The sequence below is a fragment of the Serpens gallinarum genome (genome assembly GCF_014836765.1).
Taxonomy (GTDB): domain Bacteria; phylum Pseudomonadota; class Gammaproteobacteria; order Pseudomonadales; family Pseudomonadaceae; genus Serpens; species Serpens gallinarum.
Window position 1 is genome coordinate 1 of record NZ_JACSQG010000011.1, and the last position, 57,671, is coordinate 57,671.

Consider the following 57,671-nt stretch of genomic DNA (forward strand, 5'->3'; position numbering starts at 1 on the left):
GCCGCAGCCGGGGCGGGGGGGGCGGGGGCCTCGGCTTTCGGAGCCTCGGCCGCCGCTTCCGCAGGCTTGGCTTCTACGGCCGGGGCGACGTTTTCGTCACCCTCGACGTCCAATTCCAACAGCTCGTCGCCTTCTTTCAGGCGGTCGCCGAGCTTGACCTTCAGGCTCTTGACCACCCCGGCCTTGGGCGCCGGGATTTCCATGCTGGCCTTGTCGGACTCCAGGGTCAGCAGGCTCTGTTCGGCCTCGATGCGATCGCCAACCTTGACGAACAGTTCGATGACTTCGCCTTCGCCGCTGCCAATGTCAGGGACACGAATCAATTCGCTCATTTCTTCGCTCCTCAGCAATCCAGCGGGTTGGGCTTGTTGGTGTCGATACCAAAGCGGGCAATCGCCTCGGCAACCACAGTGCGCTCAATGTCGCCGCGGTCGGCCAGAGCCTCCAGTGCGCTCAGTACAACCCACTTGCGGTCCACTTCGAAGAAGTCGCGCAGTTTCTGGTGCGTATCGCTGCGGCCGTAACCGTCGGTGCCGAGCACCTTGTATTCCTTGACCGGGACCCACTGGCGGATCTGGTCGGCGAACAGCTTCATGTAGTCGGTCGAAGCGATCACCGGACCCTGGCGACCGGACAGGCACTGTTCGACATAGCTCTGCTGCGGCTTCTGTTCCGGATGCAGGCGGTTGTGGCGTTCCACGGCCAGGGCTTCGCGGCGCAGTTCGTTGAAGCTGGTGACGCTCCACACATCGGCGCCGATGTTGTAGTCCGCACGCAGAATCTTCGCCGCCTCGCGCACTTCACGCAGGATGGTGCCGCAACCGAGCAGTTGCACGTGATGTGCGGCTTCCTTCTTGTCTTCCTCGAGCAGGTACATGCCCTTGATGATGCCGTCTTCCACGCCCTCAGGCATGGCCGGCTGCTGGTAGGCCTCGTTCATCACCGTCAGGTAATAGAAGATGTTTTCCTGCTCCTCGGTCATCCGGCGAATGCCTTCGCGGATGATCACGGCCAGCTCATAGCCATAGGTCGGGTCATAGCTGCGGCAGTTGGGAATGGTCGAGGCGAGGATATGGCTGTGGCCGTCCTGGTGCTGCAGACCTTCGCCGTTAAGCGTCGTGCGCCCGGCGGTGCCGCCGATCAGGAAGCCGCGCGCCTGGCTGTCGCCGGCCGCCCAGGCCAGGTCGCCGATGCGCTGGAAGCCGAACATCGAGTAGAAGATGTAGAACGGCAGCATCGGCTGGTTGTGGTTGCTGTAGGCGGTGGCGGCGGCGATCCAGCTGGACATCGCGCCGGCTTCGTTGATGCCTTCCTCGAGGATCTGGCCCTTCTTGTCCTCGCGGTAGAACATCACCTGGTCTTTATCCACCGGCTGATACAGCTGGCCGACCGAGGAGTAGATGCCGAGCTGGCGGAACATGCCTTCCATGCCGAAGGTGCGCGCCTCGTCAGGCACGATGGGCACGATGCGGCTACCCAGGTCCTTGTCCTTGACCAACTGGGCCAGTACGCGGACGAAGGCCATGGTGGTAGAGATTTCGCGGTCGCCTGAGCCGTCGAGGATGGCCTTGAGGGTCTCCAGGGGCGGAGTCGGAATGCTGATGCTCTTGGCGCGGCGCTGCGGTACAAAACCGCCGAGCTTTTCGCGGCTCTTGAGCAGGTATTTCATTTCCGGACTGTCGGGCTCCGGCTTGTAGAACGGCAGGTTTTCCAGTTGATCGTCCGGGATCGGCACGCCGAAACGGTCGCGGAAGGATTTCAGGCTCTCGACGTCAATCTTCTTCACGTTGTGGGCGATGTTCTGTGCCTCGCCCGAGCCGGTGCCGTAGCCCTTGATGGTCTTGGCCAGGATGACCGTCGGCTGGCCGGTATGGTTGACCGCCGCGTGGTAGGCCGCATACACCTTGAACGGGTCGTGGCCGCCACGGTTGAGCTTCCACACCTCTTCGTCGGAGAGGTCGCTGACCATGTCCAGCAGCTCTGGACGCGCACCGAAGAAGTGCTCGCGCACGAAGGCGCCGTTGTTGGCCTTGTAGTTCTGGTAGTCGCCGTCGACCACTTCTTCCATGCGCTGCTGCAGCAGGCCGTCGGTGTCCTTGGCAAACAGCGGGTCCCACAGGCGGCCCCAGATCACCTTGATGACGTTCCATTCAGCGCCACGGAAGTTGCCTTCCAGTTCCTGGATGATCTTGCCGTTGCCGCGCACCGGGCCGTCCAGGCGCTGCAGGTTGCAGTTGATCACGAAGATCAGGTTGTCGAGCTTCTCACGGCCGGCCAGGGAAATGGCGCCGAGGGATTCCGGCTCGTCGGTCTCGCCGTCGCCCAGGAAGCACCAGACCTTCTGCTTGCCGGCGGGAATGAAACCACGGCTCTCCAGGTACTTCATGAAACGTGCCTGGTAGATTGCCTGGATCGGGCCCAGACCCATGGACACGGTGGGGAACTGCCAGAAGTCCGGCATCAGCCACGGGTGCGGGTAAGAGGACAGACCTTTGCCGTCGACTTCCTGGCGGAAGTTGTTCAGTTGGTCTTCCGTGATGCGCCCTTCGAGGAAGGCGCGGGCGTACACGCCCGGGGAGGCGTGGCCTTGGAAATAGACCAGGTCACCGCCGTGTTCTTCGGTCGGGGCCTGGAAGAAGTAGTTGAAGCCGATGTCATACAGGGTCGCGCTGGAGGCGAAGGTAGAGATGTGTCCGCCCAGGCTGGAGTCCTGCTTGTTGGCGCGCGCGACCATGGCCAGTGCGTTCCAGCGCACGATCGAGCGTACGCGGCGTTCCATGAACAGGTCGCCGGGCATGCGAGCTTCGTGGGTGACCGGAATGGTGTTGCGGTAGGGTGTGGTAATCGCGTAGGGCAGCTGGGTGCCGGTGCGCGAGGCCAGTTCACCCATGCGGGTCATGAGGTATTTCGCACGCTCCTCGCCTTCACGGTCGAGGACGGATTCCAAGGCATCCAGCCATTCCTGGGTTTCGATGGGGTCGAGGTCTTGCATGGCTTGCTCCAGGGCAATAAGGCGTACCCGTGATAGGCCCGCCTCGCGGTGACTCTGACGCCTTTGTGGGGCGGCAGTCTCTTATTCATTGTGTAGACCGAGCGATCAGCTCGGTTTTGTAGTTTTACTACATATCGACGCAAGAATCACCTGTCTCGATACATACGAAAGTAGGTAAAACTACAAAAACGTCTCGTCGCGATCCCTGCAGGCCCATGTTCAGATGGGCAAGAATAGACCACGGACCGGTCCCAATACCGGGCCGAGACATTGCACAGCGGCCGGAGCACGCAGCCGACCTCCTTGAACACCGGCCGGGGCGAACTCATTAGATGAACGCAGGGCGACATTTTTTAAGAGGAAGGATTGACTAAGCCCCCATTTGCGCTATCTGCTGGCGGTATTGCCCGCGTTCATGCCAAGGAATCCACCATGAGTCTGCCCTCTCTCGTTGCCATCCCCGTTGCGCTTGAGCCTCTGGCTGAGCGAGGGCGGGCGGCGTTGCTCGCCAAGGCTGAAGAGCTGGGGCAGGGAACCGAGGGATGGCCGGCGGAGCGTTGGCAGGCCTTTGCCCGTGCCTGTGTGGCCAGTGATTTTGTCGCCGAGCAGGCATCGCGTGACGCGGCAGGTTTTCTCGCCCTGGCTGAATCAGGCGAATTGGAGCGCACCTTGCGCCCCGGCGAGATGCGCACTCAGTTGCAGGCATGGCTGGCTGATTGCACTCAGGAAGAGGAACTGTCCCGTACGCTGCGCCGCTTTCGCAATCGCCAGCAGCTGCGCATCATCTGGCGCGACGTCAACCGGCTGGCCGATCTGGCTGAAACCTGCCGCGACCTGTCCGACCTGGCCGATGCCTGCATCGATCTGGCCTACCAGTGGCTGTACCCGCGTCACTGCGAACAGTTCGGAACGCCCACCGGCCGGCGCAGTGGCGCGTCGCAGCAGATGATCATCCTGGGAATGGGCAAGCTGGGCGCCCATGAACTCAATCTGTCCTCGGACATCGACCTGATTTTCGGCTTCCCCGAAGCGGGCGAGACCGAGGGCGCCCGGCGCTCGCTGGATAACCAGGAGTTCTTCACCCGCCTGGGCCAGAAGCTGATCAAGGCACTGGATGCCATCACCGTGGACGGTTTCGTGTTCCGCACCGACATGCGCCTGCGACCCTACGGTTCCAGCGGCGGCCTGGTGCTCAGCTTTGCCGCGCTGGAGCAGTACTACCAGGACCAGGGCCGCGATTGGGAGCGCTATGCGATGATCAAGGCGCGGGTGGTCGGCGGTGATCGGCGCGAAGGGGCTCGGCTGCTGAAAATCCTCCAGCCGTTTGTCTATCGCCGCTACCTGGATTTCTCGGCGATCGAGGCGCTGCGCACCATGAAGCAGCTGATCCAGCAGGAGGTGCGCCGCAAGGGCATGGCCGAGAACATCAAGTTAGGCGCTGGCGGTATCCGCGAAGTGGAGTTCATTGCGCAAGCCTTCCAGCTGATTCACGGTGGCCGTGACCTGAGTCTGCAACTGCGCCCGTTGCTCAAGGTGTTAGCCATCCTTGAAGGCCAGGGTTACCTGCCGGCGCCAGTGGTGGCCGAGCTGCGCGACGGCTATCGCTTCCTGCGCTACACCGAGCATGCCTTGCAGGCCATCGCCGACCGGCAGACGCAGATGTTGCCGGACGACCCGCGCGAGCAGGCACGGGTGGCCTTCATCATGGGTTTCGACAACTGGACGGCCTTCCTCGAGCGACTGCAGCACTGGCGCGAGCGTATCGACTGGCATTTTCATCAGGTGATCGCCGATCCGGATGGCGAAGACGAAGACGAGGTGGTGGGCGGCGAGTGGCAGCCGCTGTGGCTGGGCACCCTGGAGGAGGACATGGCGGTGCGGCAACTGGCCGAGGCCGGCTTCCAAGCGCCGGACGTGGCCCTGCGCCGCCTGCAGGATCTGCGCAATGGCAATCAGGTGCGCAGCATGCAGCGCCTGGGTCGCGAACGGCTGGATGCCTTTATGCCGCGCCTGTTGGCGCAGACAGTCGAGCACGACGAGATGGACCAGGTGCTGGAGCGGGTCATGCCACTGGTGGCCGCGGTCGCCCGGCGTTCTGCGTACCTGGTGCTACTCACCGAAAACCCCGGCGCCCTGACCCGGCTGTTGCAGCTGTGCTCAGCCAGCCCGCTGATCGCTGAGCAGATCGCTCGCTACCCGCTGCTGCTCGATGAGCTGCTCAACGAAGGGCGGTTGTACAGCCCGCCCCAGGCTCCGGAGCTGGCCGCCGAATTGCGTGAGCGGCTGACGCGGATTCCCGAGGACGACCTTGAGCAGCAGATGGAAGCGCTACGTCATTTCAAGTTAGCCCACAGTCTGCGGGTGGCTGCTTCGGAGTTTGCCGGCACCTTGCCGCTGATGAAGGTCAGCGATTACCTGACCTGGCTGGCCGAGGCGATCCTCGATCAGGTGCTAGCGCTGGCCTGGCGGGACACCGTGGCACGGCACGGCACGCCCAAGCGCATTGACGGCAGCGACTGCGATCCGGATTTCGTCATTGTTGGTTATGGCAAGGTCGGTGGCATCGAGCTGGGGCATGGCTCGGACCTGGATCTCGTGTTCATCCATGACGGTGACCCGCAAGCCGATACGGATGGGCCCAAGCCCTTGGATGGCACCTCGTTCTTTACCCGGCTGGGGCAGCGCATCATTCATCTGCTGACCACCCACACCACCTCTGGCCAGCTCTATGAGGTGGACATGCGCTTGCGCCCGTCCGGCGCCTCGGGGCTGCTGGTCAGCTCGCTCAGCGCCTTTGCCCGTTACCAGGAAAACGAAGCCTGGACGTGGGAGCACCAGGCGCTGATTCGCGCCCGGGTGCTGGTGGGCAGCCCGCGAGTGGCTGAAGGATTTGAAGCGGTGCGCGCGCGGGTGCTGGGCCAGGCGCGCGTCCTGGAAACCTTGCGCGATGAGGTGAGTGAGATGCGCGCCAAGATGCGCGGCAACCTGGGCACCCACGCCACTCAGGCCGGACTGGGCGAGAATGCCTTCGATGCCACGCAGCCGTTCGACTTGAAGCAGGATGCCGGTGGTATCGTCGATATCGAATTTATGGTGCAATACGCGGCCCTGGCGTGGTCGCACCATTACCCGCAGCTGATTCGCTACACCGACAATATGCGCATTCTGGACGGCCTGAGCGCAGCCGACCTGCTGCCAGCGGCCGACGTCCAGCTCTTGCAGGAGGCTTACAAGGCTTACCGCGCTGCGACGCACCGGCTGGCCCTGCAGAAACAGCCCGGTAAAGTCCCGGGCGATCAGTTCGCCGAATTGCGTCGCGAGGTTCGGCGCATCTGGCTGGAGTTGGGGTTGGCGTAGCGGGCTGCCGCCCGGATCAATGAATAACCTTGAGGAGTGACAACGATGTCGATGGCTGATCGTGATGGCGTGATCTGGTATGACGGCGAGTTGGTCGAATGGCGCAACGCGACCACCCATGTGCTGACCCACAGCCTGCACTACGGCATGGGCGTGTTCGAAGGCGTGCGCGCCTACAAGACTCCGCAAGGCACGGCGATCTTCCGCCTGCAGGCACACACCGACCGCCTGTTCGATTCCGCACACATCATGGGCATGAAGATCCCCTTCACCAAGGATCAGGTCAACGAAGCCACCTTCGCCGCTGTGCGTGAAAACAAGCTGGACAGCGCCTACATCCGTCCGCTGGCGTTCTACGGCTCCGAAGGCATGGGCATCCGCGCCGACAACCTCAAGGTGCACCTGATCGTCGCCGCCTGGCACTGGGGCGCCTACATGGGCGAGGAAGCCCTGGCCAACGGCATCAAGATCCGCACCAGTTCCTTTACCCGTCACCATGTCAACATCACCATGACCCGCGCCAAGTCCAGTGGCTCCTACGTCAACTCGATGCTGGCTCTGCAGGAAGCGGTTTCCGCTGGCGCCGACGAAGCGCTGTTGCTGGACCCGGAGGGCTATGTGGCGGAGGGTTCGGGTGAGAACATCTTCATCGTCAAGAACGGCGTGCTCTACACCCCGGAAGTCACGGCCTGCCTGAACGGCATCACCCGCAGCACCGTGCTGACCCTGGCCCGTGAGCAGGGTATCGAAATCGTCGAGAAGCGCATCACCCGCGACGAGGTGTACATCGCCGACGAGGCCTTCTTCACCGGTACCGCCGCTGAAGTGACCCCGATCCGCGAAGTGGACGGCCGGCAGATCGGTCTTGGTCGCCGTGGTCCGGTTACCGAAAAGCTGCAAAAGGCCTATTTCGACCTGGTCACCGGCCAGACCGACGCCCACGCCGAATGGCGGACTCTGGTCAAATAGTAGCAAGCGTCACGCTGCAAGCGACAAGCAGTCATTCATTGCTTTTCGGCTTGCAGCGTGACGCTTGCGGCTTGAAGCTGCTCTTATGAATATTCTGATCATCGGACCCAGTTGGGTCGGCGACATGGTAATGGCGCAAACGCTGTTCACCTGTCTCAAACAGCGCCATCCCGAGTGCAGCATCGACGTGCTGGCGCCCGAATGGAGCCGACCGATTCTCGAACGCATGCCTGAAGTGCGTCGCGCCCTGAGCTTTCCGCTCGGCCACGGCGTGCTGGACCTGGCCACGCGCCGTACCATCGGCCGTAGCCTCAAAGGCCAGTACGATCAGGCGATCCTGCTGCCCAATTCGCTGAAATCGGCCCTGGTGCCGTTTTTCGCCGGCATTCCCGTGCGCACCGGCTGGAAGGGCGAGATGCGCTATGGCTTGCTCAACGACATCCGCACGTTGGACAAACAGCGCTACCCGCTGATGATCGAGCGCTTTATGGCCCTAGCCTTCGAGCCGGGTGCCGAGATTCCCCAGCCGTATCCGCGCCCCAGCCTGCAAATCGACGAAAGCAGCCGTGCCGCAGCGCTGAAAAAGTTCGACTTGAGCCTGGACCGTCCGGTGTTGGCGCTGTGTCCCGGCGCCGAGTTCGGTGAAGCCAAGCGCTGGCCGGCCGAGCATTACGCCCAAGTGGCTGAAGCGAAGATTCGCGAGGGCTGGCAAGTCTGGTTGTTCGGCTCGAAAAGTGACCATCCGGGTGGCGAGGAGATTCGCAACCGGCTGATTCCGGGCCTGCGCGAAGAAGTCAGCAACCTGGCCGGCGAAACCAGCCTGGCCGAGGCCATCGACCTGCTGTCAGCCGCTTCGGCTGTCGTCTCCAACGATTCCGGGCTAATGCACGTGGCCGCCGCGTTGAGCCGCCCGTTGGTGGCGGTGTATGGTTCGACTTCTCCGCAATTCACCCCGCCGTTGGCTGAACAGGTGGAAATTGTCCGTCTTGGTCTGGACTGCAGCCCGTGCTTTGAACGCACCTGCCGCTTCGGCCATTACAACTGCCTGCGTGACCTCAAACCGCGTGCGGTGATCGAGGCGCTGGAGCGTCTGCTGCCCCAGCCGATTGAGGTGCAGTGAGTGCGGGTTCTGCTGATCAAGACCTCCTCGCTGGGCGACGTCATCCACACCCTGCCGGCACTCACCGACGCTGCTAAGGCGATTCCCGGCATTCGCTTCGACTGGGTGGTGGAGGAGGGCTTTGCCGAAATCCCCGCCTGGCATCCGGCCGTGGACCGGGTGATTCCGGTGGCGATTCGCCGCTGGCGCAAGAACCTGTGGCGCACTTACAAGAGTGGCGAGTGGCGGCAGTTCCAGCAATGCCTGCGCGAAGGTAACTACGATCTGGTGATCGATGCCCAAGGGTTGCTGAAAAGCGCCTGGCTGACCCGTTACTGCAACGCACCGATAGCCGGGCTGGATCGGCACTCAGCTCGCGAGCCCTTGGCCAGTCGTTTTTATGACCGTACCTATCAGGTGCCCCGCGAGCAACACGCGTTGGAGCGCACCCGCCAGCTGTTCGCCCAAGCGCTGGGCTACCGGCTGCCAGTCAGCACCGGTGATTACGGCCTGGATCGCGTTGCGCTGGCTGGGCCGGTCGATGAGCCTTATCTGGTGTTCCTGCACGGCACTACCTGGGCCAGCAAGCACTGGCCGGAAGCCGACTGGCGCGCCCTGGCCGAACGTCTGAATGCCGAGGGCTGGGCGATCCGCCTGCCGTGGGGCAGTGCGCAGGAAAAAGCCCGTGCCGAGCGCATCGCCGCCGGTTTGGATAAAGCCCAGGTGCTGCCCAAGCTGAACCTTGTCGGGGTGGCCCGGGTCATTGCTGGTGCCCGCGCCTGTGTGGCGGTGGACACCGGTCTCGGTCACCTGGCTGCCGCGCTGGATGTGCCCAGCATTTCTCTTTATGGTCCCACCCGTCCCGGCCGCGTTGGTGCCTATGGTCAGGGCCAGGTACACCTGTGCGCCACCGGCCCCAACGCCGGCAGTGGCGATCGGGAAAAGTCCTGCTTTGACGGCCTGAATGCCGCCGGTGTGTATCCCGAACTGCAACGGCTGCTGGAAGAGCACTCCTGATGCAACTGGCTTTTCTGCTTTACAAGTACTTCCCGTTCGGTGGCTTGCAGCGCGATTTTTTGCGCATCGCCCTGGAATGCCAGCAGCGCGGCCACGCCATCCGCGTGTACTGCCTGTCCTGGGAAGGTGATATTCCGCCGGGCTTTGACGTTCGCTACGTTCCGGTCAAGGCGGTTTCCAACCATCGGCGCAACGAGAAATACACCGAGTGGGTGCATGCTGACCTGGCTCGCCATCCGGTGGATCGCGTGGTGGGGTTCAACAAGATGCCTGGGCTTGACGTCTACTACGCAGCGGATGGCTGCTACGAGGCCAAAGCCCAGGGCCGTAGCTGGCTGTATCGCCAAGGTGGGCGCTACCGGCATTTTTCTGCGACCGAACGCGCTGTGTTCGAGCCTGCGTCCAGCACCCAGGTCCTGATGATTTCCGAAGTACAGCAACCGCTGTTCATCCAGCATTACGGCACCCAGCCCGAGCGTTTCCACCTACTGCCGCCGGGCATCGCTCAAGACCGCCGCGCCCCCGCCAATGCCACCGAGATTCGCACCGCCTTCCGCAAGGAGTTCGGGCTGGCAGACGATGAGTTGCTGGTCGTGCAGATTGGTTCGGGCTTCAAGACCAAGGGGCTGGATCGCACCTTGATTGCGCTGGCCGCGCTGCCCGCAGAGCTGCGTCAGCGTACTCGGCTGATGGTGATCGGCCAGGACAATCCCAAGTCATTTCAAGCGCAGGCCGAGACGCTGGGCATCGGCGAGCGGGTACAGTTTCTCAGTGGTCGCAGCGACGTACCGCGCTTCCTGCTTGGCGCCGACCTGCTGATTCACCCGGCCTACAACGAAAATACCGGTACCGTACTGCTGGAAGCGCTAGTCGCCGGCCTGCCGGTGTTGACCACGGAGGTGTGCGGCTATGCCCATTACATCACCGAAGCGCAGGCAGGGCGGGTGCTGCCCAGCCCGTTCCGGCAAGAACAGCTTGATCAGTGGTTGGCTGAGATGCTGGCCGATTCTACCCAGCGTGCGACCTGGTGTCGCAATGCTCTAGTCTGGGCACAAGCCGCCGATATCTATTCCATGCCGCAGCGCGCGGCAGAGATCATTCTGGCGGAGCAGCCGTGAGGGCGTGCCGCCTGCTGGAGTTTTGATGAAACTGTTTCTCAGCGAACCTTTCAAATCGCTTTGGCAGGGCAAAGATCCTTTCGCCGAAGTGGAAAAGCTGCAGGGCCAGATCTACCGCGAGCTGGAAGGTCGTCGCACCCTGCGCACTGAAGTCGAGGGGCGTGGCTATTTCGTCAAGATTCATCGTGGCATTGGCTGGAGCGAGATATTTAAGAACATCAGCACCCTGAAAGCCCCCGTGATCGGGGCTGGTCAGGAATGGACCGCCATTCAGCGGCTCACCGACGCTGGCGTACCCACCATGACGGCCGTGGCCTTCGGCGAGCGGGGCGCCAATCCTGCGACTCAGCATTCCTTCATCGTCACCGAGGAGCTGGCGCCTACGGTCAGCCTTGAAGATTTCACTGCCGATTGGTTGCAGCAAGCGCCACCGCCGCGCCTCAAGCGAGCCCTGATCCAGCGCGTCGCGGAGATGACCGGCGACATGCATCGCGCCGGGGTCAACCATCGCGACTGTTATATCTGCCACTTTCTACTGCACACCGATCATCCGGTAACGGCAAACAGCCTGCGACTGTCGCTGATTGATCTGCACCGTGCCCAGGCGCGCACGCAGGTGCCGCGGCGATGGCGCGACAAGGACCTGGCCGGGCTGTACTTCTCGGCGCTGAACATCGGCCTGAGTCGCCGCGACAAGCTGCGCTTCTTGCGCCTCTACTTCCGCCAGCCACTGCGCCAGATTCTGCGTGAAGAAGCCCGGCTGCTGGACTGGCTGGAGCGCAGGGCGGCGCGCCTGCAGGCCCGTTTTGAACGTAAATACGCGCCTGGCGCACAGGGTTGAGCGGAGACGTCCCTTGAAATTGCATGAGTTGACGCGTGCCGGCCGCACCCCGGCATTGCCGCTGTCTCTGGAACTGGCCGACGGCGCCGGCCCGGAAACCTTGCAGGTGCACCGCCTGCTGCGGGTGATTCCCGGGCAACGCTATGTCGGTCTCGGCGAATGGCGCGACCGGCCGGTATTGGCCAAATTACTGGTGGGCGGCAAGGCAACGCGGCATTTTCAGCGCGAGCTGACCGGTGCGCGGCTACTGGCCGAACAGCAGCAAACCACGCCACAGCTTTTAGCCAGCGGCCTGCAGCAGGGAGAGGGTGGCTGGCTATTGTTCGAGTATCTCGACGGCTCGCAAAGCCTTGGCGATGCCTGGCAGGCAGTGGCCCAGGAGCCGCCTTTGTCTGACGGTCAGCAGACTGTGCTCGCCGAGGCCTTGGGCGCCATCGCCGGGCTGCATGCCAAAGGACTTTGGCAAGCCGACTTGCACCTGGACAACTTGCTACGTCATCAACGGCAACTTTTCCTGATTGATGGCGGCGCGATTCGCGCTGAAAACGCCGGTTCACCGCTGACGCGTAACAAGGTCCTGGAAAACCTTGGTCTGTTCTTCGCCCAGTTGCCGGCCAGCTTTGAGCCTTTTATCGAAGAGTTGCTGGTGCATTACGTGCTGGTCAACGGCGAACACGCGCTGCCCCTGGAGCCATTGCTCAAGGAAGTGAACACCTTGCGGCGCGGGCGATTGCGCGAGTATCTGCACAAGCTGGGGCGAGACTGCACGGAATTCAGTGTGCAGCGCGGTGCTATGGGCCTGCAGGTGGTGCGTCGCCAAGAGGAAGCAGCGCTGCAGGAACTGCTAGCCGACCCTGACGCAGCCATCAACGCGGGCAAAGCACTCAAGCTGGGTGGCAGCTCCACGGTAGCGCTGGTCGAAGTGGCTGGCCGACCCCTGGTGATAAAACGCTACAACATCAAAGGTGTTGGTCATTGGCTGAAGCGCTTCTGGCGCCCGAGCCGAGCCTGGCACAGCTGGGTGGAAGGGCACCGATTGAGCTTTCTCGGCATTGCCACGCCAAAACCCTTGGCAATGCTGGAGCGTCGCTGGTGCGGACTGCGCAGCCGCAGTTATCTGGTGACCGAATTCATGGCGGGTGAGGATTTGCTGACGCGCTGGCAGCCGTATCTGGACCAGTCACCACCGGTTGCCGAGCTTCAAGCTCTCGAGCGACTAATGGGTGCTTTACGGCGTGAACGCATCAGCCATGGCGACCTCAAAGGGACCAATCTGATTTGGGACCGGAACCAGTGGGCCATGATTGACCTGGATGCGGTGCGCCAGCATTCGAGTGAGGGCAGTTTCCAGGCTGCTTTCGGCAAGGATCGGGCGCGGTTGTTGCGAAATTGGCCAGTAGAGAGCGCGCTGCATCAAATGCTTGAGTTACGAATATCAAACGTTTAAATGGCAAAGAGCCTTTGGTAGTGAATATGGCAGTAGAAAATCAGTCTGGAAACGACCTGCTGATAAGCGTTGTTATTCCTGCATATAACTATGCGGAAACTTTGCCGCGGGCAATTGAGTCGGTCATGGCGCAGCTGCACGAGATTCCGGTCGAATTGATTGTGATTGACGATGGCTCGAAAGACAGCACACCGGAGGTTATAGAAAAACTACTGGCTGTGCATCGGGGGCGTTTTCGAGCGATTCATAAGGAAAATGGCGGCGCAGCGTCTGCCCGTAATTGCGGTATAGATGAAGCTAAAGGGAAGTACCTAATTTTCCTAGATGCCGATGATGAGATGGCGCCAGGAGCTTTGTCTGCTTTAAAGCAACACCTGTTCGAAAATCCCGAAAGTCGTATGGTGATTGGTGGTCATCGTGCGGTTTTGGAAAATGGCAAAAACCGTGAGCACTTGCCCGTCGCGCTGTCATCTGACCCTCTAACGCGTTTGCGCGATTATTTATTAGATAAGCGCATTGCTTTATCGAATGGCGCTTGCGCCATGCATCGCGAAGTTTTTTCTCGCGGTAATTATCCCGAGAATTTTCGCAGTGCTGAAGATATTCCGGTCTTCAGTCAGGTACTGGCTAATTATCATTGCACGATTTTGGCAAAGCCGATGGCCATTATTAATAAACATGATGATAGCTTGCGTCATCAGTTCTCCCATGCGAAGGCTGGAGGCCTTGCGTTAGTTGAAGAGGTTTTCTCACTGCAACGGCTGGACGAGGAATTTCAAATATTGAAAAAGGAATTTACGGTGCAACGATGCCTGTCATTATTTCGTAGCGCTTATTTGGCGGGTGATGCTGGAGCTGCCAAGGAGTACTTTCGTACAGCGTTACGGAATGACTGGCGTGTATTGCTAAAATGGTCTTATACACGCAAGGCAGCCAAGCTATGGCAGTGCAGAAGTCGATGAAAGTCTTGGCCCTCAGCTCCGTCGGGCGAGAGCCCGACTTTTCTTGTGTTTACGAATACCTGGGCGAACGAGTCGATCTCGATCTGAGAATCCTCAACAAGAGCGCTCAGCGTGACCTGAGCTGCACACTCCGCGCCGTCGATCTTTCCCTTTACGATCGCATTCTTGTCGATCTCCACTTCAAGAATATCTATCGGCAGACCCGATTCCTGAGCCGGCTCGTCGGCCTCTTGATCTACGAGGAGGATGCTTGCCAGAACTATTTGGAAGCTTCCCGCTGGCGCAGTCGCTTCAGCAGCTTCTACAGGAAGTTGCCGAATGCACGTATCGTTGTGACGGGTGCCACTGTCGCGGAGCGATTGAGGGAAGAGGGCTTCAAGACTCACTTTATTCCCAAGGGCTATGACCCACAGATGATCTTTCTTGAGGAAGTGGAACGGGATATCGAGCTGGGTTTTATAGGCAGGACTGCCAGCACTGCCTATCGGAACCGGAAGCGACTTTTGGATCAGCTAGTGGCCGAAGACTCATTGCAACTGTTGCGTACCCCTCCTGGAAAACCTTATCGAGAGATGCTGAACCGCATCCGCTATTTCATTAGTGCCGATGTAGGCCTGGGCGAGTACATGGCCAAGAATTTCGAGGCAATGGCCTGCGGCTGCGTGCTCCTTGCCTGGCGCCAGGGTAGCGAGGAGGCGGCCATTGGATTGCAGGAAGGCGTCCACCTGCTGCTGTATTCCGACCTCGACGAGTTGCGCAGGCATTTTGCCGAGTTGCGCGGCGATCCGGTGCGGGCCGAAGCGATTGCCGAGCAGGGACGCCGTTTCGTCGAGGCGCATATGAGTCATGTACGGTTGGCCGAGCGTCTGCTGGAGGTACTGTTGCTACCCTGGCCGGAGGCAGGCCGGCTCTCGATTTGGCGTGCGTTGCGCGCGCGCCTCAATCCGTTCTGAGTAAAGATCTATGACGTCCACGAGTGATTCCTCGCAGCCGCTGGTCAGCGTGATCATCGCCTCATACAACCATGCACCCTATATCGAGGCCAGCATCCTCAGCGTGCTGCAGCAGAACTACCCGAATATCGAGCTGCTGGTGGTGGACGATGGCTCTCGCGACGACAGTGTGGCGCGCATCGAGGCCCTGCAAAAGATCCATGGCTTCGACTTTCGCGTGCAGGCCAACAAGGGGCTGTCTCGAACGCTGAACGAGACCATCGAGCGGGCCCGAGGCGAGCTGATCGCCCCATTTGGTTCCGACGACGTCATGCTGCCGGAGCGCATCGCGAGGCAGGTGGCCTATATGGCCGACAAGCCCGAGGTGGGCATCTGTGCGGGGGATATTCAGACCATTGATGCTGACGGCAACCCCAGCGGCGAGCCACGCGGTCTGCCGCAGCGGCGGCTGGACTTCGGGGATGTGTTCCTCGGGCGCAAGCCGGGTGCGCCGGCGCCTACGCTATTATTTCGCCGGGAGGCCCTGGAGCGGGTCGGTAGCTTCGAGCCCGAGGTGCGCCTCGAGGACCTGATGATCGAGCTGAAGATCACCCATGCAGGCTATTTCATCGATGTCCTCGGTGAAACTCTGGCGCTGTACCGGGTACACGGCAGCAATACCTACAAAAACTATCGCTTCATGGTGGATAACGTGCTGAAGACCTATGCCCGTTTCAGCGAGCATCCGGCCTACCCGGAAGTCTGTGCGCGTTTTCGCAACTCGATGCTGCTCAAGTGCGCGCGCACCGACCGTGAACTGGCCTGGGCTATGTTGCGAGAGATTCCGCCGCGTTTCTGGCGCTGGAAAACGCTGCGTGGACTGCTGAGGATGCTCCATGGTCGCGGCTGACGTGGGGCGGGGAGGGGCGCCTAAGGTTTCGGTGGTCATTCCGAGCTACAATTACGCGCGCTTTCTGGGGCTGGCGATTGCCAGTCTGCAGGCGCAATCCTGGGAGGACTGGGAAGCCATAATCGTCGACGATGGCTCGACGGACGACACGGAAAAAGTCGCGGCGGAGCTGCTGGGCAAGGATTCGAGGATCGTCTATATCCGCCAGCCGAACGGCGGCACCTCTGCGGCTAAGAATGCTGGAATTCGCCATGCCCGCGGCGAGTACGTGGTGTTCCTTGACGCCGACGACCTGCTCACGGCGAACAAGCTGGCAGCCCATATTGAGCATTTCCAGAATAACCCGTATGTCGATATTTCTTACTCGCGCTTCCGCTATTTTCAGGATGGCGATGAGAGTCGCCTCTTCACCAAGTTCGATCTCTCCTCGGGGCAGGAGTGGGCGGTGGTGATCAATGGCCGATACGATGTCGCGCTCCCGGTTTTCCTTAGGGGCAACAACATGGCTATTCACGCGGCGATGGTGCGCAAATCTATAGTCGACCGGGTCGGCGACTTCGACACCCAAATGCGTGCGCTCGAGGATTGGGATTACTGGTTGCGCTGCATCCTGCACGGCGCCCACCTGGCATTTCTGGATGCCCCGCAGGTGTTGGCGCTGACCCGGGTACACAAAGGCAGCGCTACCCATACACTGGATTTTTCGGACTACAAGCGGAGGGTCTACGAAAAGGTTCGCCAGGAGGCGCTAAGGTTGCGCGAGGAAGGCGACGAGCGCTTGCAGTTGGTGCTCGATAAAGCGCTGCAACGTCTGGTGCGGCGAGAGCGGAAGCGCTTGCTCAGGGCGCAGCGCAAGGCGCTGCATGAGCGTATCCGCTGCGCGGGGCTTCTGGATTTTCGAGCGTTGTCGCTTATCGCCGAGCAGTCTGGGCGAATGAATTTCCTCGCGGCGTATCTGCGGGTGTTGCTTAAAAATTTGTCTTTATGGCGGTGATGTTTGTTTTCGATGAGTAGAGAACGTCTGGGAAATGGGCTTTCTTGGCTGACCATCTTCGGTCTGGCTTGCTTCCTATGCGGGCCGTGGCTTTTGCCCAGCAACACTTATTACCACCGGCTGATCATCCTGTTGCTTTGGGTTCCGGCGTTCGTTCATTTTCTTGTGCTGAGAAAGCAGTACCCTCCAGTACCCAGCGCTTTCGTCTGGTTGTATCTGGCGCTGTCCGTCTGGTATTGGCTCGTCGTGGCGCTGACGCTCGAACGACAGGATGACCTTCGCGAACTCAAGCTGCCCTTCTATATAGCTTTCAGCCTGCTGGGCGTCGTGGTCTGCGCCAAGCACCTGAAGGAGCGCTTTGCCGACTTCCTGCTGCTGTGCGGCGTGCTCGGAGGGCTGGGGGCTGGCTGGTCGTGGATCGACTTCTACTGGATCGAGGGCCACCGCTATGGCGAGCGGGTGGTGTCGATGGGGCTGTGGCGGGTGGTGATTCCGGCCGCGCAAGCCTGCGGCGCGCTGGTGATTCTGACTGCAATGCTCGGTCTGATGGGCAAGCGCAAACTGTGGGAGCTGGGTGCGGTGCTGCTGGCTTTGGCCTGCTATGGCCTGTTTTTGTATTTCAACCAGAGCCGCTGGGTCTGGCTGTCACTGGCCATGGCCTTCGTTGGTGGCGGTATCATCTCGCGCCATCGCACCGTGTATGCAATGGCCTTGGCTTCCATCGTGCTGCTTGCAATCGTGTTATGGCTCAAGCCCACCTTCCTGTTGAACCGAGGATTGTCATACCGGCCCGAACTTTGGCGGGAGGGTTTCAACCTGCTGCTCTCGAACTGGGAGCATGGTTTGGGTTTAAATGAGTACTGGATTGAGGCCGATGTGCTGAAGTTCAGCTCCCGCCACCCACATAACATGTTCCTCGACATCGGGATCCGTTTCGGTCTGTTGGGTCTGTTGCTGTGGGCGGGGCTCTGGCTCTGGGCAGGGTGGCGAGCGTTTCGGGCGCGTCACACAGGCCTCGGCAGTACGCTTGTCACCCTATGGTTATACTCGGGGCTGGTGGTGCTGACGGAAGGTACTGCGCCGTGGGTAAAGCCTGCGCCCATCTGGTTCGTGACTTGGCTGCCAATCGCGCTGGCGCTAGCGATCGACCTGCGGGCCCGGTCGGGGAGCCGTCACGGGCAGTCTAGCGTCATCAGCGTTTGGCGCGGGGCTGCGAGCTGCTGCCCGTAGGCCTGCAGCAGGCGTGCCAAGGGAAGTCTCCGATTTTATTGCGACGCAGCAAGTCGGCTGCTCAGCGGTCGCGCTTGAAGCGTATGTCCAGGAAGTTGATCAGGCCGAAGCCGCCTTCGGGCAGTTGCAGGATGTTGCCCTGGTGTAGCGAGCGGAAGTAGATGCCGCGCCGATGCAGGCTGTGAATGACTTCGGCCAGGGCCGGCAACAGTTCGTCGAATTGTTGGCGTTGTTGGTGGTACAACTGGTCCAGCGAGCCTCCAGTGAGGGGCGAATAGAGGCAGACGCTGACGGCCTGCTCGCGGTTGACCCACAGGCATTCGCTGATCTCGGGGGGCGCGATCTGGCATTCGTTCAGGCGCTCGCCGTTGCTGGCGAAGCGCTGCCCTGCGGGACGTGGGCGGGCAATCCACAGGCGGCATGGCCGGAAGAATGCCGAAAAAAATCGATTAGAAAGAGTCCGCCAGAGTAAGCCAAAGGAGATTGCGCTGTTACGGGTGCGGGTGAATGGATCTCGAACCAGATGCGCGATTTTGCACAACTGCTTAAGTGCGTGGGTGGGGGATGCAGCCTCGCTCCAGCTGGCGGCTTCTACTCATCGAGCTCTCAGTACCACGCTTGGGCTAGCCACTGCTCCCATCGTTCGCTGTTACAATCCGCATCCGTTTTCTCTAGCCACCACCAAGGAACAAGCCATGGTCGATCCTGCCGGGCAATCCGATCTGAAGATCTACCTGCGCCTACTGCGTTACTTAAAGCCCTACATCGGCTATTTCGCGTTGAGCATCCTCGGCTACATTATCTTCGCCTCCAGCCAGCCGATGCTGGCTGGGATCCTCAAGTATTTCGTCGACGGTCTGGGTAATCCCGAGGCGGCGATGTTCCCGAACGTGGCTTTTCTACAGGACTTCAAGCTGCTGCAGATGGTGCCGCTGCTGATTGTGGCGATCGCGGCTTGGCAGGGGATCGGCTCGTTCCTTGGAAGCTATTTTCTGGCCAAGGTCTCCTTGGGGCTGGTCCACGATCTTCGTGTGGCGTTGTTCGGCAGTCTTTTGAACTTGCCCAACCGCTACTTTGACGAACACAACTCCGGGCACCTGATCTCGCGGATCACCTACAACGTGACTATGGTCACCGGGGCGGCAACCGAGGCGATTAAAATCATCATTCGCGAAGGGCTGACGGTGATTTTCCTGTTTGCCTATCTGTTATGGATGAACTGGAAGCTGACCTTGGTGATGCTGGCCATCCTGCCGGTTATCGCTTTGATCGTGGGAAGTGCTGGTAAGAAATTTCGTAAGCAGAGCAAGCGCATTCAGGTGGCCATGGGCGATGTTACTCATGTGGCCTCGGAGACTATCCAAGGCTACCGGGTAGTACGCAGCTTCGGTGGTGAGGCTTACGAAACCCAACGCTTCGTGGACGCCAGTGCCAACAACACGCAGCGTCAGTTGCGCATGACGCGCACCAATGCGATCTACACTCCGACCTTGCAGTTGGTGACATACACCGGCATGTCGGTTTTGCTGTTCCTTGTTCTGTTGTTGCGCGGCGATGCGACGGCTGGCGATCTGGTTGCCTATATCACTGCGGCCGGCCTCCTGCCCAAGCCGATTCGGCAGCTTTCGGAAGTGAGCTCGACGATTCAGAAAGGTTTGGCCGGAGCTGAAAGTATTTTCGAGCAGCTCGACGAATTGCCCGAGCCTGACTTGGGCAGCATTGAGCGTGATCGGGTGGTGGGGCAGCTTGAAGCGCGCCATCTCAATTTCCGCTATGCGGGCAGCGAAAAACCTGTGCTCAGCGATATCAATTTCATTGCCAAGCCTGGGCAGATGATTGCACTGGTGGGCCGCTCCGGCAGTGGCAAGTCGACGCTAGCCAACCTGATTCCACGCTTTTACCAGCATGAGGATGGTCAGATTCTGCTCGACGAAGTGCCGATCGAAGACTACAAGCTGTGCAACCTGCGCCGGCATATTGCTCTGGTTACCCAGCAGGTGACACTGTTCAACGGTTCGGTCGCCGAGAACATCGCCTATGGCGATCTCGCTGGAACGCCGCGTGAACAGATCGAGGCGGCGGCGGAAGCGGCTTATGCCAAGGAATTCATTGACCAGTTACCGCAGGGCTTTGACACCCAAGTGGGAGAAAACGGTGTCTTGCTCTCAGGCGGTCAGCGTCAGCGTTTGGCGATAGCCCGCGCGTTGCTGAAAAATGCTCCCGTCCTGATTCTGGACGAGGCGACCTCGGCGCTGGATACCGAATCCGAGCGCCATATCCAGGCCGCGCTGGATAAGGTCATGAGCGGACGGACCACTTTGGTGATTGCTCATCGACTGTCTACTATCGAAAAGGCCGATCTGATCCTGGTCATGGATCAGGGGAAAATCGTCGAGCGCGGCAGCCATGCCGAGCTATTGGCTCAGAACGGTTATTACGCGCGGCTGCATTCCCACCAGTTCCAAGACGAGCCGGGAGTCCAGGAGTCGTAATAGGCGTGCGCATAACGACCAAGGCTCTCTACGTGCTGTGTTAGAATTCGCGGCATTTTTCAGCGCCTTCCGGAGTTTCCATGCAGCTGTCCATGCCCCGTTTCGACCAGGCCCCCGTACTGGTGGTCGGTGATGTCATGCTCGACCGTTACTGGCATGGTGGCACCTCGCGTATTTCTCCCGAGGCGCCAGTGCCGGTGGTGAAGGTCGAGCATAGAGAAGATCGTCCCGGCGGTGCGGCCAACGTGGCACTGAACATCGCCGCCCTGGGTGCGCCCGTGCTGCTGGTTGGCGTCACTGGCGCGGATGAGGCTGCGCAAAGCCTCGGTCAGAGCCTGATAGCGGCGGGGGTCGAAACTCATTTCCAACAAATTGATACGCAGCCGACCATCGTCAAGCTGCGCGTAATGAGCCGCAGCCAGCAACTGCTGCGCATGGATTTTGAAGAGCCTTTTGCCACGGACACTGCCGCTTTGGCCGCGCAGGTCGAGCAATTGCTGGCCGGGGTCAAGGTGTTGATACTCTCGGACTACGGCAAGGGGGCGTTGCAAAACCACCAGACGCTGATCCAGGCCGCGCGCGCGCGCGGGATTCCTGTGCTGGCGGATCCCAAGGGCAAGGATTTTTCCATTTATCGCGGCGCTAGCTTGATTACCCCAAACTTTGCCGAGTTCGAGGCCATTGTCGGCCGGTGTGTCGGTGAGGCCGAGCTGGTCAGCAAGGGTGCGCAGCTGATGACTGAGTTGGATTTGGGTGCGCTGCTGGTCACCCGTGGCGAGCACGGCATGACATTGTTGCGCTCCGGGCATCCTGCTTTGCATCTTCCGGCCCGGGCACGCGAGGTGTTTGATGTTACTGGTGCGGGCGACACGGTGATCTCCACCCTGGCCGCTGCGTTGGCGGCGGGTGAAGAATTGCCTCAGGCGGTGGGGCTGGCCAATCTGGCTGCGGGGATCGTGGTCGGCAAGCTCGGTACGGCGGCGATCAGCGCGCCGGAGCTGCGCCGCGCCATTCAGCGTGAGGCGGGTTCCGAGCGCGGCGTGCTGGGGCTGGAGCAACTGCAACTGGCAATCGACGATGCTCGCGCCCAAGGCGAGAAGATCGTCTTCACCAATGGCTGCTTTGACATCCTGCATGCGGGCCACGTGACCTATCTGGAGCAGGCCCGCGCGCAAGGCGACCGCTTGATTGTCGCGGTCAACGATGATGCTTCGGTCACCCGTTTGAAAGGTCCAGGCAGACCGATCAATACGGTGGATCGGCGCATGGCGGTGCTGGCCGGTCTCGGCGCGGTGGACTGGGTGATCAGCTTCGCCGAAGACACCCCTGAACGCCTGCTTGCGGAGCTTAAGCCGGATGTATTGGTCAAGGGCGGCGACTATGGCATTGAAGGCGTAGTCGGGGCGGAAATCGTCAAGACCTACGGCGGTGAGGTGCGTGTGTTGGGGTTAGTGGCCAACAGCTCGACAACGGCGATTGTTGAGAAGATTCGCCAGAAGTGATGGAGTCGTCTTCCCGCGAAGTTGGTAACTAGCGGGGAGGCGCATAACCTTACCCGCTAAGCTGTTCCCCCATTCGCCAACCAATCCCCCCAGGCAATACGCTCCTCACGCACCAGCCAGCCTTCACGCGGGGCGAAGCTTTCCGCCAGCCATATATCTTGGGTGTCGGCCGGCTGCAGCCGGCCATGGCGCAAGGTATACAGTTCGCCCTCGGCGCGGTTCTGCTGCACCGGCATCAGGAACAGGTCGGGCTGCTCGCGGTTGAGCCGAGCCACCAAGTGACCATCTTCCAGGCATTCATCGACGTGAAGAAAGCTCGGTTTCTGGTACTCGGCCGGTAATTCCAGGCGCAAGTCGTAGACCAGTTGCAACGAAGCGGTGGGCGTATGTACGTACGCATGGGGGCGCTCGGTCAGGCGCAGAGCGCCATAGTGGATTGGGTAGGGCGCGCCGATGTTGGAGGTCAGCCGGAAATGGCTGGCTTGCCGGTAGCGTAGGGCCGCCTGGTAGGGCGTGGGCAGCCAGATATCAGCGAAGCGTCCTGCGAGCCAACCGTCGGCATGCTCAATCAGGCATTCCTCGGCCACTTCCTGAACGGCGGTGAGCAGCGGCAGGCCGAGTTCCTGAGCCGGCACGTAGCCGGAAATCAATTTGAGTACCACGTCGCCGCGATCCTGGCGCTGCTGGCGAACCAGCAGCCAGTAATCGCGCCCTTGCCACTCCAGCGTCAGGCGCACCGAAACGCCGAGATTGGCCAGTCGCACGGAAAACCGCTGTGGATCGGTGATTTCCACTGGGCGGCGGCGCGCCAGCATCTGGCTAAAGTTCAGCGGCTCGCCCAGGCTTTGGTAACTCAGCGTGTCTGGGTTGGCCTCTACATGCAGGGGCAAGGTTTTGAAGTCGCTGGGTAGCTTTTCGAGCAGTGTTTGCGGCATAGGCCTTCTCCTTCCTGGAGTGCGCAGGCCGTTCAGCGACCTAGCGGAGTTGACGGATAACGGTCGCAGCCATCGCGACGTTGTGGGCCAGGTGGACAGGGTTGATGGTGCCGACGATCGCGCTGCACACGCCAGGATGACTGAACAGCAGCTCGAAGCTGGCACGCACCGGGTCAATGCCCGATGCCAGGCACACATGGCCGCTGGCCAGGGCTTTCTTGATCAGAATGCCTTTGGTGTGTCTGGCAGCGTAGTCGAGCACCGGTTTTTCGGCCTGCTCATTGAGGTTGTAGGTGACCATCGCGCAGTCGCCTTGTTCGAGCGCAAGTAAGCCACCCTCGACGGTCTTGCCGGACAAGCCGTAGGCGCCGATCTTTCCTTCTTCCTTGAGTGCGGCCAGGGTTTCGTAGATGCCGGTCTCGCGCAGGATGGCCAGATCATTGCCATCGGAATGCACCAGCACCAGGTCGATCCGGTCGGTTTCCAGGCGCTTGAGGCTGCGTTCCACCGAGAAGCGTGTATGCGCAGAAGAGAAGTCATGGCGCGACTGGCCGTTCTCGAACTCCTCGCCCACCTTGCTGACGATTACCCAGTCGTTGCGTTGTCCGCGTAGCAACGGGCCGAGGCGTTCTTCGCTGGTGCCGTAAGCCGGTGCGGTGTCGATCAGGTTAATGCCCAGTTCACGCGCCTGGTTAAGCAGTTGGCGCGCCTCGAAGTCGTCGGGGATGCGAAAACCGTTGGGGTATTTCACCCCTTGGTCGCGCCCGAACTTGACGGTGCCCAAGCCGAGCGGTGAGACCGTCAGGCCGGTGCTGCCCAGAGGGCGATGCAAGTCGTGCAAGGTCTTGATCATGGCAGGAGCTCCTCCCAAACCGGTTTGGCCACGGCCGGGCGCGGCAATAAGGGCAGGGCGGGGTGTTGGCTTGGCTGGATGCCGTCGCGCGCAAGGGCGGCGAATACCCGGTCGGCGAAGTCTGGCGCCAGCGCCAGCTTGGTCGGCCAGCCAACCAGCAGGCGGCCCTGGTCCGTGAGAAAGGCATTGTCCGGACGCACCAGGCCAGACTGCGCCGGTTCGGCGCGCGAGACGCGCAAGGTTGCCCAGCGTGTTTGGCTCTGGTCGACCCAGGGCAGCAGCGCGGCGACTTCCTCCTGTGCGGCGCAAATCTGCGCCGCTTCATCGCGGGCCACGCCATCGGCTTCGGCCAAGTCGCCGCCCAGATACCAGACCCATTGGCCATCGGCGGCCGGATGAGTGGTGATGGTCACGCGCGGCTTGGGCCCACCGCCCAGGCAATGGGCATACAACGGCTTCAGTGCCGGGCCCTTGGCGATCACCATGTGCAGCGGGCGCAGTTGTTGAGTCGGTTGGCTCTGGCCGAAGGCTCTGAGCAATTCGGCGTTGCCCTGGCCGGCACTGAGCACGATGCGCTGGGCGCGGATCTCGCGACCATCGACGCGCACGCCGACCAGCTCATCGGCCTCATAAAGCGGCTCAAGGGTTTCGCCGGCCAACAGGCCGTCGCCGGCCAGTGCGGCGAGGCGGGTGATCAGGCTGGGCACATCGAGCACCAGCTCGGCCAAGCGGTAGACCTTGCCCTTAAACTTCGGGTGTTGCAGCGCCGGAGGCAATTGCGCGCCCTTGACCGCATCGACCCGGCCACGCATCGCCTTGCTGGCGAAAAAACTGGTCAGGTTGCCGGCCAAGGTACCGGGTGACCACAGGTAATGGGCATCGGACAGCAGCCGCACGCCCGACAGGTCCAGTTCACCGCGGCCTGCCAGTGCCTCACGCCAGCGGGTGGGCATCTCGGCGATGGCTTCGGACGAGCCGGTCAGCGCGCCATGCAGGGCGTATTTGGCGCCGCCATGAATGATGCCCTGGGATTTCACGCTCTGCCCGCCGCCGAGCCGGTCGTTTTCAACCAGCACAGTGGCGTAACCGGCGTTGCGCAGGCGGGCATTGAGCCACAGGCCGGCGACGCCGCCGCCGAGAATGAGAACATTGGTGCTCAGGGCTTGGGACATGACGCGGAGGCTCACTGAAAAAACAGACGCGCAGTATAACCCGCCGGCGTCAGCCGCCGGATGATGATCAAAAAGCCCGGTGGCAAGCGACACGGTCGGTCTTACGCAGCTACGACATCGGCTGCGCGCGTGCCAAAAAATTCGCTCCGCTCAATCCAGCGATACGGCAATACAGCAAGACGACAACAATCTGTAAACTCCGCCGCCATGAATCGATTCCTATATTCCGTGCTGTTTCATCTGGGCCTGCCACTGGTGGGCCTGCGTCTGTTGTGGCGTGCCTGGAAGGCGCCGGCCTATGCGCGGCGCATTGGCGAACGCTTTGCCCTTGGTCTGCCGCCGCTCAAGCCCGGCGGCATCTGGGTACATGCGGTGTCGGTGGGCGAGAGCATCGCCGCCGCGCCGATGATTCGTGCATTGATGGCGCGTCATCCGGAACTACCGATCACCGTGACCTGCATGACGCCCACCGGCTCAGAGCGCATCCAGACGATGTTCAGCGCCGAGATCAGCGACGGCCGTGTGCAGCACTGCTACTTGCCTTACGACCTGCCTTGGGCAGCGGCGCGTTTTCTCAACCGTGCGCAGCCGCAGCTGGCAGTAGTGATGGAAACCGAGCTGTGGCCCAACCATATCCATCAGTGCGCCACGCGGGGTATTCCCGTGGTGCTGGCCAATGCTCGCTTGTCCGAGCGCTCGGCGCGCGGTTATGCACGGTTCGCCAAGCTGACCGCGCCGATGCTGGCCGAACTCAGCTGGATCGCGGTGCAGACTGAGGCCGAGGCAGAGCGCTTTCACCAGTTGGGTGCGCGTCCGGAGTGCGTGGCAGTGACCGGCTCCATCAAGTTCGATTTGACCATCGACCCGGAATTACCACGCCGCGCTGCAGCCTTGCGCGAACAGTGGGAGGCAAGCGAGCGTCCGGTGTGGATAGCCGCCAGCACCCATGCCGGCGAGGATGAGATCGTCCTCGACGCGCACCGGCAGTTGCTGGGCACGCATCCCGATGCACTGCTGATCCTGGTGCCGCGTCATCCCGAGCGCTTCAACGCCGTGTTCGAGCTGTGCCGCCAGCAGAGCTTTACCACCTGCCGCCGCACGACGGACGAGCCGGTGACGGCGGAGCATCAAGTGTTGCTTGGCGACACCATGGGCGAATTATTGTTTCTCTATGCCCTGGGCGACAGCGCCTTCGTCGGCGGCAGCCTGGTGCCCAACGGCGGGCACAACCTGCTGGAGCCGGCGGCGCTGGGCAAGCCCGTGCTCAGTGGCCCGCATCTGTTCAATTTCCTGGAGATTGCCGCCCAGTTGCGCGACGCGGGGGCATTGTGCGAAGTGACCGATGCCGCCGCGTTGGCCGGGCAGCTTGCGCTGCTCTGGGAGCAGCCAGAAGATGCGCGTCGCATGCACGACGCCGGGTTGGCAGTGCTCGCCGCCAACCAGGGCGCACTGCGGCGATTGCTGAATGGGTTGGATCGCTTGATGGTGTAACTGGACAGGCTCCGCCAATCGAGGCGGAGCGGTAGGCGGGAGAGTTGAAGCCGACCAAGTAACCCAGAGGCGGAATTTTGTTCGGGGTGGGCTGCCCGGATAACTCCGCTGTTCCTACCGCACACACTGCAACGGGCGAGGCCACCCTACAACATCGCCCTTGCTACCGCAGGGAGCGAGACCGTGGTGGATCGGCGGGATTAAAACTCCGGCCCGCGCACGCTGCGTTCGGCGGCGTTGGCCAGGTCCGGCGGCAGGAAGTCGCGGTCCGGGTTGTAGTCGGGTTTGAGGTAGGCGGACAGCGCCTGCAAGTCGGCAGGGCTGAGGGTGCCGGCGACCTGTTTGAGGCGCAAGTTGTCGAGGATGTAGTCGTAGCGGGCGTTGTTGTAATCACGCACCGTGGCATACAGCAGGCGCTGGGCATCCAGCACGTCGACGATGTTGCGGGTGCCGACCTGATAGCCAATCTCGGTGGCTTCCAATGCACTCTGGCTAGAAATGATCGTCTGCCGGCGCGCCTGCACCTGCTCGACATCGGTATTCACCGCACGGAAGAGATTACGGGTGTTCTGCACCACTTGCCGGCGCAGGCTTTCACGCTGCTGCTCGGTTTGCGTCAGCAGTTGGTAGGCTTCGCGCGACTGGGCCGTGGTCAACCCGCCGCTGAACAGCGGGATGGTCAGTTGCAGACCGATGCTGCTTTGCGAGGCATCGCCGGTATAGCGCGTAAAGACGCTAGGCGCATCCGTGACATTGCTGAGGCCCAGGCCATCGTTGTCGCCTTGCTGATACTGGGCCACCGCATCGAGAGTCGGGGCGTGGCCGGCGCGGCGCTGGCGCAGGGTTTCCTCGGCGGCTTGCAGGGCGAATTCACTGGCCTGCAGGTTGAGGTTCTGCCGTGCGGCGGTGTCTACCCAGCTACTGGCGTCGCCAGGAGTCGGCGGCAGCACCGGCAAGCTGTGGCGAATGCCTTCCACGCTGCGGTATTCGCGGTGGGTCAGGGTTGCCAGGTTCTCGAAGGCGTCATCTACCAAGCGTTGCGCGCTCAATCGCGCGGCGCGGGAGGAGTCGTAGCCGGCCTGGGCCTGGAGCACATCGGTGCGGTCGGACAGGCCGACATCGAAGCGCTCGTTGGCTTGATCCAGTTGGCGCTTGAAGGCTGCTTCCTCGGCCTTGGTGGCGGCCAGATTGTCCTGGGCGCGCAGCACCGAAAAATACGCTTCGGCGCTTTGCAGGATCAAGTTCTGCTCGGTGGCGGAAAACTCCAGCGCGGCCTGTTCGCCGATGGCCTTGGCGGCCTGCAGCTGGAACCAGCGATCGGCGCGAAATAGCGGTTGGCTGAGGCTGGCCTGGTAGACCAGGGCACTGCGTGATAATGACCGATTGCCTAGATTCGTATCCACATCGATGTCGATATCGTTGATCGATGCGCCGGCCGAGAGTTGCGGCAGCAATCCGGCGCGGGCCTGCGGGGCCAGTTCCTGGCGGGCCAGGTATTGGGCGCGGGCGGCGGCCAGGTCGGCGTTGTTGGCGGCCGCTTCCTGATAGACGCCCATGAGATCGTTGCGCAGCGGCGGCGAGGCCGGCTGAGCGTGCACCCATCCCAGGGTGGCGGCAGAAATGGCAAGGGCCAGCGTGAGTCTGCGCAGCATGATCGTTCCTGATAGCTGTCTTGTTTGATCGAGCAAGGCTACGAGCGTGCTCGGGGCGGGTCAAGGCGGCAATGTACAGGTGGTGATCCGGTTGTCTGCGGGACCATCCTGGGCGAGCCAGTTGGTGTTTCCCGTCCGGCTTGATTAGACTGCCCGGGTTCTTGTCGGGGTGCCCAGAAGCATGGGCTGAGATCGGAAAGTTCCGGATCCCGTTGAACCTGATCAGGTTAAGGCCTGCGTAGGGAACAAGATGTGCTCGCCTATTCTGCGGCGAGTCTCTCGGCGCCACGTCCGGCGCACCCCCAAGCTCCTTTCCCATCGTATGTTCAGGTTCGCTCCGACAACTATCCAGGAGCAGTCTGATGCGTGCAGAACAACAACTTCTCAGTGAATCCGCCCAGGTCGACCAACAGTCCATCCAGCCTTTTCCGCGTTCGCAAAAAATTTATGTGCAGGGCTCGCGTCCGGATATTCGCGTGCCGATGCGCGAGATCAGTCTGGACATCACGCCCACGGCGTTCGGTGGTGAAGTGAATGCGCCGGTGACCGTCTATGACACCTCGGGCCCCTACACCGACCCTGAGGTGAGCATCGACGTGCGCAAGGGTTTGGCTGATGTGCGCAGCGCCTGGATTGAAGACCGTGGTGACACCGAGAAGCTGCCGGGACTGACCTCCGAGTTTGGCCAGCGCCGCCTGAACGACGCCGAGTTGAGCGCCATGCGCTTTGCCCATCTGCGCAATCCGCGCCGTGCCAAGTCCGGGCGCAACGTGACGCAGATGCACTATGCCCGGCAGGGCATCATCACGCCGGAAATGGAATTCGTCGCCATTCGCGAAAACATGAAGCTGGCCGAGGCTCGCGAAGCCGGGCTGCTTAACGAGCAGCATCCCGGACAGAGCTTTGGCGCCTCGATCCCCAAGGAAATCACCCCGGAGTTCGTGCGTTCCGAGATCGCTCGCGGCCGGGCGATCCTCCCCGCCAACATCAACCACGTGGAGCTGGAGCCGATGATCATCGGCCGCAACTTCCTGGTGAAAATCAACGGCAACATCGGCAACTCGGCGCTGGGATCGAGCATCGAGGAAGAAGTCGCCAAGCTGACCTGGGGCATCCGCTGGGGCTCGGACACGGTCATGGACCTGTCCACCGGCAAACACATCCACGAAACCCGCGAGTGGATCATCCGCAACTCGCCGGTGCCGATCGGCACCGTGCCGATCTACCAGGCGCTGGAAAAGGTTAACGGCGTGGCCGAGGACCTGACCTGGGAGCTGTTCCGTGACACGCTGATCGAGCAGGCCGAACAGGGTGTGGACTATTTCACCATCCATGCCGGCGTACTGCTGCGCTATGTGCCACTGACCGCCAAGCGTGTGACCGGCATCGTTTCCCGTGGCGGTTCGATCATGGCCAAGTGGTGCCTGGCACACCACAAAGAGAACTTCCTCTACACGCACTTCGACGACATCTGCGAAATCATGAAGGCCTACGACGTGTCCTTCAGCCTCGGCGACGGCTTGCGCCCGGGCTCGATTGCCGATGCCAACGACGCGGCGCAATTCGGCGAGCTGGAAACCCTCGGCGAGTTGACCAAGATCGCCTGGAAGCACGATGTGCAGTGCATGATCGAAGGTCCCGGCCACGTGCCCATGCACCTGATCAAAGAGAACATGGACAAGCAGCTGGAGTGCTGCGACGAGGCGCCGTTTTACACCCTCGGCCCGCTGACCACCGACATCGCGCCGGGCTACGACCACATCACCAGCGGCATAGGCGCGGCGATGATCGGCTGGTTCGGCTGCGCCATGCTCTGCTACGTCACGCCCAAGGAACACCTCGGCCTGCCCAACAAGGATGACGTGAAGACCGGGATTATCACCTACAAGATCGCCGCCCATGCCGCTGACCTTGCCAAGGGCCATCCCGGCGCGCAGATTCGCGACAACGCGCTCTCCAAGGCACGCTTCGAATTCCGTTGGGAAGACCAGTTCAACCTGGGCCTGGACCCGGACACCGCGCGTGCTTTCCACGATGAAACCCTGCCGAAAGACTCGGCCAAGGTCGCGCATTTCTGCTCCATGTGCGGGCCGAAGTTCTGCTCGATGAAGATCACCCAGGAAGTGCGTGAATACGCCGCCGAACATGGTCTCACCGACGAACAGAAGGCTATCGAAGCCGGCTTCGCCGAGCAGTCCGAGCGCTTCAAGAACGAAGGATCGTTGATTTACAAACAGGTTTGATTCGAGCTGTCGACCGTCGCGTGAATCGCTCCCATGGGAGCGGTTCACGCCGCTCTCTTTCTTTCAATCGCTGTCGAGATTTTCCGTGCAACGTCCAAATTATTCTCCCTTCCAGGCCGTTCCCCAGGCGCAGCGCGTATTGGGTGCCCGCGACCTGTTTACTTTGTGGTTTTCTCTTGGCGTCGGGCTGATGGTGTTGCAGCTCGGCGCTCTGCTGGCGCCGGGACTCGGCATGTCCGGTGCGCTGCTGGCCATCCTTGCCGGCACTGCGGTGGGCGTGTTGCTGCTCGGTGCGGTGGCGGTGATCGGCAGCGACACCGGCTTGTCGAGCATGGCCGCGCTCAAGCTCAGCCTCGGCAGTCGGGGTGCGGCGTTGCCGGCACTGCTCAACCTGCTGCAACTGGTCGGGTGGGGCGCCTTCGAGATCATCGTCATGCGCGATGCCGCCAGCCTGCTGGCCGGCAAAACCTTCGGCTCGGACAGTGCCTGGACCAGTCCGCTGCTGTGGACGATGTGTTTCGGCGTGCTGGCAACCTGTTTGGCAGTGGCCGGTCCGCTGACGTTCGTGCGCCGCGTGCTGCGCAAATGGGGCATCTGGCTGCTGCTGGGCGCCTGCCTGTGGCTGACCTGGAATCTGCTGAGCAAGGCCGATATGGCCGCACTTTGGGCGCGTCGCGGCGATGGCTCGCTGCCCTTTGCCCTGGGGTTCGATATCGCTATCGCCATGCCGCTGTCCTGGCTGCCACTGATCGCCGACTATTCGCGTTTTGGCAAAAGCGCGCGACGTGTGTTCGGCGGTACGACGCTGGGCTTCTTTTTTGGCAACGTCTGGCTGATGAGCCTGGGCGTTGCCTATACCCTGGCCTTCGCTGACAGCGGCGAGGTCAATGCGCTCCTGCTGGCCCTGGCCGGTGCCGGGCTGGGTATTCCGTTGTTGCTGATCTTGCTCGATGAAACCGAGAACGCCTTCGCCGATATCCATTCGGCGGCGGTGTCGATCGGCATCCTGCTGCCGCTGCGCGTGGAGTGGCTGGCCGTGACGATCGGCCTGCTGTGCACCCTGATCGCCGTCTTCGCGCCGTTGGCCGAATACCAGAATTTCCTGTTGCTGATCGGTTCGGTATTTGCCCCGCTGTTCGGTGTGGTACTGGTCGATCATTTCATCTTGCGCCGACGCGGCGCTAAAGCGGCACCGGCGGCAGGCCTGCGTTGGGATACGTTGCTGGCGTGGGCGTGCGGCGTGGTGCTGTACCACCTGCTCAGTCATTTTACCCCGCAGATCGGCGCCAGCCTGCCGGCGCTGCTGCTGGCCGGCGGCCTGCAATGGGTCCTGGGTCAGGGGCGGCAGTGGTTGGCGGTAGGTGAGGGCCGCTAAGAAAAAATGTCTGCGGAGCGTGCTTGCTGCTGCAAGCCGCTTCCCCGCAGAACGCGTGGTTTTCTTGTAAGTGCTTCATTTAGCTCTCGATTTTTTTCGAGAGTGTGTTTAGAATGCCCGCGCTTCAAGGCCCATGTAGCTCAGCGGTAGAGCACTCCCTTGGTAAGGGAGAGGTCGGCGGTTCAAGTCCGCCCATGGGCTCCATTCTTTTGCCGCACGTCTTCGTTGTTGAAGACCCTTGGCCGGCACAACGCCAGTTCGCCTTCTGACCCTTATATTTTTTCGCTCAGGCCACTGCCATCAGGCACGCCGGGTGTCGGCCGTGCGCATGATGATGCATTCGCCGCGATTACAAGTATTCCGGCTTCAGAATGCCATTGAGCTGCTGCTTGGAAATGCTCAGTTCCGGGTGGCCGCTGGCATAGGGTGCAATGCTGTATACGTCGTATTTGAGCAGGACCCGGTCCTTGAGCAAAGCGATATTGCGGGTGCGTTCGAATTTCCAGAAATCCAGGAACTCTGGGTCGCTGCTGTGGCCTTTCTCCTTGAGCCAGCGTTGATGCGCCTGGGCGGCCAGCTTCCAGAACGAGGCCTCCTGGCCAGGCACAAGCAGCTCATTGAGCTGAAGCTCGCGTTTTTGCTGGCGGTCATAATTGATGAAACCGCGTCCCGGCATGCCGTGGGCACCGCCGGTATACAGGTAGCTGGACAGCTCGATGACGATGCGTCCGTTGTGCTGCTCGAGAACCTTGGCCTGTAGATAGGTGTTTTCATCGGGTTGGGCGGCGCGGAAGTAGTCGCGTTCATAGTCGGGAAACGAGCTAGGCATGGGGGCGTCGGGCTCGAAGCGGGTCATGTTCAGCAGGCGCTGCTCAATCAGTTGGTTGAGGGCGGGTTCGCTCGGGAAGTACAACGTATCGACATTCACAAAGGGGCAGCTTTTGCCCGTGCAGCCGGGTTGATGATGCTCCCAGGCATGGCGTTGGTAAGAGACAGGTGAATCGCTGCCCAACGGCAAAAACTGGCACGCGCTGAGCAGGGCGAGGCTGGCGAGGACAAGCAATTTTGGGAGGCTTGGCATGGTTCGTCGGGCCTTTTGAAGAGTTGGAATAGGGCACCAGGCTGGCGGGATTGCCGACCAATGGTGACTAGATTGGCATGCGTACCCGCTGCCGGAAAGTGGCTGCAGGCGATGAATTGGCGCGCTAGGATGCACTGACAGTAGCGGTATCTGTTGGCTCATCGTCAGCAGAGCTTGAAGACCATAGGATGATCCGGGGATGAGTAAGTTTTTCAAGGCCGACGCGGATGCGGTGGATATTGTCCGTCGCGAGAACTGCTTCACAGGCTTTTATCGGCTTGACCGTCTGCACCTGCGTCATCGGCAGTTCTCGGGCGAGATGGGGCCGCAGATCAGTCGCGAACTGTTTGTGCGTCACGATGCGGTCTGCGTGCTGCCCTACGATCCGCAGCGCGATGAAGTGGTATTGATCGAACAGTTTCGCATTGGTGCGCTGGGCAAGCGTGACAATCCCTGGCTGCTGGAGTTGGTGGCCGGGTTGATCGACACGGATGAAGCGCCGGAGCAGGTTGCGCGGCGTGAGGCTGTCGAGGAAGCGGGGCTGACCTTAGGCGTTCTGTGGCCGATCACGGACTATTTCCCCTCGCCGGGCGGCTCGGATGAGCGCGTCCACTTGTATCTCGCTCGTTGCGACAGCAGCGCTGCTGGGGGCGTGCATGGCCTGGCCGAGGAGGGTGAGGACATTCGTGTACATGTGCTGAGTTTCGGGGCGGCACTGCAGGCGCTCAAGGAAGGGTATGTCGACAACGCCGCCAGCATCATTGCCTTGCAATGGCTGGCGCTCAATCGCGACGAGGTACGAAACCTGTGGGGGTGAAGTTGTTGCGCGAGCGCTATCGGGTCGATCTGGCCGATCTGCAAGCCACCTGTGAGGCCAACTACGCGCGGCTGATGCGCCTGTTGCCGGATATGCGTGGCTCCTGTGCCGGGCGGCGGGTTGCAATCAGTCAGGGCGAACGGCTGCTCGGTGTGCTGGCGCTGGATGTGCTGGAGAGCTGCCCATACACCACTACGCTGCGGGTTCGCCAGGAACACGACCTGGCCTGGCTGCCGTCGCCGCCGCTGGAGGTGCGTGTCTACCACGATGCGCGCATGGCCGAAGTGATCGGCGCTCAGCAGGCGCGGCGCTTCCTGGGACGCTATCCCTATCCCAATGCCGCCATGTACCAGCCTGACGAGAAGAGTCAGCTCAATCTGTTTCTCGGCGAATGGCTGAGCCACGGCCTGGCCTGTGGGCATGAGCTCGAATCGGTACTTTGAAAAAGTTCCCGATGCTCTTAAGACTTTGGTTGGTGGCTGTCTCAAATGTGAGCTGGGTCCGTTTTTCGGGTTTGCGGCGTCCTGGGATAAATAGATAATTCGCGCCCCTGAATGGAGAGCCCGACGTTGCCGAGCCCGCCTGCTTCCTCCCCGGATACTTCAGTACTGGTTGCTCAATTAACCGATAGCCATTTGTTTGCCGATGCCGACAGCAAATTGCTGGGTATGAATACCGCTGACAGCTTGCAGCGCGTTATCGACCGGTTGCTTACGGAGCAGCCACGCATCGACTTGATGCTGGCGACAGGCGATCTGTCCCAAGATGGCACGATCGAGTCCTACCAGCGTTTTCTGAACATGACCGCGCGCATTCCCGCTCCGGCGCGTTGGCTGCCGGGCAATCATGACGAATACCTGGCGATGAATCAGTTCAGCGCCGGCACCGACCGGCTCAAGCCAGTGGTCGACGTGGGCGGCTGGCGCATCATCCTGTTGAACACCGCAGTGCCCGGAAATGTGTACGGCTTTCTTGCCGAGGATCAATTGCGTCTGCTGCAAAACGCCTTGCAGCAAGCGCCGCAGCGTCCCTCCCTCATCTGTCTGCACCACCACCCGGTGTCCATTGGATGTGCCTGGATGGAGCCCATCGGGCTGCGCAATGCCGCGGAGATCTTTGCCGTGACGGACCGCTACCCGCAGGTGCGCGGCATCCTCTGGGGGCATGTACACCAGGAATTCGATCAGATGCGCAACGGCGTTCGGCTGCTCGCCACACCTTCGACATGCGTGCAGTTCATGCCGGGCAGCGAGGATTTCCAGGCCGACAAGGAAGCGCCCGGTTATCGCTGGTTGCGGCTGTACGCCGAGGGACGCCTGGAGACCGGGGTGTCGCGCGTGGCTGACATTGATTTCGAAATCGACTACAGCTGCGAAGGGTATTGACGGCAAACAGGGCATGGACATTCGCATGCCGCAAGTCAGCGCATGCGCTCTAACTTGCAGCCTGCAACCTTGAGCTTGTAGCCTTCCGTTCCTTAGTAGTCTCTCTGCCTGTCGAGTGCGCATGTCCAGCGATCCGCCTTCCATTCTCTATCTGCACGGTTTCAACAGCTCGCCCGAGTCGCGCAAGGCGCAGCAGTTGATGCGTGCCTGCGCGCGCCTGGGGGCGAGTGAGCGGTTGCATGTGCCGGCGCTGCACCATCATCCGCGCCAAGCGATCGCCCAATGCGAGGCGGCGATCGCCGAGCTGGGCCGGCCTTTGCTGGTCGGCAGCTCGCTGGGCGGCTACTATGCGACGTTTCTCGCGGAGCGCCACGGCCTTAAGGCACTGCTGATCAACCCGGCAGTGCGCCCCCATGCTATGTTCGACGGCTACCTCGGCCCGCAGCAGAACCTGTACAGCGGCGAGACCTGGCAACTGACCGAAGACCATGTTCAGGCGCTTGCTGAGCTGGACGTGCCACCGCCCAGTGATGGCGCGCGCTATCAGGTCTGGCTGCAAACGGGCGACGAAACCCTCGATTATCGTCAGGCCGAAACCTTCTACCGGGCCTGTGCGTTGCGCATCCAGGCGGGCGGCGACCATGGATTTCAGGGCTTTGCCCAGTGCCTGCCCGCATTGTTCGCGTTTGCCGCCTGGGATCCGAACCTGTGGCGCGAGTGCGATTTTTCCGATCTTTGACCAGCAAGTGAGCCCATGGCCAGTTACAACGCCGATGCCATTGAAGTCCTGTCCGGCCTCGATCCGGTGCGCAAGCGCCCAGGCATGTACACCGACACCACCCGTCCCAATCACTTGGCCCAGGAAGTCATCGACAACAGCGTCGACGAAGCACTGGCCGGGCATGCCAAGAGCGTGCTGGTGATCCTGCATGCCGACAACTCGTTGGAAGTGCAGGACGATGGCCGGGGCATGCCGGTGGATATCCACCCGGAGGAAGGCGTACCGGGGATCGAACTGATCCTGACCAAGCTGCACGCCGGCGGCAAGTTTTCCAACAAGAACTACCAGTTTTCCGGCGGCTTGCACGGCGTGGGGATCTCGGTGGTGAACGCGCTGTCCTCCCGACTGGAGGTCAAGGTCAAGCGTGATGGCAATGAGTACTGCATGGCCTTTGCCGACGGCCACAAGGCCAGCGAGCTGGAAATAATCGGCACAGTGGGCAAGCGCAACACCGGCACCAGCGTGCGCTTCTGGCCGGATGGGAAGTATTTCGATACGTCGAAATTCTCCATCAGTCGTCTCAAGCACGTGCTCAAGGCCAAGGCGGTGCTTTGCCCTGGCCTGACGGTCATCTTCGACGACCGCGGCAACAATGAAAAAGTCGAGTGGTTCTACGAAGACGGCCTGCGTTCCTACCTGGTGGATGCGGTCAGCGAGTTTGCTCGCCTCCCCGATGAACCCTTTACTGGCGAGCTGGCCGGTACCCGGGAGGCCGTGGACTGGGCGCTGCTGTGGCTGCCTGAAGGCGGCGACAGCGTGCAGGAAAGCTACGTCAACCTGATTCCCACCTCCCAGGGCGGCACCCACGTCAACGGCCTGCGTCAGGGTCTGCTGGACGCCATGCGCGAGTTCTGTGAATTCCGCAATCTGCTGCCGCGCGGCGTCAAACTGGCCCCCGAGGACATCTGGGAACGTATCGCCTTCGTGCTGTCGATGAAGATGCAGGAGCCGCAATTTTCGGGGCAAACCAAGGAGCGTCTGTCTTCCCGCGAAGCGGCAGCGTTCGTGTCCGGCGTGGTCAAGGACTCCTTCAGCCTGTGGCTCAACGCCAATAACGAACTGGGGCTGCAACTGGCCGAGCTGGCCATCAACAATGCCGGTCGCCGCCTCAAGGCCAGCAAGAAGGTCGAGCGCAAAAAAGTCACCCAGGGTCCGGCGTTGCCGGGCAAGCTGGCCGACTGCGCCGGGCAGGACCCGCGCCGCGCCGAGTTGTTTCTGGTGGAGGGCGACTCCGCTGGCGGCAGTGCCAAGCAGGCACGTGACAAGGAGTTCCAGGCCATCCTGCCGCTGCGCGGCAAGATCCTCAACACCTGGGAAGTGGACGGCGGTGAAGTGCTGGCCAGCCAGGAAGTGCACAACATTGCCGTGGCCGTGGGCCTGGATCCGGGCTCGGACGACTTGTCGCAGCTGCGCTATGGCAAGGTGTGCATCCTGGCCGATGCCGACTCCGATGGTTTGCACATCGCCACCTTGCTGTGCGCCTTGTTCGTCCAGCATTTCCGCCCGCTGGTGGAGGCTGGCCACGTCTACGTGGCAATGCCGCCGCTGTACCGCATCGACTTGGGCAAGGACATCTTCTATGCCTTGGACGAGGCCGAGCGCGACGGCATTCTCGAACGGCTGGTCGCCGAAAAACGCCGCGGCAAGCCGCAGGTCACGCGCTTCAAGGGTCTGGGCGAAATGAACCCACCGCAGCTGCGCGAAACCACCATGGATCCCAATACCCGACGCCTGGTGCAACTGACCCTCGATGATTTTGCCGGCACCAGTGAAATCATGGACATGCTGCTGGCCAAGAAGCGTGCCGGCGACCGCAAGAGCTGGCTGGAGGCCAAGGGTAACCTGGCCGAGGTCGTGGCTTGATTCGCGCTTGGAGCGCCGTGTTCTGCCTGTTGTTTGCTGTCCCGCTGTGGGCTGAACCCGAGCAGTCAGCGAAGCAGCCGGAGCCGCTGGAACAGCTGCGCCTGCGCGCCGAGCATGTTATCGACGGCGTGCCGGAGGGCAATCTGTCGGGGCTGGCCTGGTGCGGCAATGGCTTATGGACTGTCTCCGACCGGGTTGATGATCGCTTGTACCGTCTGGTGCCAGGCGAGCCGGCGTGGCAGGTGGAAGAGGAGCGTTTCGTCGCGCCGCCGCCGCCACCATCGGGGTTACCTTGGGGCGTGCGCCGGGGCAACCAACTGATCGGCCTGTTGCGTGGCGGTGCGCTGGATTTCGAAGGGCTGAGTTGCGATGCCCGGGGCAATCGTTACCTGGTCAGCGAAACACAGCTGGGCGTGTTGCTGATACCCCCCGCCGGCATGCCGCGCTGGTTGAGCCTGCCGCCCGGCCTGGTGCGTCAGGCTCGGGCCTCCGGCATGCTGCTGCGTTACAACGCCCTGTATGAAGGCATCGCCGTCGACCCGGTTTCCTCGCGGTTATGGCTGGCCGTGGAGCGCGAGCGGCGCGGCCTGCTGGTTTTGCATCGCCAGCAGACCGGCTGGCAGTGCAATGGCGGCTGTGTCTTGTTGGCCGAGAGCGGTGTCGCAGCGCCGCCGGTGCAAAGCGGACTGACCCAGCCGCAACCGCTGGACTTCAGCGACCTGGCGTTCTATCAGGAGCGGCTGTATACCCTTGAACGCATGGCTCATCAGATCTGCCGGCGGTCATTGAAAACCGGTCAGGCCGAGCGCTGCTGGTCGTTTGCCGAGGAGGGGCTGAGCGAGGCGCGACGCTACGATACGCCCGTTGGCGTTGCCGAAGGGCTGTGGCTGGATGGCGAAAACGCTTGGGTGATGCTTGATAACGGACGGCAGCCCCGCGGTGATGGCGAGCGCCGGCCGATTCTCTGGCAATTTGCCGCGCCCGCCGATGGCTGGAGCGCGGCCCCATGAGTCGCCCGCCAGGTCAGCGTCTGGGCCGTATCATGCTGATACTGGCCTGGGCTGCCGCGCTGTTTCTGGCCACGCATTTTTTCGGTCGCTGGGAAGAGTCCCGTGAAAACCCGAACCCGGCGCCGGCCTCGCTGCATACGCAGAATTACATCGAAGTGCGCTTGGCCGGGGATGGTCGCGGGCATTTTGTCGCCGGCGGACAGATCAATGGCACGCCCGTACGTTTCCTGCTGGATACCGGCGCCACCGATGTGGCGGTGCCCGAGCAGCTGGTCGAACGCCTTGGCCTGGAGCGTGGCGTGGAAATCACCCTGTTGACCGCCAATGGCCGCACAACGGGTTACCGCACCTATCTGGCGCACCTGCAACTGGGCGATATTGTGCTGCGCGACGTGCGCGCGCTGATCGCGCCGGGCATGGGCAACGACCAGGTGCTGCTGGGCATGAGCGCCCTGCGTCAACTCGAATTCACTCAGCGCGACGGCACTCTGGTGCTGCGCCAATACATCGAACCATAGAGGCACCATGAGCGAAACCCTCGACCTCAGCCTGGATGGCGTGGAGCGCCGCTCCCTCGCCGAGTTCACCGAACAGGCTTATCTGAACTACTCCATGTACGTGATCATGGACCGTGCACTGCCCCATATTGGCGACGGTCTGAAGCCTGTGCAGCGCCGTATCGTCTACGCGATGAGCGAGCTGGGCCTGAGTGCCGATTCCAAGCATAAGAAATCGGCGCGCACTGTCGGCGACGTGCTTGGCAAGTTCCACCCCCACGGCGACTCAGCCTGCTACGAAGCCATGGTGCTGATGGCCCAGCCGTTCAGTTACCGCTACACATTGGTGGACGGCCAAGGCAACTGGGGCGCGCCGGACGATCCCAAATCGTTCGCCGCCATGCGCTACACCGAAGCGCGTCTGTCGCGCTACTCCGAAGTGCTGCTGACCGAGCTCGGGCAGGGCACGGTGGACTGGGTGCCGAATTTCGACGGCACCCTGGACGAGCCGGCCACCCTGCCGGCGCGCCTGCCCAACCTGCTGCTCAACGGTACCACTGGCATCGCCGTGGGTATGGCCACCGATGTGCCGCCACATAACCTGCGCGAAGTCGCCACGGCGTGCGTGCGTCTACTGGACGAACCCAAGGCCAGCGTCGAACAGCTGTGCGAACATATCCAGGGGCCGGACTATCCCACCGAAGCGGAGATCATCACGCCGCGCGCCGATCTGTTGAAGCTTTACGAAACTGGCCGTGGCTCGGTGCGCATGCGCGCGGTGTATAAGGTTGAGGATGGCGACGTCGTGGTCACCGCCCTGCCCCATCAGGTATCCGGTGCCAAGGTGCTGGAGCAGATAGCCGCGCAGATGCAGGCCAAGAAACTGCCGATGGTGGCCGACCTGCGCGACGAATCGGATCATGAGAATCCCTGCCGCATCGTCATCATTCCGCGGTCCAATCGCGTCGATACCGCCGAACTGATGCGTCATCTGTTCGCCACCACGGATCTGGAATCCAGCTACCGGGTGAACATGAACGTGATCGGTCTGGACGGCAAACCGCAGGTGAAAAACCTGCGCGCGTTGCTTGGCGAGTGGCTGACCTACCGCATCGGCACCGTGCGCCGACGGCTGGAGTTTCGCCTGGACAAGGTCGAGAAGCGCCTGCACTTGCTGGAAGGCCTGCTGGTAGCGTTCCTGAACCTGGATGAAGTCATCGAGATCATTCGCAGCGAAGACCAACCCAAGCCGGTGCTGATGGCACGCTTTGGCCTGTCCGATTTGCAGACCGACTACATCCTTGACACGCGCCTGCGTCAGTTGGCACGTCTGGAAGAGATGAAGATCCGTGGCGAGCAGGATGAGCTGGCCAAAGAACGCGACCAGTTGCTGGCGCTGCTGGGCAGCGAAGCCAAGCTGAAGAAGCTGGTGCGCAAGGAATTGATCGCCGATGCCGAAACCTATGGCGATGCGCGCCGCTCGCCAATTATCGAGCGTGCCGAGGCCAAGGCCCTCAGCGAAACTGAGCTGTTGCCCACCGAGCCGGTTACCGTGGTGCTCTCCGAAATGGGCTGGGTGCGCTGCGCCAAGGGCCACGACATCGACGCCACGGGGCTTTCCTACCGCTCGGGCGATGGTTTCAAAGCCGCTGCGCCGGGACGCTCGAACCAGTTTGCGGTGTTCATCGACTCCACAGGGCGCAGCTACTCGTTGGCCGCCCATTCACTGCCCTCGGCGCGTGGCCAGGGCGAGCCGCTCAGCGGCCGCCTGACACCCCCGCCGGGCGTCAGTTTCGAATGCCTGCTGATGCCCGAGGACGATGCGCTGTACGTGATCGCCTCGGACGCCGGGTATGGCTTCGTCGTCAAGGGCGAGGACCTGCAGGCCAAGAACAAGGCGGGCAAGGCGCTGTTGACCCTGCCGGCCGGCGCCCAGGTGATAGCACCGCAACCTCTGGCCAGCCGCGAAAACGACTGGCTGGCGGCAGTGACGACCGAAGGTCGCCTGTTGGTCTTCAGATGCGCCGACCTGCCGCAGCTGGGCAAAGGCAAGGGCAACAAGATCATTGGCATTCCCAGTGATCGCGTGGCCAGCCGCGAGGAATACCTGACCGGTTTGGCGGTGCTTCCCGACGGTGCGGCACTGGTCCTGCAAGCCGGTAAACGCACCCTCACCCTCAAGGCCGAAGACCTCGAACATTACCGGGGCGAGCGTGGCCGGCGAGGAAACAAATTGCCGCGAGGATTCCAGCGCGTCGATGCGCTTCAGGTGGAATTTGCCGGCTAGTGCTGGGAGAATACCGCGCATACCAGTCGGACAATCCTCCAGGTCAGGGTTGTCCGAAAAAAGAAAGTTACCGGGACGTACCGCGCTTCACCGTCCACGCCCCGGAGCAAACTGCCAACCTGGACCGTAGTCTGCGGTCCGTCCGGGTGAACTATGAAACTAAAGCGTTTTTCCGCGCTGCTCTTGATGGTGGGTGCGTTAGGTGTCGCAGGCTGTATCACCAAGCTGCCGACTGCGCTTTACCAGCTGGATAGCGGCAGCCCGACGGTGTCCGAAAAATCTTCTGGCCTGGCGGTTCTTCTGCAGCGAATCGACATTGCCGATTACCTGGGCGATGCAACTCTGATGCAACGCCAGCCCGACGGTAGCTTGGTCGCCGATCAGGATGCGCGCTGGGCGGGCAACCTGGCTGACAACATCAACAATGTCATGCTGCGTCGTCTGTCCTGGCGATTGGACGATCAGCGGCTGGCGTTGGCGCCTGCCCCGGGGCTCAACCCGGACATCCAGGTACATGTCAGCATCGACCGTCTCGATTCAGGCCCGTTGAAACCGGCCGTGCTGGAAGCACAGTGGCGTCTGTTGGATCGCAAGGGACAGCTGCTGAGCAGTCGCTTGATACGTCTGGAAGAGTCGCATCTGGGCAATGTCGCCGATCAGGTACGTGCCCAGAGCGAAGTGTTGCAGCAGTTGGCCGAGCAATTGGCTGGCGATATCCAGCCCCTGGCGCGGCAGATTGCTGCGGCGCGCAAGAGCGAGGCCGCCAAGGCAGCGCGTGCCGCCCAGTCGACGGCCGAGCCGGCGCCTAAGATTCCGGTGGCCGAGCCGGTGCGCGCCGATGTCGAGGTTTATCGGTTCTGAGGCGGTATTTTAAAAGCACAGAACATAAAACCGGCGCAAGCCGGTTTTTTTATGCCCGCGTAGAAGGGGCGTCGAAGCACCGCCTCCTCGTAGGCCAGTCTCGGCCGTTGGGTGAGGAGATGGAAGTGCGGCGCTCGCGGTAGCCCGCCGTGTTCCGCTATCCGGTATACATTGAGCGACGCCTGCCTTACACCGCGCAACGTCGCGTAAAACAGCGCCGCGCACGCTTCGTGAACACGTTAATGCGGCAGACGTTGCGAGCGGAGCTCGCGCAGACGGCTCAGTTGCCGTTCGAGCAGTGCGGGATAGGGCGGTAGCAGGCTTTCCACACAGTAGGCGCCGCTGGGAGTGGGAATGGCGCGCAGGCGAGCACGGCTGCGGATGTGGGGATCGACGCCGATGCGCGCATCCACCAGCAGCAGGTTACGGCTGTGCTGGGACAGGTCCAGCGCGGCGAGCACGACATCGCTGAGCAACAACTCGCCTTGGCTGACGGTTTCCGGCACTTCGCCGTGAGTCAGGCCCAACTGCAGTTGCAGGCTGATGCCGCTGTCCGCCACCTCAATCTGCAAGGCGTGACCCAGCGCGCGCAGCAATTCGCCACAGCACAGCGCGTGGCCCAGGTAGTCATCACTGCTGTGCTGGCGAAATACCAGCAGGCTGCTGCCATCGTTGAGGGTGTGTAGTTGACCGGTGTACAGCTTGCTGGCCTGGTCCAGGCAGTCGCGGTAGCGTTCCAAAAGATCCAGCAGGCGCGGGCGGGGCAGGTTGCGCAACTGCGCCTGGCTGCCGATCTGGATGGCAAGGACCACGCAGGTGCTGGTCTGGGATGCTGCGGATGTGGGCGGTGACTGCGGCAGGATCAACGGCAGATCATCGAAGTCGCCCTGCACGTCGGTGAAGGGGTCGTCTTCGTCCAGGCTGTGTGCCACGCCGCGGTTATGAGTCGACGCGGTGACGGGCGCAGGGGTAGGCGCGTGCTCAGCCGCAGCCGGTGCAGGGGTGTCAGTGGGTTCGGCGTCGAATTCGTCGGTATCGAGGTCGGCGAAAAACGCTTCGTCGGGCTCTCCTGCCGGCAGCGAAGTCGGGGCAATAGGGGCCAGGCGATCTTGCAGTTGGCGCGCCAGGGTGCCGATCTCATCCTGACGCTCGCTGCCGGGCGCCAGCCCTTCCGGTTCGTGCAGCCAGTCGCCCAGTTCTTCCAGCGGCGTGGCGAGGGTGCGGCCCAGGCGTTGCGACCACCAGAGCGTCAGGGCCAGCAGGATGAGGCTGAGCAACGCCATGCTTTGCAGGCTGATACTCATGGGTTGCTGAAAGCGGCGCATGTCGAGACTGATGCGCAACTGCCCCGCGATCACTTCCTGAAACGTAATGGGCGTGGCAAACAGACCGTCGCTTTCGCCGAGCAATCCTGCCTTGGGCCTGACTCCAGCCTCGGCGAGGATGCGATTGTCGATGCTGTACACGGCGGCATGGGCCACCAGTGGATTCTTCACCAGATTATTAAGCAGCACGTTGAGGCTGAGAATGTCGTTGGTCACCAGCAGGTTGGTGGCCGAGGCTGCGGTCTGGGTAATCAGGCTCTGGCCGACCACTTCAGCCTGTTGCTGCATGACCTGCTTGAGCTGGGAGCCGATCACCCAGCCGTAGACGAGCAGCACCAGCACCACTAGCGTCAGGCAATGGCTGGCCAGCCGCAGGGGGAGCGGCAGACGTCGTCCACGCAAGGCTTTGTAGAAAAGAAGGAAAAAATTATCGGGTTTGATGGCGGGCCGCTTCACGCGCACGGTTCTTCTCTGAGAAGGTCGCGGGAGTATACGTAACGCATGGAGCAAGCCGAAAGCGTTAAGGGATGAAATGTTTTAGGGCAAAAAGCCATCATTTGTGCGGTGGTTCACAGATTTTCCGCTTCGATAAAGACTAGAGCGCAGGGCTAGCAGAGAGGTGCGGGCTTATGCGCTTGGGGTAGAATGCGGCCCTTCTTTGACATGGGAGCTGCGCCTTGCGCGAAATCGTCCTGATCAATATCACCGGAGAAGATCGTCCGGGGTTGACCGCTGCCATTACCGGGGTGCTGGCCCAGGGCGGCGTGAACATTCTCGACATCGGCCAGGCGGTGATCCACGACACCTTGTCGTTCGGCATCCTGGTGGATATTCCCGACAACGAACGCGCCTCCTCGGTCCTCAAGGAGGTGCTGTTCACCGCTTACAAGCTGGACCAGCAGGTGCGCTTCACGCCGGTGTCCGAAGCGGACTACCAGCAATGGGTTGGCGGCCAGGGCAAGTCCCGGCACATCGTGACCCTGCTCACCCGGCAGGTAACCGCCGAACAACTGCAGCGTGTCAGCTCGATCACCGCCAAGTACGGCCTGAACATCGATCATATCGACCGGCTTTCCGGGCGGATGCCGTTGGACATGCCGGTGGAGCAGGGCAAGGGCTGCATCGAGTTTTCGGTGCGCGGCGAGCCGGCTGATGTGGACGCCCTGCGCGCCGAGTTCCTGAGCGTGGCCCAGGAGCTGAACGTTGACATCGCCTTCCAGCGCGACTCGGTGTTTCGCCGCAACCGCCGCCTGGCGGTGTTCGACATGGACTCCACACTGATCGAGGCGGAAGTCATTGACGAGTTGGCCAAGGCGGCCGGGGTGGGCGATCAGGTGGTGGAAATCACCGAACGGGCGATGCGCGGCGAGCTGGATTTCCGCGCCAGCTTCACCGAACGCCTGGCGCTGCTCAAGGGCCTGCCGGAAAGCGCCTTGATCGAGGTGGGCGCCAGCCTGCGCCTGACCGAAGGCGCCGAGCTGCTGTTCAGTGAGCTCAAGCGTCTGGGCTACAAGACCGCGATTCTCTCTGGCGGCTTCAGCTACTTTGCCAAACAACTACAGGCTCGCCTGGGCATCGACTACGTGTTTGCCAACGAACTGGAAATTGTCGACGGCAAGCTCACCGGCGTTGCGATCGAGCCGATCGTCGATGCCCAGCGCAAGGCCGACCTGTTGCGCCAGCTGGCCGAGAAGGAAGGTCTGCGCCTGGAACAGACCATCGCCGTGGGCGACGGCGCCAACGACCTGCCCATGCTCGGTCTGGCGGGCCTGGGTGTGGCTTTTCGCGCCAAACCGTTGGTCAAGCAGTCGGCCAAGCAGGCGATCTCCACACTTGGCCTGGACGGCATTCTCTATCTGCTCGGCTTTCGCGAGCGCGACGGGCAGGAATAAGAGCCGCTTCACGCGTCGAGCTTCGAGAAAAGCAAAGCCCTGGGTCGCTGCCGGCCCAGGGCTTTTTACTTGCAGCTTGAAGCCTGTGGCTTGTAGCCGCCGTCAGGGCTTGATGGCCACTTTCAATACGCCATCGCGCTGGTGGCCGAACAGGTCATAGGCGGCTTCGATGTCGTCCAGCGCGAAGTGATGGGTGACCAGGGCGCCGAAGTCGGCGCGGCCCGAGGCGACCACGTTGAGCAGTCGGCGCATGCGCTCCTTGCCGCCTGGGCACAGGGAGGTGACGAGGATATGGTCGCCCAGGCCGGCGTGAAAAGCGCCCAGGGGAATGCTCAGATCCTGGGAATAAACGCCCAGGCTGGACAAGGTGCCGCCGGGCTTGAGCACGCGCAGGGCCTGCTCGAAGGTAAGCTGGGTGCCCAGCGCCTCGATGGCCGCATCCACGCCGCGCCCGCCAGTAAGCTTGAGAATCTCGTCCACCACGTCGACATTCTTAAAGTTCAGCGTCACGTCGGCGCCCATCTGCCGGGCAATCTCCAGACGCGAATCCACACCGTCCACCGCAATGATGCAGCTGGCGCCACGTAGCTTGGCGCCGGCGGTGGCGCACAGGCCGATCGGCCCTTGGGCGAAAATCACCACGATGTCGCCGATCTTGATGTTGGCGCGTTCCGCGCCGGCAAAGCCGGTGGACATGATGTCCGGGCACATCAGCACCTGCTCGTCACTCAGGGCGTCCGGCACGGGGGCCAGGTTGGCCTGGGCGTCTGGGACCAGGACGTATTCGGCCTGAGTGCCGTCGAGAGTATTGCCGAAGCGCCAGCCACCCATCGGTTTGTAGCCGTGACAGCCGCAAGCGCCGCCGTCCTGGGAGGGTGCGCCATCCTGGCAGGCATAGGAGGTGAAACTGGGACAGATGGCCCCGGCTATCACCCGCTGGCCTTCCTGATACCCTTTCACATTGCTGCCGAGCTTCTCGATGATGCCCACCGGCTCATGGCCGATGGTCAGGCCGCGCTCGACCGGGTATTCGCCCTTAAGGATGTGGATGTCGGTGCCGCAGATGGTCGTGGTGGTGATGCGCAGCAAGGCATCGTTGGGGCCGACCTCGGGGATGGGTTTGTCCTGCAGTTCGATCCGTCCGGGCTCGACGAATACCGCCGCCTTCATCATGGTCATGGTGCGTGCTCCTGACATGAGGGTGTCAGGACACTCTAGTCCTCGCTGGGCAGAAGAAACTGACCGTGGTCAGCCTTCGTCGCCCGAGCTGAAGTCGTAATCCATCGCACGACTGGGCGCCTGCAAATACAGGCCCTGGATGTAGTTGACGCCGGCCTGCCAGAGCGTGGCCAAGGCGCTGGCGCTTTCCACCCCTGGAATAACGGTCAGCTTGGCCTGGGCATGCAGGCTGGCCAGCATATCTTTGAGCGTTTGCTGGTTCTCGGCCTGGTGCAGTTCCTGGGCGAAGGAGCTGTCCAGTTTGACGAAGTCCACTTCCAGGTGCTTGAGCGTATTGAACGGGTTGACCCCGCAGCCGAACTGGCTCAGGGCGACCTTGCAGTGCAGCTGATGTAAGCCCTGGGTGAGAGCTTTGGCTTGCTTCAGGTAGGTGGTGGCGGCGGTTTCATTGAACTGCAGAGCCAGGGCGTCGGCCGGCAAGCGCGCGGCTTGCAGGGTGGTGCTGAGCCAGGGCAACAGACCTGGGTCTTGCAGACTGGCCTCGCCCAAGTGCACGAACAGGCGCGTGATATGTCCCTTCTGGCGATGGGCGGCCAGCATCTTGATGGATGTGAGCAGCACCCAGCGGTCGATCTTCGCGGCCAGCCCGGCTTCCTGAGCGACGGCGAGGAAGTCGCCGGGCAGGATCTCCTCACCCTGCGGATTGAGCAGCCGCAGCAGGGCTTCGTAATGTTCGACGTCATCCCCGCGCAGGCTGATGATCGGCTGGAACAGCAGCTGGAAACTGTTGGTGTCCAGGGCCTGCTGAAGCATGGCGACCACGTTGCCGCGGTTGGCCTCGGCGGCCAGCTCGTCGGCCGGATCGTACAGGGTCAGAGTATTGCCCGTGCTATGGGTGTCGGCGCAGCGGTGGGCGCGGTCGACCACGGTTTGTGCGCGGGGCGTTTTCTCATTGAGGCCGGCAACACCGATCGAGAGGCTGACTTGTGCGGTGCGACCATTCACCTCGAACAAGTGCGCCTCGACCCGCTGCAGCAGCGCTGCCAAGGCCGGACGGCTCTGCTCGGGTGTCTGGCCCGGCTGTAATACGGTGAACACATCGTCACCAAAACGGGCCAGCTGGGCCTCGGCTGGGAAGTGCGCGCGCAGCAGGCCGGCCAGATCGGTGAGCAGCAGGCCGATGTCGGCAATACCGATATCAGCCAGCAGGGTGGAGTACTGATCAAGGCGGATGTACGCGAGGCTGGCCGGCTGGCCGGCGTTAACCGCGCGTTGTGCGGCGGCGTCCATCAGCTCGAGGAAATAGGTGCGGTTGTACAGGCCAGTCACAAGGTCCTGACTGCTGATTTCGCGCAGACGCTCTTCCAGCTCGGCATTGTCGGTGTCGCAGCGGATGACGACTTGGATGCACGGCTCGCCGTCGTAGGCCGCGGGTGAAAAACTCATGCGTGCCTTGAAGGTGTCACCCGCGCTTTTCACGCCGCTGCAGCTGAGCTCGGCTCCGCCTTCCGGGCTCTGGTAATTCTTCAGGAAGTCCCGGAAGGCGCTTTGGTCGGCGCTGTCGATCAGATCGATCATCGGCATGCCTTCCAGTTCATCCGCATCGACATAGTCGAACAGTTCCAGGTAGGCCCGGTTGGCATAAATGTGCATGCCTTCGTGGACATAGGCGATGGCGTCAACCGAGCTGTCGAGGAGCAGTTGGCAGCGTTTCTCCGCCTCGCGCAGGGCCACTTCGGCGGCGCGGCGGGCGCGGCGCTCCGCCAGGTTGGCCAGCTCGCGGTTGGCCACCAGGATCAGGCGCTCGTCGTCGCCCTGGGGCAGTGCGTCCTGTGCACCACTGGTCATGGCCGTGGTAATGGCATCGCTGATGTCGGCCGCGTTTCCAGGCTCGACCAGTTGAATCACCGGGATGTCCTTGGCCTGGCGACGAATCGCCTGGATCGCATCGTCAGGCGACAGCCCCTGGCTGGTGGGTGCATTGATCAGCAGATCCCAGCTGTGGTCCAGCGCGGCTTGCAAGTCGGCGGCCGAACTCAGGCGCTGTACGCGTGTGGCGCGCCCGGCATTGCGGAACAAGTTGACCAGGCGCTCGGCCTCGTTCTGGGAGTCTTCGAGAATCAGCAGGCGAACAGTTTTCTTATCGATGGCCATGGGTAATGGATTCGGCCGAATGGGCGAAAAAAGGCGATGGATGGAATGAATGGAATCTAGCCAGCGACTCGAGGAGGAGTCAAAGCCTTCCCGTGTAGGGTGATGCTGGTATGTCGAAGCTGTGACGGGTGTCCCGTTGGGAGCGCAAGGGTTCGAGCCGCTGCGCGGCATCCTGGCTGCGTTGGAACATGGGGGAGGCGTGTGGGGGAGGAACGAGAGGGGATACTGTTGCGTTGAGATCAGCCGGTGGCGGACCGAAGGGACGCCGCGCTGCGAGGCAGCGCGGCAGTACCACGTGGCTTATTCGGCGGTGGTCAGACCCAGGCGCTGGCCCATGCAGACGCCGCTCAAGGGGCCGAGCTCTTCAGCCCAGCGTACCTGGTCGGGCCCGAACAGCACGATGGCCGTGGAACCGAGCTTGAAACGGCCCAGCTCCGCACCTTTTTCCAAGTGAATCGGCGCACGGGCCGCTTCGTCGTAACGGAAGGTCCTCAGCTCGCGCTTGGGCGGCGTGACCAGTCCGGCCCAGACGGTTTCGATGCTCGCCACGATCATCGCGCCGACCAGCACCACGGCCATCGGTCCGCGTTCGGTGTCGAACAGGCAGACGACGCGCTCATTGCGGGCGAACAGTTCCGGGACGTTTTCCGCCGTGGTCTGGTTGACCGAGAACAGCTTGCCCGGCACGTAGACCATCTCGCGCAGGGTGCCGGCCAGCGGCATGTGCACGCGGTGATAATCCTTGGGCGACAGGTACACGGTGGCAAACGCACCGCCCATGAAGGGCGCGGCGCGGTCTGCGTCGCCGCCGAGCAGCTCCAGAGCGCTGAAGCTGTGCCCCTTGGCCTGGAAGATGCGGCCATTGCTGATGGCGCCCAGCTGACTGACCGTGCCGTCGGCCGGACAGAGAATCGCGCCGGGGGTCGGGTCCAGAGGGCGGGCATCGTCTTTTAGCGCACGGGTGAAGAAGGCGTTGAAGTTCTCGTAGGCGTCGAGCTGTTCGACTTGCGCCTGGCTCATGTCCACCTTGAAGTGCTCGGCGAAGCGGCGAATGAAGGCGTTCTTGAACCAGTTGACCCGGCATTCCGCCACGCAGCCGGCCAGGCGCGAAAGCAGATGATGCGGCGTCAGGTACTGACTGAGGATGAACAGGCGGTCTTTGATGGACATGGATGTTCCTTTGAAAAACTTCTATTTAGCGGATAAGTAGGCTGATCGCCTGTACGAGGCGGCCAGCAAAGGGTTTACAGGCAGTGCAGTAACTGTCGATACACGCCTCCGGCTTGCTACAGCTCGACGGGAGTGTCCGGATGGTTACCCCATTCCGACCAGGACCCGGCGTAGCCTTTCACCCGCCGATAACCGAGCGCCTTGGCCACCAGGTAGGTGAAACCGGAGCGGTGATGGGTGTGGCAATGGGTAATGATTTCCTTGTCGGCGGTGATGCCCAGGGATTGCAAGTGTTCGGCGATATCGTCACGGATGCGCAGGGCGCGTCCCTTGTCCATGCCGGCGGTCCATTCGAAGTTTATCGCGCCGGGCACGTGCCCGGCTTTGGCCGCGAGCACTTTCTCGCCGCGGTATTCCGCCGGCGAGCGGGCATCCCAGACCACCAGGTCGGGCGCGCCGAGACGGCTGTTCAGGTAGTCGAGGGTGGCAGTGGGCTCGTCGTGCAGAATCAGCGGCAACGGGCCGCCGGCGCTGGGTGGCACCGCTGTGGATAGCGGCAAGCCGGCTTCCAGCCAGGCGTGCAGCCCGCCGTTCAGGTAGTGATAGCGACCGTGACCGATCACGTCGAGCAGCCAGATGAAGCGTCCGGCCCAGCCGCCGCCTTCATCGTCATAGACCACGTAGACGGCGTCGGGATTATGGCCCAGCTCACCGAATAGCTGCTCCAGCTGTTCGCGCGCCGGCAGCAGGCCCGGTGCGGGGGGCTGTGCCCACTGGGTGCGCTTGGGATCGACGAAGCGTGCGCCCGGTAGATGGCCTTCGGCGTAGCGCGCGGCACTGGTCAGGTCGACCAGAATCAGTTGCGCGGCATCCAGGCGCTCCTGCAGGTCAGCGGGCTCGATGACCAGCGGCAGAGCGGTGAAGCAGTCGGTCATGGCGAATTCCATGGCTGAAAAAGGGGCTGATTGTAGCGCAACGCTCAGCGAGCGCGTTGGCTGAAGGTCAGCAGTGCGCGTTCGATGCAGCGGGTGGTTTTCTCGACCAGGCGCAGGTGCGTTGCGGAGAACGGCACCCCGTGCTGGTCGGCAATCAGCAGTATCACGCCGCGCCCGTGCAATCCCAGGGTGCCCAGCAGCAAATGCCGGTTCGGAAAGTGGTGCGTGAGCAGCGGAGGCAACTGCGCGGCATACTCGCCAAAATTGTCCGCTGAAATATGCAGCAGCCGAGGCTGCTCGATCAGTTTACTGAGCAGTGCCGAACGTCCAGGGTCGAGCTTCAAGCGCGGACCGTTGGCCGTTAGGCCGGACTGATGTTGCGCGATCAGTTGCCCCTGACGGTCGGTCACCAGCAGCGCGCTGCGCCGCAGCCCGCAGGCAAACAAGGCGGCAGCCGCGCCGCTCACCAGTTGCGGCAGGTTGGCGAACGGACTGGGCTGTTGTAGCAGTTGGGCGCATTGGCGCTGCCAGTCTTCGCGCTGGAAGAAACTGGATAGTTGGGCGGCGGGCTCTGCCGGTGGGCTGCGGCGACAGCCAGGCGGCCAGACCAGCGCCTGGGCCGGATGCCAGAGCGATTGCAGCGATGAAGCTTGGCTGAGCTGGCGGGCACTGATCACCGCCTGTCGATGGCTGTGCTGCTGCACATGCTCCAGTGGGTGCTGCAAAAACAGCCCACTGAGCCGCTGCCAGCGCAGGCTGTGGCGGTCATCCCAGGCCTGGTGCGCGGCGAGTGCCAGAGCATTGCTGAACAGTACGCTGTTGGCCGGGCGGCTCAGCCAGTGGCGCAGTGGCGGGGCGATATTCTGAGCCTGCTGAGGCTGCGGGCCGCGCCTGCGGGCGAGACGCAGCGCTTGGATCAATGAGGCGCGCTCATCATCGAGTGCCTGATAACCCTGAGCTATCCAGGGTGACAGGCGCCAATGCCGCACGAGTGCCAGGCCCAGCGTAACCAGCGGCACGCCGAATAGCTCGAGCTCCATCTGGCGCGCGGGGCGGCGTTCGCCGAAGACCCGTGCCGCCCAGCGCAGGATGAGGTCCGGATGGGCCATGGACAAGGTCCAGAACGGCGCGAAAAACAGCAGGGTGTTCCACTGCACCTCCAGACTGAGGTGGGGCAGCGCCGGGACGAACAGGCCGCCGGCCTGCTGGCGTGCGTGCTGACTGATCACGTACAGCTGGCGCAAGGGCAAAGGCGTTTGTTCGTTGCCCATAACCGGTAACTCGCCCAGCAGCGCTTCAGCGCGCCGCAGGCCGAGGCGGGCCAGGGCGGTTTCGAGGTTGTCTGCGGGTTCGGCCAGGCTGCTGGAGCGGCGACGGTTGGCATCTCGCAGTACCGCCAGGGCCAGGGCCGGGCTGGAAAGCATGGCCTGGGCTATTTCGCGCAGCGAACTGGTGGGCCGGTGCAATGCCTGCAGCAGATCGCGACGGGTTTCCCGGGTGATGGGCAGGACGACGCTGTCCAGATGCTCGATCCAGGCGTCGAGAGATTGAGGCGGCAAGGCTGGAGCAGATAGACGCGTGGCCATTGATCGGTCTTTTAGATGAGAGTGGCTTCAGTTTGCCGCAAAGGCGCCGATAACAGGTGAGTACATCTCATCACCCGCTTATCCACCCGTCAGCAGCTTTCGAGATCATGGCAAAAATCATCGGTATCCTCGTCGTCTTTTTTAGTGTGCTGGGTGGCTTCGTGCTGGCTGGCGGCAAGCTGATGGCGCTTATTCACCCTTTTGAATTTCTGATTATCGGTGGCGCCGCGCTGGGCGCTTTCATTCAGGGCAATCGCGGCAAGACCTCGTGGTTGGTGGTGAAAAAGTCGCTGCGCATGTTCAGCACGCGGTATACGCACGCCTACTACCTGGAAGTGCTGCGCCTGGTCTATGAAATTCTCAACAAGAGTCGCCGCGAAGGAATGATGGCCATCGAAGGCGATATCGAGGAACCCTACGAGAGTCCAATCTTTGCCAAGTACCCGAGTGTGCTGAACGATGAACGGATGATCGCGTATATCTGCGATTACCTGCGCATCATGACGTCCGGCAACATGGCGCCCCATGAGCTGGAGAATCTGTTCGAAATGGAACTGGCCAGCCTCAAGGAAGAGCTGGAGCTGCCCGCACATTCCATAGGGCGAGTTGCGGACTCCCTGCCGGGCTACGGCATCGTTGCCGCGGTGCTGGGCATCGTGATCACCATGGCCCTGCTCGGCGAGGCCAATCAGGCGGCGATCGGCCAGAGCGTGGCGGCGGCGCTGGTGGGCACCTTCCTCGGCATTATCGCCGCCTATGGCTTCATCGGTCCGCTGGCCGTGTGCCTGGAACAGGATGCCCGCGAAGAACTGAACGTGTACGAAGCGATAAAGGCCAGCCTGATTGCCTCGGCCTCCGGCCTGCCGCCGACCCTGGCGGTGGAATTTGGTCGTAAGGTGCTGATGCCCGGACATCGACCCAGCTTTGCCGAGCTGGAACAGGCCGTGCGCGGGAGCTGATCAGCCATTATGGAAAACAGCCAGCCGATCATCATCAAACGCGTCAAGCGCTATGCCAGCAATACCCATGGTGGCTCCTGGAAAATCGCCTTTGCTGATTTCATGACCGCCATGATGGCGTTCTTCCTGGTGCTCTGGTTGCTGTCCACAGCCACGCCCCTGCAGCGGGCCATCATCTCCGGTTACTTCAAGGACCCGGTTGGGTTTACCGAGACGGCCAGCCCGCACGTGATTGATTTGGGCGGTACGCCGACCCCGGCGCCGGAGCGCACCCAGAACATCGAACAGGACGGCGTGATGAGCGAGGCGCAGCCTCAGGTGGTGTCTGCCGAGGAAATCAGCACGCTGTCGGCCCTGCTGGAGTTCGAACGCATGGAAATGCTGCGCATCGAGCTGCAGAACAAGATCGAGGAAAGCCCCGAGCTGCAGCGCTTCAAGGATCAGGTGCTGATCGAGAGCACCCGTGACGGCTTGCGCATTCAGATTATGGATGCCGAGAACCGGCCGATGTTCGACTTGAGCAGCGCACGCATGCAGCCCTATTTTGAAGACATCCTGCTGGCCATGGCCGACACCCTCGCCCTGGTGCCGAACAAGCTCAGTATTAGTGGCCATACCGACGCCCGGCAATACAGCTCCAAGGATTTCGCCGGCAATTGGGAATTGTCCACCATGCGCGCCAACGCGGCGCGACGCGCGTTGGTCGCCGGCAGTTACCCGGAGGAGCAGGTGGCTCAGGTGGTGGGCTATGCCTCATCGGCGCTGTTCGATCGCGCCGACCCCTTCAGTCCGATGAACCGGCGCATCGATATTGTCGTGCTGACCCGCAAGGCCCAGCAGGCGCTGGAAGGCGAACCGAACAATGCCTGGGGACGGGATGCGGAGCGCCCAGCCCAGGAAGATCCGCTGCCCGCCGGGGAGGTGCGCGAGCGCATGAACCTGTTCCGCGACGGTCCGTTACAAATGGACGAGCTCAAGCAGCAGTAGTCGCGGTTTCGACTGCAAAAAAATCCCCGCCAGGTTGTGCGGGGATTTTTTGCCTGCTCGATAGGCGCGCAAATTCTAGTATTCGTCCTCAGGCAAGCTGGCCAGGATATGCCGATAGCTGGCCATGCGTTGTGGCTGGATGCGTCCCTCTTCCAGTGCCTGGAGAAGCGCACAGCCTGGTTCGCGGTCATGCTTGCAGTCACGAAAACGACAGTGCCCGAGCAAGTCGCGAAACTCGATAAAGCCGGCCTCCACGTCGTCACGACTGACATGCACCAGGCCGAACTCGCGGATACCGGGGGAGTCGATCAGTTCGCCGCCGTTGGGGAAGTGGAACAGGCGCGCGGTGGTCGTGGTGTGCGTGCCCTTGCCGGTCAGCTCGGACAACGCGCCGACGCGAATATCCACGCCCGGCAGCAGGCTGTTAACCAGCGACGACTTGCCCACTCCGGACTGCCCGACAAACACGCTGACATGGTTGTCCAGTGCCGCCTGCAAAGCCGTCATGCCGTCGCCCTCGTGGGCGGAGACTTCCAATACCGGATAGCCGAGCTGGCGGTAGGTGGTCAGCAGGCTCTCCACGTGCGGCGCGTTATCGGCATCCAGCAAGTCGGCCTTGTTGAGCAGCAGCAGCGGATGGATGCCGGCATGTTCGGCGGCGATCAAGTAGCGGTCGATCAGGTTGGCGTGCGGGTGCGGCAACGGGGCGAAGACGATGACAATCTGGTCGACGTTGGCAGCCACCGGCTTGAGCTGCCCGCGGCTATCCGGACGGCACAGCTCGGTGTCACGCGGCAGCTGGGCGACAATCACGCCGTGGCCCTGATTGCCGGCGCGCCAGACTACGCGATCGCCGGTTACCAGGGTCGGCAGGTTGGCGCGCAAGTGGCAGCGGTAAAGTTGGCCTTCGCTGTCCTCGATTTCCACCTGGACACCGAAGTGGGCAATCACCAGGCCGGGCTGTTCGCCGCCCAGATCGCCGCCTTCCAGCTCTTCGAGTAGGCGCGATTCGCGCTTGGCGGCACGGGCCGCACGTTCTTCCTGGATCTTCTCGATGCGCCAGTTTTGCCGGCGGTTGAGTTGGCGTTTGGCCATGAGGGTTCCGCTGCGTGGAAATGGCGCGCAGTCTAGCATGCGGTGACTGTTAAACTGTGCGCCATCAGCCGAGGAGCCCAGCATGCAAAACCCAAATAACCTGATCTGGATCGACCTGGAAATGACCGGTCTGAACCCCGACCAGGACGTGATCATCGAGATGGCGACCATTGTCACCGACAGCAACCTCACGGTGCTGGCCGAAGGGCCGGTGATCGCCGTGCACCAGAGCGACGAGCGCCTGGCCGCCATGGACGAGTGGAATACCCGTCAGCACGGTGGTTCCGGCCTGACCCAACGGGTGCGCGACAGCCGTATCTCCACAGCTGAGGCCGAGGCGCAAACCCTCGCCTTCCTGGAGCAGTGGGTACCCAAGGGCGCGTCGCCAATTTGTGGCAATACCATTTGTCAGGACCGGCGCTTTTTGTATCGCCACATGCCGACCCTGGAAGCCTATTTCCACTACCGCAACCTGGACGTGTCGACGCTGAAGATTCTTGCCGGCCTGTGGGCGCCGCAGGTGCGCGACAGCTTCACCAAGGGCGGTACCCACCTGGCGCTGGACGACATTCGCGAATCCATTGCCGAGCTGCGTCACTACCGCGAGCATTTCCTCAAGGTATAAACCGTGCCGCAAAGGGGCGCTTGGGTGCTTTTTGAATGGCCTCCTAACCAACTTGCGGAGTCTCCGTAGGGTGGATGTCGTCGTTTACATTCACCATGGCCCCGCCCGATGGATCGATAGAGCCCGATCCATCCTACGCTTCTACCGCGAGCACTTTCTCAAGGTGTGAGGCCAGGATAGGAATAGCGCGCCCAGGTGCCTTTGAATGTAGGAGCCAGCTTGCTGGCGATCCGTTGCAAAACATCCGTAATCGCCAGCAAGCTGGCTCCTACAAGGCACCGTCAGGCTGATGCTGCGCCAGCGCCCAGGCCACGTGCTCACGCACCAGTTCCGAGGGATGCTCGCGGCGCAGCTGCAGCGCTTCGATTACTGCAATCGTCGTCGGCGCATTGCCCAGCCCGACCGCCAGGTTGCGCAGCCAGCGCTCATAGCCGGCGCGGCGCAGGGGCGAGCCTTCGGTGCGGCTTAAAAATTCCTCTTCCGTCCAGCGAAACAGCGCTGCCAGTTCTGTGTTGTCCAGGCCGTGGCGCGGCTGGAAATCGCCTTCGGCAGTGGGCTTGGCGAAGCGGTTCCAGGGGCAGACCAGTTGGCAGTCGTCGCAGCCGAATACCCGGTTGCCGATCAGGCTGCGCAGTTCTTCGGGAATCGAGCCCTTGAGCTCGATGGTCAGGTAGGAAATACAGCGCCGCGCATCCAGCAGTTGCGGGCCGACGAAGGCAGCAGTCGGGCAGATATCCAGGCAGGCCTGGCACGAGCCGCAGTGGTGCTTGGTGTGAGGCGTGTCCACCGGCAACGGCAGGTCGACAAACAGCTCGCCGAGAAAGAACCAGCTACCGGCCTGCTTGTTCAGCAGCAGCGTGTTCTTGCCGATCCAGCCCAGCCCGGCCTGGTTAGCCAGGGCCTTTTCCAGTACCGGTGCGCTGTCGACGAAGGCGCGATAGCCGAACGGGCCGACCTGCGCCTGGATGCGCTCGGCCAATTGCTGCAGGCGCTTACGAATCAGCTTGTGATAGTCGCGGCCCAGGGCGTAGCGCGATACATAAGCCTTGTCCGCCTCCTGCAGGCGCTGGGTCATCTGCGTGTCGCCAGGCAGGTAATCCATGCGTACCGACACCACGCGCAGGGTGCCGGGCACCAATTCGTGCGGGCGTGAACGCTTGTGTCCGTGGGCCGCCATATAGTCCATCTCGCCGTGCAGGCCCGCCTCCAGCCAGCGCTGCAGATGGGCTTCGTGCTCGCCCAGCTCGACCCCGGCGATGCCCACTTGCTGGAAGCCGAGTTCGCGTCCCCAGTCCTTGATGGCGTGGGCCAGTTGGTCGAGATCAAGCGTTGTAACAGACATGGCAAACGGAAACCGCAGGTTAGGTGCGTATAATTCTGCCAGACAACGGAGATAGCCATGGTGTATTCACGCGACGATCTGCCCACCGACCTGTATTCAGCCGCCCAGGTGCGTGACCTCGACGCTCGGCTGGTCGCCGCCGGTACGCCCGGTTTCGAGCTGATGCAACGTGCTGCCCACGCCGCCTGGCGGGCGCTGCGCCAGCGCTGGCCACAGGCGGGAAGCGTCACGGTGCTGGCCGGACGCGGCAACAACGC

47 protein-coding genes, 1 tRNA gene and 1 riboswitch (1 of these 49 running past the window's edge) are annotated in these 57,671 nt (G+C 62.0%); of the genes, 32 read left to right on the forward strand and 16 right to left on the reverse strand.

The features are described 5' to 3' along the window. Both H9642_RS15675 and aceE read right to left on the reverse strand, forming a co-directional pair. Positions 1-332, reverse strand: a 332-nt coding sequence (locus H9642_RS15675; protein WP_251837407.1) for a biotin/lipoyl-containing protein, incomplete at its 3' end; no start/stop codon positions are given. Positions 333-343: 11 nt separating this feature from the next. Next, positions 344-2,992, reverse strand: a complete 2,649-nt coding sequence (aceE, locus tag H9642_RS15680) for a pyruvate dehydrogenase (acetyl-transferring), homodimeric type (protein ID WP_251837408.1) — start codon at positions 2,990-2,992, stop codon at positions 344-346. A 432-nt stretch (positions 2,993-3,424) separates the two neighbouring features. Here aceE and glnE point away from each other — a divergent pair, with 432 nt between their 5' ends. From glnE to H9642_RS15740, 12 genes are all read left to right on the forward strand, one after another. Next, positions 3,425-6,349, forward strand: a complete 2,925-nt coding sequence (gene glnE, locus H9642_RS15685) for a bifunctional [glutamate--ammonia ligase]-adenylyl-L-tyrosine phosphorylase/[glutamate--ammonia-ligase] adenylyltransferase (protein ID WP_251837409.1) — start codon at positions 3,425-3,427, stop codon at positions 6,347-6,349. A gap of 45 nt (positions 6,350-6,394) precedes the next feature. Beyond that, positions 6,395-7,318, forward strand: coding sequence for a branched-chain amino acid transaminase (locus tag H9642_RS15690; RefSeq protein ID WP_251837410.1), 924 nt, complete (start codon positions 6,395-6,397; stop codon positions 7,316-7,318). A gap of 85 nt (positions 7,319-7,403) precedes the next feature. Further along, the gene (gene waaF / locus H9642_RS15695) at positions 7,404-8,438 is read left to right on the forward strand and encodes a lipopolysaccharide heptosyltransferase II (protein ID WP_251837411.1); all 1,035 of its coding nucleotides are present in this window, start codon (positions 7,404-7,406) and stop codon (positions 8,436-8,438) included. After that, positions 8,439-9,434, forward strand: a complete 996-nt coding sequence (gene waaC / locus H9642_RS15700) for a lipopolysaccharide heptosyltransferase I (protein WP_251837412.1) — start codon at positions 8,439-8,441, stop codon at positions 9,432-9,434. Beyond that, entirely contained in the window at positions 9,434-10,552 is a 1,119-nt protein-coding gene (locus H9642_RS15705) for a glycosyltransferase family 4 protein (protein WP_251837413.1), read from the forward strand. Before waaC ends, H9642_RS15705 begins: the two co-directional genes overlap by 1 nt. Before the next feature lie 25 nt (positions 10,553-10,577). Continuing rightward, complete coding sequence (gene rfaP, locus H9642_RS15710; RefSeq protein ID WP_251837414.1) at positions 10,578-11,393, forward strand: lipopolysaccharide core heptose(I) kinase RfaP; 816 nt, start codon at positions 10,578-10,580, stop codon at positions 11,391-11,393. A gap of 13 nt (positions 11,394-11,406) precedes the next feature. Next, positions 11,407-12,840 carry a lipopolysaccharide kinase InaA family protein gene (locus H9642_RS15715; RefSeq protein WP_251837415.1) on the forward strand — a complete coding sequence of 478 codons (1,434 nt, stop codon included), beginning with the start codon at positions 11,407-11,409 and terminating at the stop codon, positions 12,838-12,840. A gap of 26 nt (positions 12,841-12,866) precedes the next feature. Beyond that, positions 12,867-13,802, forward strand: a complete 936-nt coding sequence (locus H9642_RS15720; RefSeq protein ID WP_251837496.1) for a glycosyltransferase family 2 protein — start codon at positions 12,867-12,869, stop codon at positions 13,800-13,802. Next, the gene (locus H9642_RS15725; RefSeq protein WP_251837416.1) at positions 13,781-14,755 is read left to right on the forward strand and encodes a glycosyltransferase family protein; all 975 of its coding nucleotides are present in this window, start codon (positions 13,781-13,783) and stop codon (positions 14,753-14,755) included. The genes H9642_RS15720 and H9642_RS15725 overlap by 22 nt, the downstream gene beginning before the upstream one ends. A gap of 10 nt (positions 14,756-14,765) precedes the next feature. Next, a complete protein-coding gene (locus H9642_RS15730) occupies positions 14,766-15,644 on the forward strand; it encodes a glycosyltransferase (protein ID WP_251837417.1) in 879 nt (292 codons plus the stop codon). Further along, complete coding sequence (locus tag H9642_RS15735; protein ID WP_251837418.1) at positions 15,631-16,638, forward strand: glycosyltransferase family 2 protein; 1,008 nt, start codon at positions 15,631-15,633, stop codon at positions 16,636-16,638. Before H9642_RS15730 ends, H9642_RS15735 begins: the two co-directional genes overlap by 14 nt. Positions 16,639-16,650: 12 nt before the next feature. After that, complete coding sequence (locus H9642_RS15740; protein WP_251837419.1) at positions 16,651-17,868, forward strand: O-antigen ligase family protein; 1,218 nt, start codon at positions 16,651-16,653, stop codon at positions 17,866-17,868. Positions 17,869-17,929: 61 nt separating this feature from the next. Here H9642_RS15740 and H9642_RS15745 read toward each other — a convergent pair whose 3' ends face one another. Continuing rightward, entirely contained in the window at positions 17,930-18,112 is a 183-nt protein-coding gene (locus H9642_RS15745) for a hypothetical protein (protein WP_251837420.1), read from the reverse strand. A gap of 451 nt (positions 18,113-18,563) precedes the next feature. On the opposite strand from H9642_RS15745, the gene msbA reads away from it, so the two are divergent. After that, positions 18,564-20,360 carry a lipid A export permease/ATP-binding protein MsbA gene (gene msbA, locus H9642_RS15750; RefSeq protein ID WP_251837497.1) on the forward strand — a complete coding sequence of 599 codons (1,797 nt, stop codon included), beginning with the start codon at positions 18,564-18,566 and terminating at the stop codon, positions 20,358-20,360. A gap of 80 nt (positions 20,361-20,440) precedes the next feature. Next, complete coding sequence (hldE, locus tag H9642_RS15755) at positions 20,441-21,862, forward strand: bifunctional D-glycero-beta-D-manno-heptose-7-phosphate kinase/D-glycero-beta-D-manno-heptose 1-phosphate adenylyltransferase HldE (protein WP_251837421.1); 1,422 nt, start codon at positions 20,441-20,443, stop codon at positions 21,860-21,862. A 56-nt stretch (positions 21,863-21,918) separates the two neighbouring features. On the opposite strand, the gene H9642_RS15760 is transcribed toward hldE, so the two are convergent. From H9642_RS15760 to H9642_RS15770, 3 genes are read right to left on the reverse strand one after another with little or no spacing between them, the layout of a single operon-like run. Next, positions 21,919-22,797 carry a metal ABC transporter ATPase gene (locus tag H9642_RS15760; protein WP_251837422.1) on the reverse strand — a complete coding sequence of 293 codons (879 nt, stop codon included), beginning with the start codon at positions 22,795-22,797 and terminating at the stop codon, positions 21,919-21,921. A gap of 40 nt (positions 22,798-22,837) precedes the next feature. Further along, on the reverse strand, positions 22,838-23,650 hold the full coding sequence (locus tag H9642_RS15765) for an aldo/keto reductase (protein WP_251837423.1): 813 nt from the start codon (positions 23,648-23,650) through the stop codon (positions 22,838-22,840). Continuing rightward, a complete protein-coding gene (locus tag H9642_RS15770) occupies positions 23,647-24,822 on the reverse strand; it encodes an FAD-dependent oxidoreductase (RefSeq protein ID WP_251837424.1) in 1,176 nt (391 codons plus the stop codon). Before H9642_RS15770 ends, H9642_RS15765 begins: the two co-directional genes overlap by 4 nt. Positions 24,823-25,029: 207 nt before the next feature. On the opposite strand from H9642_RS15770, the gene waaA reads away from it, so the two are divergent. Then, the gene (waaA, locus tag H9642_RS15775) at positions 25,030-26,313 is read left to right on the forward strand and encodes a lipid IV(A) 3-deoxy-D-manno-octulosonic acid transferase (RefSeq protein ID WP_251837425.1); all 1,284 of its coding nucleotides are present in this window, start codon (positions 25,030-25,032) and stop codon (positions 26,311-26,313) included. A 200-nt stretch (positions 26,314-26,513) separates the two neighbouring features. Here waaA and H9642_RS15780 read toward each other — a convergent pair whose 3' ends face one another. Beyond that, positions 26,514-27,965, reverse strand: coding sequence for a TolC family outer membrane protein (locus H9642_RS15780; RefSeq protein WP_251837426.1), 1,452 nt, complete (start codon positions 27,963-27,965; stop codon positions 26,514-26,516). A 155-nt stretch (positions 27,966-28,120) separates the two neighbouring features. Beyond that, positions 28,121-28,227, forward strand: a riboswitch (TPP riboswitch). Between the two features lie 100 nt (positions 28,228-28,327). Here H9642_RS15780 and thiC point away from each other — a divergent pair. From thiC to H9642_RS15795, 3 genes are all read left to right on the forward strand, one after another. Beyond that, positions 28,328-30,208 (forward strand): phosphomethylpyrimidine synthase ThiC, encoded by a 1,881-nt coding sequence (gene thiC / locus H9642_RS15785; protein ID WP_251837427.1) that lies wholly within the window; start codon positions 28,328-28,330, stop codon positions 30,206-30,208. A gap of 70 nt (positions 30,209-30,278) precedes the next feature. After that, positions 30,279-31,583, forward strand: a complete 1,305-nt coding sequence (gene cytX / locus H9642_RS15790; protein WP_286010381.1) for a putative hydroxymethylpyrimidine transporter CytX — start codon at positions 30,279-30,281, stop codon at positions 31,581-31,583. A gap of 129 nt (positions 31,584-31,712) precedes the next feature. Beyond that, a tRNA-Thr gene (locus H9642_RS15795) sits at positions 31,713-31,787 on the forward strand. 145 nt (positions 31,788-31,932) lie between these two features. On the opposite strand, the gene H9642_RS15800 is transcribed toward H9642_RS15795, so the two are convergent. Further along, the gene (locus tag H9642_RS15800) at positions 31,933-32,664 is read right to left on the reverse strand and encodes an RsiV family protein (RefSeq protein ID WP_251837429.1); all 732 of its coding nucleotides are present in this window, start codon (positions 32,662-32,664) and stop codon (positions 31,933-31,935) included. A gap of 199 nt (positions 32,665-32,863) precedes the next feature. On the opposite strand from H9642_RS15800, the gene H9642_RS15805 reads away from it, so the two are divergent. The 9 genes from H9642_RS15805 (at position 32,864) to H9642_RS15845 (ending at position 42,165) form a co-directional block, all read left to right on the forward strand. Then, positions 32,864-33,481 (forward strand): NUDIX domain-containing protein, encoded by a 618-nt coding sequence (locus tag H9642_RS15805; protein ID WP_251837430.1) that lies wholly within the window; start codon positions 32,864-32,866, stop codon positions 33,479-33,481. Next, the gene (locus tag H9642_RS15810) at positions 33,472-33,924 is read left to right on the forward strand and encodes a DUF1249 domain-containing protein (RefSeq protein WP_251837431.1); all 453 of its coding nucleotides are present in this window, start codon (positions 33,472-33,474) and stop codon (positions 33,922-33,924) included. Before H9642_RS15805 ends, H9642_RS15810 begins: the two co-directional genes overlap by 10 nt. 126 nt (positions 33,925-34,050) lie before the next feature. Next, on the forward strand, positions 34,051-34,866 hold the full coding sequence (gene cpdA, locus H9642_RS15815; protein ID WP_433962718.1) for a 3',5'-cyclic-AMP phosphodiesterase: 816 nt from the start codon (positions 34,051-34,053) through the stop codon (positions 34,864-34,866). Between the two features lie 121 nt (positions 34,867-34,987). After that, positions 34,988-35,605, forward strand: coding sequence for a YqiA/YcfP family alpha/beta fold hydrolase (locus tag H9642_RS15820; RefSeq protein ID WP_251837433.1), 618 nt, complete (start codon positions 34,988-34,990; stop codon positions 35,603-35,605). A gap of 15 nt (positions 35,606-35,620) precedes the next feature. Continuing rightward, positions 35,621-37,510: a DNA topoisomerase IV subunit B gene (gene parE, locus H9642_RS15825; protein WP_251837434.1), complete on the forward strand. Its 1,890-nt coding sequence runs from the start codon at positions 35,621-35,623 to the stop codon at positions 37,508-37,510. Continuing rightward, complete coding sequence (locus H9642_RS15830) at positions 37,507-38,520, forward strand: esterase-like activity of phytase family protein (protein WP_251837435.1); 1,014 nt, start codon at positions 37,507-37,509, stop codon at positions 38,518-38,520. The genes parE and H9642_RS15830 overlap by 4 nt, the downstream gene beginning before the upstream one ends. Further along, on the forward strand, positions 38,517-39,038 hold the full coding sequence (locus H9642_RS15835; RefSeq protein ID WP_251837436.1) for a retropepsin-like aspartic protease family protein: 522 nt from the start codon (positions 38,517-38,519) through the stop codon (positions 39,036-39,038). Before H9642_RS15830 ends, H9642_RS15835 begins: the two co-directional genes overlap by 4 nt. A gap of 7 nt (positions 39,039-39,045) precedes the next feature. Continuing rightward, complete coding sequence (gene parC, locus H9642_RS15840) at positions 39,046-41,304, forward strand: DNA topoisomerase IV subunit A (RefSeq protein WP_251837437.1); 2,259 nt, start codon at positions 39,046-39,048, stop codon at positions 41,302-41,304. Positions 41,305-41,457: 153 nt separating this feature from the next. Continuing rightward, positions 41,458-42,165 (forward strand): PqiC family protein, encoded by a 708-nt coding sequence (locus H9642_RS15845; RefSeq protein WP_251837438.1) that lies wholly within the window; start codon positions 41,458-41,460, stop codon positions 42,163-42,165. A gap of 239 nt (positions 42,166-42,404) precedes the next feature. On the opposite strand, the gene H9642_RS15850 is transcribed toward H9642_RS15845, so the two are convergent. Beyond that, positions 42,405-43,946 (reverse strand): AhpA/YtjB family protein, encoded by a 1,542-nt coding sequence (locus tag H9642_RS15850; RefSeq protein ID WP_251837439.1) that lies wholly within the window; start codon positions 43,944-43,946, stop codon positions 42,405-42,407. 221 nt (positions 43,947-44,167) lie between these two features. On the opposite strand from H9642_RS15850, the gene serB reads away from it, so the two are divergent. Continuing rightward, on the forward strand, positions 44,168-45,382 hold the full coding sequence (gene serB / locus H9642_RS15855; protein ID WP_251837440.1) for a phosphoserine phosphatase SerB: 1,215 nt from the start codon (positions 44,168-44,170) through the stop codon (positions 45,380-45,382). 102 nt (positions 45,383-45,484) lie between these two features. Here the strand turns inward: serB and H9642_RS15860 are convergent, their stop codons facing one another. From H9642_RS15860 to H9642_RS15880, 5 genes are all read right to left on the reverse strand, one after another. After that, positions 45,485-46,561: an NAD(P)-dependent alcohol dehydrogenase gene (locus H9642_RS15860; protein WP_251837441.1), complete on the reverse strand. Its 1,077-nt coding sequence runs from the start codon at positions 46,559-46,561 to the stop codon at positions 45,485-45,487. A 69-nt stretch (positions 46,562-46,630) separates the two neighbouring features. Then, the gene (locus tag H9642_RS15865) at positions 46,631-48,715 is read right to left on the reverse strand and encodes a GGDEF/EAL domain-containing response regulator (RefSeq protein ID WP_251837442.1); all 2,085 of its coding nucleotides are present in this window, start codon (positions 48,713-48,715) and stop codon (positions 46,631-46,633) included. Positions 48,716-49,015: 300 nt separating this feature from the next. After that, entirely contained in the window at positions 49,016-49,885 is an 870-nt protein-coding gene (gene asd, locus H9642_RS15870; RefSeq protein ID WP_251837443.1) for an archaetidylserine decarboxylase, read from the reverse strand. Between the two features lie 116 nt (positions 49,886-50,001). Further along, positions 50,002-50,820 carry a rhodanese-like domain-containing protein gene (locus H9642_RS15875; protein ID WP_251837444.1) on the reverse strand — a complete coding sequence of 273 codons (819 nt, stop codon included), beginning with the start codon at positions 50,818-50,820 and terminating at the stop codon, positions 50,002-50,004. 44 nt (positions 50,821-50,864) lie between these two features. Next, complete coding sequence (locus tag H9642_RS15880; protein WP_251837445.1) at positions 50,865-52,406, reverse strand: HDOD domain-containing protein; 1,542 nt, start codon at positions 52,404-52,406, stop codon at positions 50,865-50,867. Positions 52,407-52,513: 107 nt separating this feature from the next. Here H9642_RS15880 and motA point away from each other — a divergent pair, with 107 nt between their 5' ends. Both motA and motB read left to right on the forward strand, forming a co-directional pair. Beyond that, positions 52,514-53,365, forward strand: a complete 852-nt coding sequence (gene motA, locus H9642_RS15885) for a flagellar motor stator protein MotA (protein ID WP_251837446.1) — start codon at positions 52,514-52,516, stop codon at positions 53,363-53,365. A 9-nt stretch (positions 53,366-53,374) separates the two neighbouring features. Beyond that, the gene (gene motB / locus H9642_RS15890; RefSeq protein ID WP_251837447.1) at positions 53,375-54,352 is read left to right on the forward strand and encodes a flagellar motor protein MotB; all 978 of its coding nucleotides are present in this window, start codon (positions 53,375-53,377) and stop codon (positions 54,350-54,352) included. A gap of 75 nt (positions 54,353-54,427) precedes the next feature. Here the strand turns inward: motB and rsgA are convergent, their stop codons facing one another. Beyond that, the gene (rsgA, locus tag H9642_RS15895) at positions 54,428-55,447 is read right to left on the reverse strand and encodes a small ribosomal subunit biogenesis GTPase RsgA (RefSeq protein ID WP_251837448.1); all 1,020 of its coding nucleotides are present in this window, start codon (positions 55,445-55,447) and stop codon (positions 54,428-54,430) included. 82 nt (positions 55,448-55,529) lie between these two features. On the opposite strand from rsgA, the gene orn reads away from it, so the two are divergent. Next, positions 55,530-56,072: an oligoribonuclease gene (gene orn / locus H9642_RS15900; RefSeq protein WP_251837449.1), complete on the forward strand. Its 543-nt coding sequence runs from the start codon at positions 55,530-55,532 to the stop codon at positions 56,070-56,072. 268 nt (positions 56,073-56,340) lie between these two features. On the opposite strand, the gene queG is transcribed toward orn, so the two are convergent. Further along, positions 56,341-57,414: a tRNA epoxyqueuosine(34) reductase QueG gene (gene queG, locus H9642_RS15905; RefSeq protein WP_251837450.1), complete on the reverse strand. Its 1,074-nt coding sequence runs from the start codon at positions 57,412-57,414 to the stop codon at positions 56,341-56,343. Between the two features lie 57 nt (positions 57,415-57,471). Here queG and H9642_RS15910 point away from each other — a divergent pair, with 57 nt between their 5' ends. Beyond that, positions 57,472-57,671: the 5' end (the start) of an NAD(P)H-hydrate dehydratase gene (locus tag H9642_RS15910; protein WP_251837451.1), read on the forward strand. It continues 1,315 nt past the right edge of the window; only the first 200 of its 1,515 coding nucleotides appear in the window; its start codon is at positions 57,472-57,474; its stop codon lies off the right edge, out of view.

Excerpts from the sequence above, each read along its gene's own strand:
- H9642_RS15705 (WP_251837413.1), top strand. The coding sequence starts at position 9,434 with ATGCAACTGGCTTTTCTGCTTTACAAGTACTTCCCGTTCGGTGGCTTG.
- H9642_RS15875 (WP_251837444.1), bottom strand. The coding sequence starts at position 50,820 with ATGACCGACTGCTTCACCGCTCTGCCGCTGGTCATCGAGCCCGCTGAC.
- H9642_RS15690 (WP_251837410.1), top strand. The coding sequence starts at position 6,395 with ATGTCGATGGCTGATCGTGATGGCGTGATCTGGTATGACGGCGAGTTG.
- H9642_RS15860 (WP_251837441.1), bottom strand. The coding sequence starts at position 46,561 with ATGACCATGATGAAGGCGGCGGTATTCGTCGAGCCCGGACGGATCGAA.
- H9642_RS15735 (WP_251837418.1), top strand. The coding sequence starts at position 15,631 with ATGGTCGCGGCTGACGTGGGGCGGGGAGGGGCGCCTAAGGTTTCGGTG.
- msbA (WP_251837497.1), top strand. The coding sequence starts at position 18,564 with ATGGTCGATCCTGCCGGGCAATCCGATCTGAAGATCTACCTGCGCCTA.
- queG (WP_251837450.1), bottom strand. The coding sequence starts at position 57,414 with ATGTCTGTTACAACGCTTGATCTCGACCAACTGGCCCACGCCATCAAG.
- rfaP (WP_251837414.1), top strand. The coding sequence starts at position 10,578 with ATGAAACTGTTTCTCAGCGAACCTTTCAAATCGCTTTGGCAGGGCAAA.
- H9642_RS15765 (WP_251837423.1), bottom strand. The coding sequence starts at position 23,650 with ATGATCAAGACCTTGCACGACTTGCATCGCCCTCTGGGCAGCACCGGC.
- glnE (WP_251837409.1), top strand. The coding sequence starts at position 3,425 with ATGAGTCTGCCCTCTCTCGTTGCCATCCCCGTTGCGCTTGAGCCTCTG.
- H9642_RS15720 (WP_251837496.1), top strand. The coding sequence starts at position 12,867 with ATGGCAGTAGAAAATCAGTCTGGAAACGACCTGCTGATAAGCGTTGTT.
- motA (WP_251837446.1), top strand. The coding sequence starts at position 52,514 with ATGGCAAAAATCATCGGTATCCTCGTCGTCTTTTTTAGTGTGCTGGGT.
- asd (WP_251837443.1), bottom strand. The coding sequence starts at position 49,885 with ATGTCCATCAAAGACCGCCTGTTCATCCTCAGTCAGTACCTGACGCCG.
- waaF (WP_251837411.1), top strand. The coding sequence starts at position 7,404 with ATGAATATTCTGATCATCGGACCCAGTTGGGTCGGCGACATGGTAATG.
- H9642_RS15805 (WP_251837430.1), top strand. The coding sequence starts at position 32,864 with ATGAGTAAGTTTTTCAAGGCCGACGCGGATGCGGTGGATATTGTCCGT.
- H9642_RS15820 (WP_251837433.1), top strand. The coding sequence starts at position 34,988 with ATGTCCAGCGATCCGCCTTCCATTCTCTATCTGCACGGTTTCAACAGC.
- H9642_RS15865 (WP_251837442.1), bottom strand. The coding sequence starts at position 48,715 with ATGGCCATCGATAAGAAAACTGTTCGCCTGCTGATTCTCGAAGACTCC.
- H9642_RS15835 (WP_251837436.1), top strand. The coding sequence starts at position 38,517 with ATGAGTCGCCCGCCAGGTCAGCGTCTGGGCCGTATCATGCTGATACTG.
- parE (WP_251837434.1), top strand. The coding sequence starts at position 35,621 with ATGGCCAGTTACAACGCCGATGCCATTGAAGTCCTGTCCGGCCTCGAT.
- parC (WP_251837437.1), top strand. The coding sequence starts at position 39,046 with ATGAGCGAAACCCTCGACCTCAGCCTGGATGGCGTGGAGCGCCGCTCC.
- H9642_RS15730 (WP_251837417.1), top strand. The coding sequence starts at position 14,766 with ATGACGTCCACGAGTGATTCCTCGCAGCCGCTGGTCAGCGTGATCATC.
- waaA (WP_251837425.1), top strand. The coding sequence starts at position 25,030 with ATGAATCGATTCCTATATTCCGTGCTGTTTCATCTGGGCCTGCCACTG.
- motB (WP_251837447.1), top strand. The coding sequence starts at position 53,375 with ATGGAAAACAGCCAGCCGATCATCATCAAACGCGTCAAGCGCTATGCC.
- H9642_RS15725 (WP_251837416.1), top strand. The coding sequence starts at position 13,781 with ATGGCAGTGCAGAAGTCGATGAAAGTCTTGGCCCTCAGCTCCGTCGGG.
- orn (WP_251837449.1), top strand. The coding sequence starts at position 55,530 with ATGCAAAACCCAAATAACCTGATCTGGATCGACCTGGAAATGACCGGT.
- H9642_RS15880 (WP_251837445.1), bottom strand. The coding sequence starts at position 52,406 with ATGGCCACGCGTCTATCTGCTCCAGCCTTGCCGCCTCAATCTCTCGAC.
- H9642_RS15780 (WP_251837426.1), bottom strand. The coding sequence starts at position 27,965 with ATGCTGCGCAGACTCACGCTGGCCCTTGCCATTTCTGCCGCCACCCTG.
- H9642_RS15845 (WP_251837438.1), top strand. The coding sequence starts at position 41,458 with ATGAAACTAAAGCGTTTTTCCGCGCTGCTCTTGATGGTGGGTGCGTTA.
- thiC (WP_251837427.1), top strand. The coding sequence starts at position 28,328 with ATGCGTGCAGAACAACAACTTCTCAGTGAATCCGCCCAGGTCGACCAA.
- aceE (WP_251837408.1), bottom strand. The coding sequence starts at position 2,992 with ATGCAAGACCTCGACCCCATCGAAACCCAGGAATGGCTGGATGCCTTG.
- rsgA (WP_251837448.1), bottom strand. The coding sequence starts at position 55,447 with ATGGCCAAACGCCAACTCAACCGCCGGCAAAACTGGCGCATCGAGAAG.
- H9642_RS15800 (WP_251837429.1), bottom strand. The coding sequence starts at position 32,664 with ATGCCAAGCCTCCCAAAATTGCTTGTCCTCGCCAGCCTCGCCCTGCTC.
- H9642_RS15760 (WP_251837422.1), bottom strand. The coding sequence starts at position 22,797 with ATGCCGCAAACACTGCTCGAAAAGCTACCCAGCGACTTCAAAACCTTG.
- H9642_RS15740 (WP_251837419.1), top strand. The coding sequence starts at position 16,651 with ATGAGTAGAGAACGTCTGGGAAATGGGCTTTCTTGGCTGACCATCTTC.
- H9642_RS15770 (WP_251837424.1), bottom strand. The coding sequence starts at position 24,822 with ATGTCCCAAGCCCTGAGCACCAATGTTCTCATTCTCGGCGGCGGCGTC.
- hldE (WP_251837421.1), top strand. The coding sequence starts at position 20,441 with ATGCAGCTGTCCATGCCCCGTTTCGACCAGGCCCCCGTACTGGTGGTC.